Source organism: Trichocoleus sp. FACHB-262, assembly GCF_014696035.1.
GTDB lineage: Bacteria > Cyanobacteriota > Cyanobacteriia > FACHB-46 > FACHB-46 > Trichocoleus.
On record NZ_JACJPK010000017.1, the window covers coordinates 57,672 to 115,018 of the forward strand.

The window sequence follows — 57,347 nt, forward strand, 5'->3', positions numbered from 1 at the left end:
AAGAAAATACTGCCAATCAATTCTTCTAAATCAGACGCCTGGGAAAGCACTAAAGACTGCATAGCGGCTAGGCAAACGTTGAATTGCCAACATTAGATGACGATTCCAGAGTGCCTCGTGGTGGTTACATTTGGCACCGAGCGATCACGGATATTTTCCCACTAGCAATTTAGTCCGCTCCATAGATTCCGCTGCTAGCAGTCAGGAGGGTAATGAATTGGCGGGCAAGAGTTGCAGAATCTCTTGGGCAGCGCGATCGCAGACTCCGACTTCCCCAATCGCTTGGCGCATGGCTTGGTAGTTATCCAAAGTCTGTTGCCGCCGCACCGGATTGAGCAATAACTCCAAACCTGCTTGAGCAATATTGTCTGGTGTGGCCTGGTCTTGCAGAAACTCTGGGACTACAGACCGCATTTCTACCAAGTTAGGCGGCGACATGAACGGGATGGAAAACTTGAGAATATGGCGAGCAATCCAAGCGGTGACAGCACCAACTCGATAGAGGACAACCTGGGGGACATTCAGGAGGGCAATTTCCAGGTTAACCGTACCCGATTTTCCAATGGCCAGATCGGCTGCCGCGATCGCTCGCAATGTGATGGATTCCTCAAATTTAGAATTACTGGTTTGTCCTGCCAATACAGTAGCCCGCAGTCCATACTGTTGAACCGCCTGTTCGATGGGCGAACGGTAAGCTTCCAAAGAGACGGGAATCCAAAAATGAGCCTGAGGCAGTTGCGCCTGAATTTGTTGAGCTGCCTGGAAAATCACGGGCATCAAATACTTCAGTTCTTGACGACGGGAGGCAGGGAGCAGGGCGATCGCAACTTGGTCATCTGGAATTCCTAGGGCTTGCCTAGCACTGGCGCGATCGGGGGCCGATTGCATCCGATCTACCAAGGGGTGCCCCACCCAGCTCACTTTGGCTCCATGCTCGGCAAAATAGCGGGCTTCTTCTGGAAAGATTGCTAAGAGGCGATCGGTGATATTGACAATTCGCGCCGTATTGCGCGGGCTGAGTGACCAAACCCACTCTTGAGGCGCAATGAAGTAAGCGATCGGCACTTGGGGCAAATGCTGCCGTACATAGCTGCCTATGGCCACGTTGGGGCCGAGGTAGTCAATCAAGACCACTAAATCAGGGGGATATTGGCGCAAGTACTGTTTAGCTCGTCGCTGAATTTGTAGCGTCGGCCAAATATAGGGCAATGATTCTAAGAGGCCCACAGACCCAATGGCTGTGGTGTTGCCTAAAAGCGTCGCCCCCGCTTGCGCCATGCGATCGCCGCCAAGGGCCAAAATTTCTAACTCAATCCCCAGAGCTTGCGCTTGCCGCTTCAGGGCCGTGACCAGCAGCGCCCCCTGAAGATCGCCAGAAACTTCACCTGTGCTAATAAACAGGCGAATATTCCGGGAAGCGGCAGGAGTCTCTGCGATCGCGCTCCTCTGATTGGTTGGTTCACCCATGCGTCAGTCTTCGCTCCTCGTACCTTTGCGCCGCCCCGGAGTGGGACCGCGCCGCCCCTCTAACTGCGAGAGTTGCAGAAACCGACAGAGATGCTGTAGGTGTTCATTCTCAGGCAGCAATTCTAATTTTTCTAATGCCTGCTCTAGAGTTAAGCCAGAACGATAGAGTAAGCGAAACGCCTTCTTCAAAGACTGAAACACTTGCCCATCGGCTAAATCTACGATGCCAGCCCGTTTTAAGCCCACTTGGTTGAGGGTTCTGACGCGGATGGGGTTGCCCTCCACCAGCATATAGGGAGGGATATCTCTAGTGACTCGGCTCATGCCACCGACCATGGCTAGCCGCCCTACATGCACAAACTGGTGAATACCACCCACACCGCCAATTACTGCCCGTGACTCAATGTGGACATGTCCCCCCAGAGAGACAGCATTGGAAATAATCACGTTGTCTTCAACCACGCAGTTGTGCCCAACGTGAACATAGGCCATCAGCAGATTGCCACTTCCAATCACTGTGACTTCGTCGGCCCGTGTCGCTCGATTAATGGTGACGAACTCACGAATGCGGTTGTCATCACCAATTTGCACTAAGCTCACGGAGCCGTCATATTTCAGGTCTTGGGGCTCTAGACCGATCGCGGCTCCCGGAAAAATGTGATTGCGAGCCCCAATCTCCGTCCGACCATCTAGGACCACATGCGGACCAATGACGGTATCAGGGCCGACTTTGACTTGTGGCCCAATCACGGCATAAGGCCCTACTTGCACAGTCGAGTGCAATTGAGCATCTGGATGAATAACTGCTGTTGGATGAATCAGTGTTGTAGTCAAGGGCGCGCCTCCAGGCACCATCCCAAAAGTTTAAGAGTACAGAGCATTAGTCCACCAAGGAAAACATGAGTTCGCCTTCGGCTACTAGCTGACCATCTACTTCAGCTCGGCCCTGCATCTTACCAAAACGACGTCGCTTTACGCACAGCAGTTCCACTGTCAAGATCAACTGGTCTCCTGGAGTTACAGGACGACGGAAACGAACTTTATCGATGCCTGCAAACAGGAACAATCCGCCCTGTACGTCCGACATTTGAGTCAGGACCACACCGCCTACCTGGGCCATTGCTTCTACGATCAGGACACCAGGCATGATCGGCCTGCCAGGGAAGTGCCCCTGAAAGTGGGGTTCGTTAAAGGTGACATTTTTGATCCCAACAGCTCGCTCCCCTGGTACATACTCGATAATGCGATCGACCAGGGAGAAGGGATAACGATGAGGCAGGAGCTTGTGAATGTCCTCAATTGCCAAAATGGGCTTGGTTGAGTCAGAGGATTTGGTGCTCCCATTGGCCTGTGCCTCCACATGGCTAGGGGCATCAGTGGTGTTGAGATCAGTCAAGGTGGACATGGGTAGTTTTGCCAGTAGTGAAGGATGTGATGCGCTTTCCAGTCAGGCAGCTATTTGGATCGAGATACAAGATTCCAGACAAAATCACCAGATTCATCCTTCATCTCTCATCCTTTGAGCTATCAACTGTGCCAGTTGGGTGTGTAAGTGATGGCTAGCTTTGTAAGCCAAAATGTGAGCCTGGGGAAATAAATTTAACAAACTTAAATCCCCTACTAAATCTAAAAGTTTATGACGCACTGGCTCATTTGAAAATCTTAAGGGAGGGTTAAGCCATCCTTCAGTTCCACAAACTAAGGCATTTTCTAGGCTGCCACCTTTAATTAAACCATTGGCTTGTAAGTGTTCAATTTGGTGCGCCAAGCCAAAGGTGCGAGCCGTTGCGATCGCCTCAGCAAAATTTTCTTGGTCCGGAGACCAACTGTGCCACTGATTGCCGATGGCAGGTAAATCAAAGTCAATGCCATAAGTAAATCGCAACGCTGGGGCTGGCAATGCTGCCACAAACGCATCGCCCTGGTAAACCCAAATGGGTTCGCTCAAGGTGTAGGTTTGCCTAGCTGCTGTTTGAGCAACAATGCCTGCTTGGGCGATCGCTTCTACCCAGCTCTGAGCGGAGCCGTCGAGTAGGGGGACTTCAGGGCCATCAATTTCAATCCGGACGTTATCAACTCCCAAACCCGCCAAGGCTGCTAGCAGATGCTCTACCGTTCTGACTTTAGCTTCTCCCTGGGCCAGTTCTGTAGACAGCGTTGTTTCATGCACCGATGCCACAGATGCAGCAACCTCAGGGGCGTTCGCTAAATCGACCCGGGCGAAGACGCGACCTTGATTTTCAGCAGCAGGCAACACTCGCACCTGAGTTTTTAGCCCTAGGTGCAAACCTACTCCAGAACAAACAAACTCATTTTTCAAGGTCTGCTGTTGTCCAGAAGTTAGCGCTACAGGGGCCGATAGCGGACTCGGCGATGCTGATAGCGGGACGTTTTTAGGCTCTGAAAGCATCGTGACCTTGAATGGATGGAACTTTAGAACCGTTCTCCAATACCGAAGTGCAGACGACTGTTGCCTTCATCATTAAAGCCGTAATCAATTCGGATTGGGCCTAAAGGTGATTGAATTCTGACGCCTACACCATATCCTAAACCACTACCAGGTTTACCCCGAACGCCCGCCGGATCACCCGGAACGCTGGAGCCAGAACCTAGATCAGTGGCGTAGTCTAAAAATAGCGCTCCACCCAGAATGGAGAAAAGCGGGAAGCGATACTCAGCGGTGGCTTGAATAAAGCTACGACCACTTCCGACATCCCCTTCATCAAAGCCTCGTACCGAGTTACTACCGCCTAAAGCGAACGCCTCATAAGGAGGTAAATCGCCAATAACTGTACCTGCTTGGACGTTAAAAGCCAGCGCTTCTGGACCTGCCGCAAACTTGGTGTAATCGACTGGAATGTAGTAGCTGTAACTACCCCGGAGGCGATTGAAGAAAATCCCACCGATTGGGATCGATTGCTCAGTGCCAAACCGTAGAAGAGAACCGCTGGTAGGTCGCAGTCGATTGTTCCGGCGATCGCGGACTAAGCCCAATTGAGCCGTGAGCAAATTATCTGATCCGTCATCACTAAAGCTGAGTTGATTCCCTAGTTCATCGAATGGGGTGATCTCTCGATCCGAGTCACGAACTGAGACGCGCTGGTATTGCAAACCAGCTGAAGCGGTCCATTCAGAATCGGCAAAGACATCACGACTCAGTGGACGGGTAAAGGTAATACCACCCCCCAAACGGTCAATCCGAGGGCGATCGCCGTTAGGCAATTCCACTTCCGGTTCGCCACCATCAAAGATCAAAGAGAGCGAGCGGCGGTTGAAAACATTGAGCGTGTAAGAAGTTCGGTAAGGATCGCCCGCAATCCAAGGGTCCGTAAAGCTGACATCAAATAGCAACTCCCGCTGGCCTACCTGCACCTCGGCATTAAATTTTTGGTTATTGCCACCCAAGTTTTGCTGTTGGTAGCTCACACTACCAAACAAGCCACTGGCAGAACTAATACCTAGTGCGGCTCCAGCAGAGCCCGTACTGCGCTCAGTGACATTGGCAACCACGACTACTTTGCGGGGGTCTTGCCCCGGATTGAGAGACAGCCGCACATCTTCAAAAATCCCTAGGCCATAGACGCGCTGTAAGTCCTTCTCAGCCTGAGTCCGGTTAAACACATCTCCTGGCTTGAGGGCAAACTCACGGGTGATGATAAAGTCGCGAGTACGGCCTCGAACGGGCTCACCCTCATCGTTGGTTTCCTCACCGTCTTTGTTCAGGAACTTAACCTGAACATCTTCAACCACGCCTTCAGCCACGGCTAGAGTCACCGTGCCGTTTTCCGCCACCTGGGGCGTATCAATCACTTGGGCCAGGACATAACCTTTGTCTTGGTACCACTTATTAACTTCTTTGACGCCTTCTTGGAAGCGACGCAAGTTGAGAATACTACCGTACTGCTCCTTAAAAATGTCATCGACGACGCTTTGGGGCAGAACTTGATTGCCCTCTACCCGTACAGAATTCAGGACCGGATTCGCTTGGACATCAAAGGTGACACGAACCCCTAGCGGTGTATCTGAGGGATTGGCTCGCACGCTAGAGAAGAATCCGGTAGCGAACACAGCATTAATGTCTTCTTGCAATTGCGATCGCGTGGTTGTCCGTCCTGGTCGAGTCCGAATCGCGTTGTAAACTTCGTCCTCTAGTTCTCCGGTGACACCTTGAACCACCACTTCGGCGACTAAAACGCGGGGTTCTGCTTGCTCAGGGGTAGCTTGAGTTTCTCCGTTGGTGCCATCCTCAGCTCCATTGGCTGGGGTGGTTGGAGTTGTCGGAGTTTGGGGAGGAAGGTTGAAATCAATACTTGGGCCGGGCGCTGGTGTTCCATCCAGTTGAATTTCGTTGGGCGTTTCTTGCTCTGGAGTCGCCGTTCCTGGGGGTGGCCCACCTAGTGCAGGGGGCGTTTCTTGAGTGGAGTCCAACTCTATGTCAGTTGGCGTAATTTCGGTGGGCGCAATCTCAGTTGGTGTGGTCTCGGTAGGCGTTTCAGTAGGTGAAGCCGGCGATGAGGTAGGAGCTTGAGCCCGAAACTCGGCTGGAAAAACTTCCGGTTCACTAACGGTTGGCACCACAACGCTATTACTAGCCAATACAGCCCCTGGCTTTGCCATCTCCACACTAACCGCGATCGCGGGTAATGAAGCTGGCTTCAAGACGTCTGCTGCCGCAGTTGGGCTGGTAGCAACAACCTTGACATCCTTAGAGGACTCGACCCCTGCTTTCGTAGGTGCAGAGGTTTGCCCTCTGGCAGGAGTAGACAGGTTCAAGGTTGCTGAAGCGGCAATAATTGCTACTAAGACCGGAGATAAGCGCATTGTGTTCACGTGATTTGGCATTTCCACACACCAGGCTCTAACTTAGGCTGGCCTAAGTTGTTAAAGACATCAGGGAATTGGGTTGAGAAGGGAATCCCGCTAAACCAAGCAAATGGGGAAATTTTACCCCATTCGTGACTCTCACTCTTGCACTGGTTCTTGAACTAATGGCTGAACTGGCTGGTTAAGCACCCGTTCTAGCACCCTTTGGTAAGCACCTTCTACATCGCCTAAGTCACGCCGGAAGCGGTCTTTATCCATCACCCGACGGTCTGGATCAGTTTCCCCTTGGTCCCAAAGCCGACAAGTATCCGGGCTAATTTCGTCAGCCAAGAGAATTTGCTGATTGCGGTCTAAGCCAAACTCCAACTTGAAGTCCACCAGAGTAATGCCACACTGCTGAAAAAAAGCTGATAGTAGCTCGTTAATCCGCAGCGCCATTTGTTGGAGCTGGTCTAGCTGTTCCGGCGTAGCCAGTTCTAGCAACAAAAGGCGATCGCGAGTCAGCAGTGGGTCCCCTAGAGCATCGTTCTTGTAGTAGAACTCCACGAGGGGCTGCTTCAAAACCGCACCCAATTCCAACCCAGTTTGTTGACAGAGGCTCCCGGCTGCAATGTTCCTGACTACCACTTCTAGAGGAATAATTTTTACCGCCTTGACTCGCATATCTTCAGCGGTGGGGCGATCGATAAAGTGGGTAGGGATACTGTTGGCTTCTAGCAACTGAAACAGATGACTAGAGATAGCAGCGTTGATTTCACCTTTACCAGCAATTTGTCCCCGCTTTTGGGCATTAAATGCCGTCGCGTCGTTCTTAAAGTGGGTGAGAAAGACATCGGGATCATCGGTGGCGTAGACAATTTTAGCCTTGCCTTCGTAGAGCTTTTGACGCGCAAACATGAGCAGAATCAGGTTGAAAATCAATACTTGCTAGAAGCAAGCTTCACCATTCTATCTTTGAGTGGTTATTTTCCACGCTGATAGCTCAAAATCCAGTTTATATCTATCTAAACTGCAAAAGTGCATCTCTTTTCCTGGAGTAATCAATACTCCAGTTTGTTAGTACTTTTTGGTATTTATTGAACCGATTAAACTTTTAACGTAGTGCAACATAGTTTAACTAGTCTGGGTTTCAGCCAGCGCACACCTCTACTTAATTTAGGACCAAAGACCATTCTCTGACCCATCACAAAACTGCTCTATATCCCACTGCACTAAGTTTTATTCAGTGCTGAGCAAGGATACATCCTAGGAATTTTTGACTAAAATCTCTTTTGTACAAGATTGGCCCAGAACAGCAGCGAAAAGTGTTGGAGTTGCAGGTAGTCACCCTTAAAGATGAAGCCAGAATGTGGCGTTTGCGTCAGAATTTACTTTGACCTGTGCTCACTGGACAGCCAGAGCCAAACCCGATGCAAAGGCTAAAGCTCAGCTAAGATTTCTGGGATCAAAGGCTAAGATAAAGTAACGAATCGCCTTGAGTCTCACGTTGTTCCGTTGCTCTTGACTGATCCCAACGGCTCTCCACAGGCAAACAGAACTCGGAATGCCTAAGGCTGAAAGCGATAAAGGGCAAGCTTGATACAATCTCTGCAAAGACGACCCAAATCATTCAAGACAAAGAGATACAATTCAGGTAGTTGTGGTTTGTAATTTGAGATACGGATTGGTTAAGTGCTCTCTGGGAGAGCGATCGCTGGAGTTCAGGAAACTGCATCTAAGGGCTCAGTCTCATTTCGGCATAATCAGCTTCCACTCAGTATCCTTAATAGTAGGAAAACCACTTTGATTGCTTTAAACTCACTCTCTGTGATTATTTTTTAGTATCGTAGGCCCATCTTTAAAGAGCTGTATTTGTCCTAACCCTAAGCGTTCATGTGCTAGCTACCCATGCCTTTGATGATTCTTGTTGCTGATGATGATATCGGTACTCGCCTGTCCATCAGCGATTATCTCGAACTCTCTGGTTATTCAGTCGTTGCGGCTGAGAATGGTCAGGAGGCGCTAGCGCTGGTTGATGAGTACCAGCCTCATCTGATTGTGACCGATATTACCATGCCTCGGATGGATGGCTACGAGCTAGTCAGACGAGTTCGACAAAAGGTAGAGTTTCGACTGTTGCCCGTTATTTTTCTCACTGCTCGCACTGATATTCAAGAACGCATTCGGGGCTATCAGCTAGGGTGCGATCTGTACTTACCCAAACCCTTCGACTTGGATGAATTGGGAGCCGTCGTTCGCAACTTGCTAGAGCGATCGCAGATGATTCAAGCGGAAATGATTCATGCCGAGTGGCGATCGCGACATCAAGAGGCAGAGCTTTCAGCCGAAAAGACCAATGCAACTGCTAAGTTTACCCCCACGCCAGCGCTTTCAACGGTGAGCTTGACGGAGCGAGAGCAAGAAGTGCTGCAACTTTTGGCGGATGGTCTGTCGAATATTCAAATTGGTCATCGCCTCCACCTCAGCCCTCGTACGGTGGAAAAACATGTCAGCAGCTTGTTACGCAAAACTGAAACTAATAACCGGGCGGAGCTAGTACGCTTTGTGATGGAACACGGGTTGATGCACTGAAACTCTCTAAACTTTTTCTCCTAGGGTTGGAGTTTAGAGGTGGGAGCAGCCAATTTTTGGGTTGTCACCAGATGCTGCAACAAGCCGCCACAAGCATCCAATAGCAGATCGATCACGTGATTAAAACCTTCCGTGCCCCCGTAGTAGGGATCGGGAACTTCCCGCTCTGGATACTGCGTGCAAAAGTCACACATTAAGCGCACGCGATCGCGATACATTCCAGTTGAATCAAGCGCCAGAATATCTTGATAGTTTTCTTGATCCATTGCCAAGATCAAGTCAAACGCTTCAAAATCTGACCTTTGAAACTGTCGAGCTTGACCTGCAAGGGCAATCCCTCGCTGCTTAGCGGCCGCGGTCATGCGGCGATCGGGGACACTGCCAATGTGATAACTCGAAGTCCCAGCAGAGTCACAAATAATTTCATGTCCCAACCCTGCTTGCTCAATTAGGTGGTTCATGATGTTTTCTGCCGAGGGTGAGCGGCAGATGTTACCCAGACAAACGAAGAGCAGTTTGTAAGGCATGTCTGTAGTCAAGGTTGGTTGGGCGATCGCTGACAGCGTAATCGATAGCCGCCATCAGCCTCAATAGCTTATCAGAACCGTAGCGCCTGTTCGAAAAAGTTGATTCGGGGTGCTCCTGTCGGTCGTTTCCCATTGCCTTGGCGATCGAGACCCCAATTCGTGCTTGCGCCTGTGATTCCTAAGGGGTCTTTCCGGTTTCAGAGCAGCAACCCTTGCAGAGGTATGGATAACTACCGGGAACTTAGATCAAACCTTGACCTTCTGGCCCTAGGGGTGTAACTCTTCTTGAATGTGCAATTTCGGACTACAGTGTTTGCTGATAGCAATTCGCTCCACCAGGCAAGCACGGGTCACTACTATTGGTATTACGAGGAAAGTACTTGATGTTTAGGCCTAGCCGTAGATCTGCTTACCGGAAACAACGTCGGCTCTCTTGGCCCCTGATCACCTTACTCACCCTGCCTCTTGTGCTCATAGTCCTAGAGTTTTTGGTCCGCACCTTTGTCGGTGTGACAGGACAAAGTAACGAATTGGCAGCTTATCAGGGTAAACCAACCAAAGCCACAGCCTACGGCCTTAGGTTTCTGGATGCGAGTCAGCAGCCTTATGATGGTTTGCCCATCGCAGGACAGCTAGCAGCAAAGCCTAGTTTAGCGACGGGCTACAAACTTGTCGGCAAACAGCAAAGTCAGTTTTGGCGGATTAACGAGCAAGGGTTTCGCAGCGATCGCCCTGTACCCGTCGCCAAACCCAAAGGTGAAACACGAATTTTTCTGTTAGGTGGCTCTACTGCTTTTGGACACATGAGCTCGACTAACCAAACTACATTTGCCCACAAGTTAGAAGCCAGCCTCAATCAGCAAGTCGCGCAGCAAAAACGCAACCCAGAAAAATTCCGCCCAGACGTTTTACCGTACTACAAAGAAGAAGTTGACAAAGCTCTAACGTTGCCGCCCCGGATTCGCGACGGGCAATATCGCGTGATTAATGCCGCTGTCCCTGGTTATGCTTCCGGTAACGAAGTAGCTCAGCTAGCAATGCAAGTTCTAACGTATCAACCCGACATCATTGTGGTTGTGGACGGATACCGAGACTTGCTGCTGCCCAGCACTGAAGAAGGAGTGACCATCCCTGGAGCCGAAGCACTACTAGAAGATGCGCCACGTCACTTTTATACGCACCTGACTCAGCAGTTGAGTAATTTGTTTACTCAGTCTTATTTAGTTAAAGGAATTCAGTACTGGTTGATTAAGCCTCAGCCTTCAGTAGATGAACTCAGCTTGGTGGCCGCTAATAGCAATGCTTCCTTAGTTGAACAACTCCCCAGTGAGCCAACAGAGGTGGAGCGGCGAGCTGAGCGTTACCGCAGCCATCTCCAGCAAATGGCCCGACTCGCAACCGCTGCCAAAATCCCTTTAATTGTGGCAGTTCAACCAGAAGTCACCAGTCGAACTGGCAAAAACCGTTCTTCAGAAGAAGCCAAAATTCAGCAGGCTCTAGGAGCTACCTACAGCCAACGGGTCAAAGCAGGTTATACCGAGATTGAGCAAGCAGCACTACAAGTTCAGAAAGAATTTCCCAAAACCGTCACCACGCTGAACCTCTACAATCTTTATAACAACTTCCCCAGCCAAGCTTTTGTAGATACAGTTCATCTCACCGATGAAGCCAACACTGTTCTCGCCAAACGGCTCTATGGCACGATCGCTAAGTTACTCAACGTCCCCGTTCAACCCAACCCTTCTCCTTACTAAATTTGCAGGCCTGACATTCAAGAGAGACTGAGCAGTCACAGACTTAGCATTGGCAAGAGCATCGATAAGGGCGATCGCAACTTTACAAGGTCAAAACAATAAAACCGGGCAAAAAGCAGACATAAACTGCTTGCCCGGATTGAATTGGACTCTTAAATGCTGTTGATTTAGAGGCCAGGTAGGTTCAAACCACCTGTCAACTCTTCCATTTTCTCGCGCATGGTGGCTGTGGACTTGTTGTAAGCATCCTTCATGGCAGCAGTCACCAAGTCAGAAACTACTTCAGCGCCTTCCCCCAGCACATCGGCTGAAATTTCTACTCGCCGGGGTTCTTGGTTGCCACTGAGGACCACCTTCACCATACCCCCACCCGCTTGTCCTTCAATTTCCATTTTCTCCAAATCTTCTTGGAGTTGTTTGGCACCCTCTTGTACTTGTTGTGCCTTCTTGAATGCTTCGGTCAGCTCTTTCATTTTGCCCAGACCGAAGCCAAATCCCTGTCCTTTGCTCATAACGTTTAGATTGGGTACGAGTTGTTTGTCTAATTAGGTTGTTCCTAGTCTCTGCTATTCTGCCACTCTCACTGTCTCTTTGGCAGACTTTTGCCTAACCCAGCCTGAAGCTCGATTTTTTGCAGACAACTTTCAAGCCACAAAAGCCAACCTAGCGAAAGGCTGTGAATCAGCTTAGCCACCTCAGGATTGCATGGCGAGGGCTGGGGACTGTAACTCTTAAAGTCTTCACCTAAGTTAACATTACAGCCGCTGGACTTTCCATGACTCCTTAGAAGCAACTTTGTTAGAGCTGCAATTTTCTCAGGCTTTCAGCAGACGACTAAGCAGAAGCATCAATCTGAACAGTGGCCTTGCAGCCATGTCCAACCATCAGCCAGTTTAGGCGAGTTGAAACTCTCCCAGCATTTTTACTTCTGGTTCTAAGCGCAATGACCAATGCTGTTCTACTTGTTGCTGCACATAGCGAATCAGCTGAAAAATGTCGTAGGCAGTCGCACCACCACAGTTAAGAATGAAGTTGGCATGGCGCTGAGCAACTTGCGCTCCCCCAATCCGATGTCCCTTCAACCCTGCTTGTTCAATTAGCCAACCAGCGGTTTGGGGTCCAGGATTGCGGAATACACTTCCACAACTGGGCAGGTGATAAGGCTGACTAGTCTGGCGCTGCTTTAAGTGAGTGGTTGTAGCTGCCATTACCTGAGCGGGATCAGCTCCTGGTTTTAATTGCAGCGTTGCTTGGGTGACTAAGCGGCGATCGCCTTGCAGAGCTGAGGTGCGGTAGTTGAAACCCAAATCGCCAGGTAAAAGGATTTCTGTCGTGCCATTGGGTAAAAGCACATGAGCATTGACCAAAACATCAGCAGTACAATCTCCGTGTGCTCCTGCGTTCATCACCACTGCACCGCCTAGAGTGCCAGGAATTCCCACGGCCCATTCCAGACCTTCCCAACCCCGCTCTGCGGCTTGCCAAGCTAAACGAACTAGCGGTTCTCCAGCCCCAGCCGTGATTTGACCTGTTTCAGCATCAAAGTGAGCGTGGCGAAAATGCCTAGTGCAAATGACCAAACCGGGTAAACCGCGATCGCTGACCAACAAGTTGGACCCTGCTCCCAGCAAGGTAACAGGCAACCCCTCTTGGTTAGCCCAATCGATGCTGGCTTGCATTTCCTCTGCTCGTCTCGGGGAAACAAACCATTCTGCGGGTCCTCCCACTCGAAAAGAGGTGAAGGGTGCTAAGGAGACTTGAGGTTTAATCAGACACTCGGTAGCGGGCAAGCGAATCGGTGAGTATTTCAAGGGATCAGGCTTGGGGGGAGCAGCCTCAGTTTTGGGTGGGATGTTTGGTGTGATAAAGGTGGAAGGCTTCAGAATGCTAGGCGGATCTTGGGAAAGAGTCATGATGGTCCAACTGCTCCATGCCTACGGGCCTAAGATGAAAGACTGGTTTCCGCTTCTCCAGGTTGTGGCCAACCCTGGTACAGCAATCTTTCATTCATCGTGAAACTGCTATGCGGTGATGGTTCATAGTGAACATCAGAAAGAGGTTTGGTCGCACCTTTCTTGAGATATGCTTTTTGCGGCACGCTCCTGAAAGGCCATTAATTCCGGGATAATTTGGTTTAAGTTACCAGCCCCCAGAAATAAAGCCAAGTCTCTTGGTTGCAGCGTTTGTTCCAAAAAGCTTTGGACTGCTGCCAACGAAGGTTGAAAAACCACGTGAGCATGGTGGGCCGCGATCGCATCTACAACCTGTTGACCCGTCAGATTATCTGGTTGGGGTTCTCCGGCAGCGTAGATGTCTGTCACTACAACTACATCCGCATCCTGAAAAGATTCAGCAAACTCTGCCAGAAAAGTTTGAGTGCGGCTGTAACGGTGGGGTTGAAATACAGCAACGACTCGCCTCTGATGGGCAGTGGGCAATTCGGTCGCCTGTAGATGAGCGGCTGCTAGAGTGGCTCGAATTTCGCTCGGATGATGGGCGTAGTCATCAACAAATAAAACCTCGTTGTATTCACCGCGATATTCAAAGCGACGCCGAGCGCCTTCAAAAGTCGCGATCGCTGGAGCTATCTGGGCAAAGTCTAGGTTTAGAAGTCGGCCCACAGCAACTGCTGCCAACGCATTACTCAGGTTGTGCTGGCCCAACAGCTTGAGGTTGAGTTCTCCCAGTAATTCACCCCGTTCCCAGACTTGAGCCTTGGTCCCATTTGCCTGATAGGTGACGCCGTCTACCGTGTAGTCAGCACCCGATTCTCGATGCAAGCTATAGGTAATGGCTGGTTGGAGCGCATCTCGAACCGTGGCACAATCGATGCAACCGATTAAGGTTTTGCAGTGGCTGGCGAAGGTTTTGAATGTTGAAATCACCTCGTCTAACGTGCTGTAGTGATCCGGGTGATCCAATTCAATATTAGTGATAATGCCAATCTGAGACGAGAATTTTACGAGAGAGCCATCCGACTCATCCGCCTCAGCCACTAAGTAGGGTCCTTCCCCTAAGCGGGCATTGCCTTCCCAAGCTTTCACCTCTCCTCCCACTACAATCGTGGGGTCCAAGCCTGTCTCCAGCAGCAAATGGCCAATCATACTGCTGGTCGTGGTTTTACCATGAGTTCCAGCAACGGAAATACTTTGGTAATCCTGGATTAAGGCCGCTAGGAGATCAGAGCGATGAAAAATTGGACAGCCTAGTTCTAAAGCAGCGCGATATTCTGCATTGGCTGGGTTAATAGCTGTGGAACAAATTACCTGAGGCAACAGGACAGTATCGGTACTACTAGATACTTTACTCGTAGTGGACAGGGTTTCTTTCGCTCCCCCCCCATTTTTCCCATTCGCCGCGATCGCCACAACTGCTGCTGGTAATGCGTCACTTTTAGATGATTCAGCTTGTCGAAAAAACTCTAAATTCGTGGCATCTTGGCTCCAGAAAATGTGCGCTCCTAAATCCTGTAAGCGCTGAGTAATGTGATTTAACCGAATATCTGAGCCCGAAACAGGTAGCCTACGCTTTGCCAGAACGTAAGCGAGGGCCGACATTCCAATTCCACCGATTCCAATGAAATGAAATGGCCTCCCGCTGAAATCAACAGAATTCAGCATTTTAGCTCCTTACACACCACACCACACCAATAACACGCGATATCATATCAAGAATTGCTTTTTAGCGATACAGTCCGCCAAGCATTTACTTCTTTAGAGAAAGAACGTCTTTTCGAAACTTTATCACTCTAAATTAGTTGTTCCGATTGCTCCCATTTAAGGGATTTTTTTGTCCTGGGACTGTTTTTATCTTTACTCGCCTAGGGCGTTATAGATCCGGAAATCTCCTGAAAAAACATCGTGAGAATCAACTTTCCAGGTTGATAGCGAGTTGGTCTCGATCAAGATGATTCGCTATAAGAATTCTTCAGTAATTCCTAGGAATTCCGCGATTTTTCATCAAATCTCCTGCATCCTACATCTAGGCTTTATAGTTGCAACTAGGGTTTGTACGGAGATCAGTCACTGCATTGAGCTGGCATCACGATTGCAGCAACGTAGTGTTACAGAACGGTGACTGAGTTTGAGATCCAAGCGAATTGACGCTGAGAAAAGCAGCCAGTTTAGCATGCAGAAAGTGGCAATTTTAGGTGGAGCGTTTGACCCAATTCACTGGGGGCATTTGGTCATGGCTGAGACAGCACTACAGCAAGCCGCTCTTGACCAAGTGATTTGGGTGCCAACCCGCTTAGCACCGCACAAAGCTCAGCAACTCGGATTGAGTTTTGAGCATCGACTGCAAATGGTGCAACAAGCGATCGCCGATCACCCCGCTTTTGCTGTCACCCAGGTTGAGGCTAATCGGGTGGGGCCTTCTTTTGCCATCACAACTCTGCAAGCTTTACAAGAACTTCATCTACAAGTTCAGTGGTACTGGATTATTGGTTTAGATGCTTTCCGAACTTTGCCACGCTGGTATGACCACGCCAAATTAGCTGCGACCTGTGAGTGGTTAGTTGCCCCTCGCTCTCAACCTTCTAATTCCTGTAGTCCAGATTTCTGTGGTTCAGGCAATGATTTAACGACTCTAACGACTGAATTGGGTTGGACTGCGGAAATGATCGCTAGCTGTGAGCAAGTTATTGCGGTCATGGCTCAGCAATCTATTGCCATCCGCTGGCAGCGTCTCCCTATGCCTGTTGTGGGTGTCTCTTCGAGCTTGATTCGCCAATACTGCCGAGAGCAACGCTCTATTCGCTATCTAGTTCCAGAGGCAGTTAGAACTTACATCACTGGCTATCAGCTTTATCAGAACCATGACTAAGGGCGATCGCCGCATCAAAATTCAAAGCTTATTGCTTGGTCGGGTTTTGTTGTGCAAGACAACGGTTTTTTAGGTCATGGCTTCGCCACTTGTTTCTAGCAGTCTCAGTGATCAAGCCAACTTTGCAGCTTTTGTCCCTGAGATCTCTACAGGCACAAAATAGGTTGAGATCCTGAATCAACGTTGCCTGAAATTCAAGAGAACTTAGTAAAGAAACGACTGGGAATGGAAATTGGTAAATTCTCAGTTAAATCCGGAAAATTTCTTGAATTCACTCATTTATTAAAATTTTTAGCGGGTGCTGGGGAACGGATTGGGAGTTCGAAATAGGCATCCTTTGCGATATGATCTGGGTCATTACTCGCTATCCGACTTTAGTAATACAGAGGGCAAGACGCAGTGATTAGAGTAGCGATCAACGGCTTTGGACGCATCGGACGTAACTTCATGCGATGCTGGATCGGCAGAGAAAATAGCCACATTGAAGTAGTCGCTATTAACGATACCTCTGACCCAAAAACCAATGCCCACCTGCTCAGATATGACACCATGTTGGGCAAATTCGACGCTGATATCAGCGCGGATGACAACTCCATCACTGTTAATGGCAAAATTGTCAAGTGTGTATCTGACCGTAACCCAGAAAACCTGCCTTGGGCAGCCTGGGATATTGATTTGGTTATTGAATCCACTGGCGTCTTTACTAGCCGTGACGGAGCTTCTAAGCACTTGAAAGCTGGTGCAAAGAAAGTATTGATTACAGCTCCTGGCAAAGGAGATGATGGCACCTTCGTCGTGGGTGTAAACGACAAAGACTACGACCCTGTCAAGCATGTCATTATCAGTAACGCGAGCTGCACCACTAACTGTTTAGCCCCTGTTGCCAAGGTTTTGCATGAGAACTTCGGCATCGTCAAAGGCACCATGACCACCACCCACAGCTACACTGGGGACCAGCGGTTGTTGGATGCTAGCCACCGGGATCTACGTCGCGCACGGGCGGCGGCAATGAACATTGTGCCAACCACCACTGGTGCGGCTAAAGCGGTAGCGCTGGTTCTACCCGAACTCAAAGGTAAACTCAACGGTATTGCTCTGCGCGTCCCTACCCCCAACGTTTCCATTGTGGACTTGGTCGTAGAAGTTGAGAAGAACACGATCGCTGAGCAAGTCAATGAAGTGATGAAGGATGCCTCTGAGGGTGCGCTAAAAGGTATTTTGGCTTATAGCGATCTGCCTTTGGTTTCTACCGATTACCGGGGTACTGACGCTTCCTCCATCGTGGATGCTGAGCTGACTATGGTGATGGGCGGCAACATGGTGAAGGTTGTTGCTTGGTACGACAACGAGTGGGGCTACAGCCAACGTGTGGTTGACCTAGCTGAAACCGTGGGTGAAAAATGGCAAGGCTAGACAGACGCTGATGCGTTCTAGCCCAGTACTTGGCGCGATCGCTCTCACCTAAAATTAGAGTTTAGAGGTGCAGCGATTCGCCAAGCGATCGCAACTCCATCTGCTGAAGCAACTGTTATCTACATTCAGATCTGGGACGTTCGACAAGAGCGTCCTTTTTTGTAGCAACTAGCAATTAAAGCTGTATGAAACTGACCACTCTCGACCACCTGCCTGAAGAACAGGTTTCTCATAACCCAGCCATCAAGAAGAAAGTAATGCTGCGGTTGAACGACCTGCCCCACTTGATCAACTTTGCTCAGGCCTACTTTGCTCCGGGGCAAGTTGCTACAGCGCATTCCCATGAGGATATGTGTGAAGTCTTTTTTGTCGAAGCTGGCTCAGGTGTGATTCAAATTGATGGGCAGAAACATCTCCTCCAACCAGGCACTTGTATCGCTGTGGAACCTGGGGAAGTGCACGAAATTGTAAACAACGGCTCCATCAACTTAGTTCTGACTTACTTCGGCTTACGCGCCTAGAAATGTTGGAAGCCCTTTTGTAGAGCTAGTGTCTCATCAGGCTCATGCCCCGCAGCGTCAATCAGTAAAACTTCAGGCTCCTTAGTTATCGTCCCTACGATCGCGGCTCCTAGCCCTAACTGCTCAACCAAGGCTTGGGCTGCTGCTTGCTCTAGACACAAAACCAATTCAAAATCTTCTCCCCCATATAACGCCCATTGCATCGATTGTTCAGAGCTAACCCAACGAGTTAGAGCAGGTGGAATGGGAATTTGGCTCCGCTCAACCCTCGCACCCACGCCACTCATTCGACAAATTTGCACGATCGCGTCGGCAAGACCATCACTGCTATCCATGCCAGCGATTCTGAAAGGAGAGGAAAGCAAGAATGAAGGATGAGGGATGGGGAAGGAAGGAAGAAGATAAGGCAGAATGTCGAGGCGGGGGTTGGGGCGTTGGTGAGATTGAATGAGATAGGTGCGATCGCTCTCACTAAGCTCCTGACCTAGCTCAGGATGGAGTAGCAGTTCTAGACCTGCTCTAGAAGCACCATGCCAACCTGTCGCGACGATCGCATCTCCGGGTTGTGCGGTAGAGCGGCGGATTACCTGATGTGGTGCTACTTGACCGAAGGCAGTAATAGCTAGGGTCAGAATTGGCGATCGCGTAATATCTCCACCCACAATTGGAGTATTAAATTGCTGTAGACAAGCGGTTAAGCCTTGGTAAATTTGTTCAATCCAGACGACAGGCGTCTCTCCCGGAGCACTCAAACCCACTGTAATGCCCAGCGGTGCTGCTCCCATTGCGGCTAAATCTGAGAGATTTGCGGCAGCGGCTCGCCAACCGACATCTGCTGGAGAAGTTGTATAAACATCTGGAGATGCAAGACCAACGCTAAAATGTACCCCGTCTACTAATACATCCGTTGTAATCACCAGATCGAGTTGTGGGTGCGTCTGGAGCACAGCAGCATCATCACCGACAATTCCTTCAGGACAAAAGCGCTGCAAACGTTGCAGTAATGCTTGTTCTCCTAAATCTTGGACTTTCAACCTGGATAAATCGTTACTCACAGGTCGTGTCTGGCACTAGGGTCTGGTTTAGCAATTGATGTTTCACGAAGGACGCAAGTAATTAGCGTGCTGCATCACTCGGACGAAGTTTGGGAAAGCGATAGAAAGTATCACCGTCAGCATCTACTTCTGGGGTAGCGGTCAATACCTGCGCTTGGTGCTCTAGAAATTGTCGAGCCAATTCTGGATCTACTTTGGCTGCTGCCACCAGTTGAATTAGTGAAATATAGCCGTTGCCTGCTCCCAACTGTTGGTAGAAAGCATTTCTTAGCCGTTGCTGCTGTTGCTCACGCTGCATTGAGTTGACCAGCAGGAGCACCACAAAAACACCCAGAGCGATCGCAAACACCAACTCGATGAGAACCATAAATGCAGTTCCTAGGGGCTACACAAGCAACAGGTAGAAAAGTTGTTTCACTCAACTCTTCTACCCACAGCATAACTAGTCCTCAAGCAGACTTAGGCTGGACCAGATTCTCTGCTCCCTTCATCACTTTGGCCGAGGTGATTTTGTCTCCAGCTTTCAGTTCGTCTAAAACATCCTTGCCTTCGGTCACGTAACCAAAAATTGAGTACCGACCATCCAGCAAATTCAAGCCAGCGGGTGTAAGTTCTGGCTCAAACAGGAAGAAGAAGAACTGGGACGATCCACCATTTGGATCATCACCGGGGCGAGCTAAAGCTAAAGCCCCAAAAGCGGAGAAGGGTAGTACTGGCAAATCTTTATAGCGGCCTGCATCTTCTAAGGTAATGCCGTAGGTGGGGGCATCATCTCCTTGAACCAAGACTTCGAGAGGCACCGCGCGGTACTTGCCAGTCGCGGGGTCAATAAAGCCTTCCGCTGGCCCAGGTGGGTCTCCAATTTGCAGCACATAAGAATCTTCAGCACGGGTGAACTCTAAGCCATCGTAGAAACCCCGTTGCACTAGATCAACAAAGTCTCCAGCGGTCACAGGAGCGCTATAGCCATCCACAACTACAGTTAAGGGGCCTTTGCTTGTTTCCACAACTACTGTGGCTCGCCCTTTTAGTTGTGGCAAGTTACTGTACTCTGCTGGCACTTCAAAGGGGAATTCCTGTACCATCGCCTCCTCTAACTCGCTCACATGATTGAGTAGTTCGGCTTGTTTCTGGCGAATTTGCTCTTTATCTTTAGACTCAGCCGCTGCTTGTAAATCAACAGCTTCTTGCTGCATTTGCGCGATCAGAGCCTCGGCTTGCTGCTGGCGATCGGGCGGAATACTGGCGAGTAAAGCGGCTTGATTTTTCTGGAGAATGGAAGCTGCTTTATTCGCATCCCTAGAAATAGCTCCCCAGCGGCGATTGGCTCGCAGTTGGGTGGTGATGTCTTCCAGGCTGGTTTGGACGTTTCTAATATCTTTGTTATTGATGGGCAAGGCATAGCGCAATAACGCCTTACCATCTGTAATTGCGTTCCCAGCAGGCAATCGGCTCACGCGATCGGCGGCCCATGCTGCTGGACTAAAGCTGACAGCAAGCGTCATCAGCAGGAACGCTAAGAGGCCTAGCTTTAGCCAGCTCTGGTGTGAAGTGAGCCGCGAACGATTTAAATGAAGCATAAACTCATCCCCGTGTGCCTTGTACTGGTTCCGGTGCGATTAATCTAGTCATGGAAATTCCATTTTTAATCTTGCCACAGTGTTTCGCCTAGAAGCTCTAGAGAGATTCAGAGGTAGATCCCAATCTGGAGCACTGGCAAGCTGGTTTTGCTTTTTGACTGGTTTTGATCTTTGATATACAGCAATCTCACAACCTACAACCTTATAAATCATTTAGGAATGCTATAGATCGTCAGTTTGCACAACTTCTGGAAGGGGGGTACTGGGAAGTACCCGCTCAGCGGTACAATAGGATGCCAATTGTTCTGCCCAGACACAAGATTCATGATCTCCAGTAATGACTTTCGACCCGGCGTCACTATTGAATTGGATGGCAACGTGTGGCGAGTTGTGGAATTTCTCCACGTTAAACCCGGTAAAGGATCTGCCTTCGTTCGCACCAAACTAAAGAACGCCCAAAATGGCAACGTTGTAGAAAGAACCTTCCGGGCTGGAGAGGTTGTGCCTCAGGCCAATTTGGAAAAGAGCACGATGCAACATACCTATAAAGACGGCGAAGACTTTGTCTTTATGGATATGGAGACTTACGAAGAAGGACGCTTAAGCGCTTCTCAGATTGGCGATCGCGTGAAGTACCTGAAAGAGGGGATGGAAGTCAACGTCGTTCGTTGGGGTGCCCAAGTTCTGGAAGTTGAACTGCCTAACTCAGTGGTTCTAGAAGTCACTCAAACCGATCCAGGTCTCAAGGGAGATACCGCTACAGGTGGCACTAAGCCTGCGATCGTAGAAACAGGTGCTCAAGTCATGGTGCCTCTCTTTATTACGATTGGAGAGCGCATTAAGGTTGATACTCGCAACGATACCTACCTAGGTCGGGAAAAAGACTAGAGCTGGGATCAGTACTTTGTTGGCACTGTGCTAAATTGCACTGTTGACAATGTGTAATTAGTAAAGACGAGCTGATTGAAAACAGCTCATTGGATTGGGGTCATAAACACTGTGCAATTGAATTTTGAAGAACTCCGCAACCTACTAGTCACTCTGGGCCAGACTGATATTGGCGAGTTGACCATCAAAAGTGCTGACTTTGAGCTTACGGTACGCAAGGGTGTGCAAGTCAGTAGTCAAACAACAGCGATCGAGTCCACGGCTGCTGGTAGTGGTGGTGTTCCTAGTGTTGAGTTGGCCCCACCCATTGCAATAAACCCCACACCATCCTCAGTGGCTCCTGAGTCTCGTCCCAGCATGGGAGCCACTACTCCTACGGCAAGTCCTACGGTTGCCTCGGTAGATAAAAGCAAGTGGTTGGATGTCACTTCACCGATGGTTGGCACATTTTACAGAGCCCCAGCACCCGATGAGCCGCCTTTTGTGGACATTGGCGATCGCATTCGGAATGGTCAGACTGTCTGCATTATCGAAGCCATGAAGCTGATGAATGAGCTAGAGGCAGAGGTGAGCGGAGAGGTGATGGAAGTCTTGGTTCAGAATGGCGAACCAGTCGAGTACGGGCAGGTATTAATGCGAGTTAATCCTGGCTAAGGCACTCAATAGTTCGTAGAAGTTAGATATTTTCGACCTAATTTTCTCCGCGCTCTAATTTTTTATGAACTTTCATTTCTAAAGCATAGGGATGTGGCTTAAGGATTTTTAGCTCACAATTTGAACAACTTACAGGTGCAAACGAGCACCTTTTTTTGTCTAAAAAAGCTAAATTATCTCCACACATGCTTAGGAATTTTCTAATTCTGCTCAATAGGGCATGTCGCAGACAGCCTATCGATAGGGGGTTTCGCCTTCCATACCTCTATTTGCGTAAATGCAATACAGATGCAGATTGCTAATCTCTAACTTCAGAAGTGTTGCTTAGGAGCGATGAAAGTTTTTCTATTTCAGCCGATAAGCAAACTAGAAGAATTTAATTGTTTTTTAAATGACTTATCATCAATATCAATCTTTTTTAGATGCCATTAATCATTGCGCTTTAGAATGCCAAGCTTCTGCTGAAACTCAGTCAACTGACTTAATAGAGTACGCTAGCCTTTGTCGAGACTGTGCCGATCTTTGTTGGATCTGTGCCGCCACTTTGATGAATCGGGGACCGCGCTTTGTGGCTTTAATTGCTCAAGCCTGTGCTGATTTGGCAGATGTCTGCGCTAGAGAGTGCGAAAAATACTCAGACGATCGCCTGCAAAAATGTGCAATCGCCTGTGAACAAGTGGTTTTTGAATATCGGCAAATTGCTGGCTTCTTATTTCTACAAGAAAAAAGTAAGGTGTCACCTAGTCGCCAAAATTCTAGTCGCTGCTTTGCTGCCGCTCTAGGAAATTAGTGATTTCATCTAGCATGAGAGTAGCTGCGCCTTGCTTCAGGCAAAACAGCGACAAGACGGGCCAAGACTAGGTGAAACAAGGTGAGCAAATACCCAGAATCACGGCGACGTAGCCGCACATGGCAGAATAAGTTTCTAGCCAGCCGCCAAGTCCTCCTCTCTGTTGGGATAGTTGGGGCATTAGTGGCAGTAGGTTGCACGCAACAATCATCAGATACAGGTTCTAAGCAGATAGAGACCAAGCCCATGAGTCAGCAAAAGGCTCAGGCATCTACTGGAGATGAATTCTTTAAGATAGAAACCCCTGGCTCACCTTTGCCACCCCTATCCGTCGCTACTAAATTGCCTGGTACTGCCTTACCAAAGTTAGGCCAAGATCACGTTCCTGAAACTAAGAAAGTTAAGTACAACTCTAACCCTCCCACCTCTGGTCCCCACTATGCCATTTGGGCGCAGTGGGGCATCCATACTAAAGCGCCATTGGACGAAAGGTTGGTTCACAATTTAGAGCATGGTGGCGTCATTATTAGCTACAAACCCGACCAGATCCAAGGCCAAGTGCTAGAGCAAATCAAAGCTCAGGTCCGAGACCTCAGCAAAAACAATCCCCGAATTATTTTGACCCCTCGCCCAAATCTGGATACAGCGATCGCGCTGACTGCCTGGGGCTATTTGCAGAAGCTCGATCGCTACGACCCATCAGCAGTCACAGCTTTTTATAATGCCCATATCGCCCGGGGGCCAGAGTGTCAGAACGGCTTATGTCCCAACTAACAGTCTGATTGAAGCGGAGCCGAAGAGCGCTATCCCATGCAAGACTTACTGCATTCCAGGAGGCACCCAGTTACTAGAACCCTCCAAGTGGCCCCAATAAGCCATATAACCTGTAAACGCCCAAATTGCCGCGGCGATCGCCAGTACTCCGACCCCCGCTAAGCGAAACGCTCGGTTGGCCCGCCAATACAGCGCAGGGGCAGCACACACCCCACCCAAGCCAGTCAAGATAAAGCCTAGACCAGAAATTAATGGGCGACGAGTCATTTCTAAGTCGATGATCCGGACACCAATCACGATCGCGGTTACACCAGCAAAGAAGGCGTAAATCGCGACAGTCAGCAGATCCCAGCCTAGGGCTAAGGCCAGAGACGCACCCACAAACAAAATGCCGAATAAAACCGTCGTCTCACCAAAGGCAATGTTGTAGCTGCCTCGAATCGGCCAATGCCAAATCATATGGAATCCGGTAGAAAGGGCGATCGCTCCCACCATACCGAAACCAGGAACCCAACGTTTCGGGTTAGGATGCTCAAAACCTTCATAAACAAAGCTAGCCAATAAAACCAGCCCTGCCGTCAGGTTAATCAGCATCAATGTGATGTAGTTAATCAAGATGCAGTTCCTCCTGTAGGGATGGGTTGATTGTAGAGAATCTCAATGCAGCGGCCAAGTATTGTTAACGGGTTCAAGGCCAGCGGGCTATTCGCCCCAAGTCTGCAACTGCAAATAAACCAGTACTGACGTAGCACCTAGCAGCACGGTGGCAGCAGCGGCGGCATAGCCAAAATCAAATTGAGCAAACGCTTGCTCATAGATGTAGTAGACCAACAAGTTGGTGGAGTTGAGTGGTCCTCCTTCAGTGATCACATACACCTGCTCAAAGCTCCGCAGCGTGAAAATCACTGTCGTAATCGCCGCAAAAATTAAGGTGGGTCTCAATCCTGGTAGCGTAATGTGCCAAAACTGCTGCCAAGCATCAGCTCCATCCAGTTCCGCCGCTTCGTAGCGATTGACTGGAATGGTTTGTAACCCCGCCAAAAACACCACCATATTGAAGCCGAGTTGCTTCCAGATACTCAGCAGAATCAGCACAGGCATCGCCCAAGTCGTGCTACCCAGCCAAGCAATCGGTTCTAACCCGATCGCGCCGAGTAAAGTGTTGATCGGTCCTTCGGTTTGAAACAGCCACCGGAAACCTAGCCCCACTGCTACCAGCGAAGTAATAGACGGAATAAAGTAGGCAGCTCGGAGCAATCCTTGTAAGGCAAAGGTTCGGTTTAGGAGTACTGCTAACCCCAAAGCCAAGATCAAGCTCGGAATCACTGTCGCCACTGTGAAATAAAGCGTATTTCCCAACACCTGCCAAAAATCGGGATTGAGCCACAAGCGCCAGTAGTTGCTGAAGCCAATCCAGTGAGTGCCAGTGCGAGTAAAGCTCCCCGCCGTGAAGCTGAGGTAGACCAAATAAGCAATCGGCCCCAAGACAAAAATGCTCAGGAGCAATAGAGCAGGCACTAAGAACAACCAAGCCGCGATTGCGCCTGACTCATTTTTATCTACCCAGGTTTGGGAATCAGCCTGAGGCGCAGTTGGGCTGTCATGATGAGACAATTGGCGACGAGACGACCACAAAGACATAGCAAGTTTCTACTGACAAGCGTGGGATGCAAGAACCCTGCTGTTACAATTCTGAGACTAGCGCTTAGTCAGCGACTACGCTAGCGCAATTTTCGAGCGATCTTTTCCTGATTTCATGACTTCTCACTCTGCGGTGCCTACTTCCAGTCCGGATTCTATCCCTAGTCTCGTTTCACCGATTTTGGTTGCTTCTACATTCGCCACACCTGCGGCAACTCCTTTAAAGCTAGGCGTGATGGCTTCTGGTTCGGGCAGCAACTTTGAGGCGATCGCTCAAGCTATTGCTGATGGCCAGCTGCATGCCAAAATCCCAGTTTTGATCTGCAACAATCGCAATGCAAAAGCTTTGGAACGTGCAGAGCGCTGGGGCATTCCCTCTGTTTTATTAGATCACCGTACTTTTGCATCGCGTGAAGATCTCGATCGCCAAATTGCAGAAACCCTGAAGCAGCATGGCGTGGAATGGGTGATCATGGCGGGTTGGATGCGGCGAGTGACGCAAGTGCTGATTGACGCATTCCCCGACCAAATGCTAAATATTCATCCCAGCTTATTGCCCAGTTTTCCCGGCATTCGCGCGGTAGAGCAAGCGTTGCAGTCGGGGGTAAAGATTTCAGGCTGTACCGTGCACTATGTACATCTAGAAGTGGATAGCGGTCCGATTGTGATGCAGGCAGCAGTGCCAATTTTGGCGGAAGATACTCCAGCGACGCTGCAAGCTCGGATTCAAGTGCAAGAACATCGGATTTTTCCTCCCGCGATCGCTCTAGCAGCAGCCCAGAGAGCAGGCGTAGACCCGACCACATTTTTCTCAACTCCAGCGAATCACAAGGTTTCGTGACGACCCAGTTTGGTTAGTAGAAACGGCTTGAACTAGCAGCAAATTCTGATCCCTGGTTCGCCTTCCGTAAGAAATACGTCCTTAGAAACCCTCACTGCATAACTTTATCCACCTATAGAGTTCATTTCAGACTTCGGAGAGATGCTTTGTACCCTCTGAGTCGGAGATTCTGAGCGTGAGGGTTATTAGTTTTGCAGAAATATAGTGCTGGGATGCAGGCAAGCTCAGATTTGCGTGGATCTTAGCCTTAACGAGGGAAAATCATGTTTCACAATATAGGAATTGCACGGGAATTATTCCAGGGGCAATTCTGGATTGCGCAAGTGCCAGTGGATGGATCAGTCACCACTCCTGAAGAAGCCGCACTTGTCTTTTCAGGTCCCCAATTTTTTGTAGCTTTGATCGCAGGGCTAGTCTTAGCCTTTGCCATTCAATTAGTTCTAACCAACCTTTCTGTAGCCGCAGGAATTTCTTATTTAGGCCATCAATCTGACGACAATCAATCCAGCCACTCTAGCCATTCCAGCCACAAAGATTCAGGCAGTTTGGGCGGCACGATCCGCAAAATCGGTACTGCTGTGGGCCTATGGACTCTGATCACGGTCACCATTACCTTATTCATTGCTTGCTTACTCGCCGTTAAGCTGAGCTTGATTGAAAATGCCGTTTTAGGCGCAATTGTTGGTCTGGTCATTTGGGCTGCTTACTTCACGCTGCTAGTGTGGGTTAGCTCCTCAACGGTCGGTTCCTTAATTGGTTCGGTGGTCAACACGGCCACCTCAGGATTCCAAGCAGTTCTGGGCACTGCAACTGCCGCGATCGCGGGTAAATCTGCGAGTGACCAAGTGGTAGCAACCGCAGAAGCGGCAGCCGCAGCCGTGCGCCGGGAACTTACCGTCGGCATGGACCCAGTCAGCATTCGCGAAACCATTGAAGACTATCTCGATCGCTTGAAGCCGTCGGAATTGGATATTTCGCGGATTCGGGGTGAGTTTGAAAACTTAGTGAACACCCCAGAGCTAAAGTCTTTGGCCCAGAGTGCCGGTGGTGTGGGGGAATCGTTACGCGATCGCCTCAGCCACATCGATCGCCAAACCTTTGTCAACTTAGTTAGCAGCCGCACCGATCTTTCCAAGCGCGATATCAACCGCATCGTAGATCAGTTAGAAGGTGTATGGCAGCAAGTGCTGAGCCAGCAAGGTCAGCAAGATCTGATGGGGCAATTGCGAGATTATCTCTCTTCGGCTCAGCCAGAAAACCTACGTTCCAACGAGTTCAGCAACAAACTTGATCAACTGATTGCGGAGATCCGCCGTTCTAATCAAGGTGGTAGCCAACAGCAGCAACCTCCTGGCTTGATTGGGCGAGCTGCTCAGTTTGGTATGACTGCCCTCTCTGGCACTGTCTTGAGCCGCACTGACCTTTCTGACCTTGATGTTGAGAAGGTGATGGGTCAGTTACAAGGCTTCAAAGATAAGCTGGGCGAGCAAGCTAATAAAGTAGGTAGCCAAGTCGCTGAAAAAGCGCCTGCCCTCCCCTTCAACCCTATCCGAGCGGATATCGAAAACTACATCCTCAATTCCTATGCTTGGCATTTGAATCGAGAAACAATTAAGTACGAATTCCGCAACGTTATCTACGATCCGCAAGCCGATCCTGGTGTGGTGAAGCGGCAACTAGAACAGTTGAACCGCAGCTACTTTGTGGATCTGTTGACTCAGCGGGGCGATCTCTCTCCTGCTCGAGTGGGAGACATTGCCGACCAACTGGAAAGCATTCGTCAAGAAGTTCTCACCACTGCCACGATTGCGGCGGATCAGGAGGAATCCCAGGATCTTCGCAGTCGAGTCGAGAATTATCTGAGCTCTACTGGCAAAGCTGAACTCAGCCCCGAAGGCATTGAGCGAGACTTCCAAACTCTGCTAGAAGATCCTGAAGCGGGTTATGAAGAACTGCGCGATCGCCTCAACCATTTTGACCACGATACCTTGGTCCAGTTGTTGGCTCAGCGCCAAGACCTGAGTCAAGAAGAAGCTGATCACATTGTTAGCCAACTCGAAAGCACTCGCGATCGCGTTTTGGGCAACGCTCAGTCTGTGCAAGACCAAGCGGAATCAAAAGCGACTGAGTTGCGGCAACGTCTGGAATCATACCTGCAAAACACAGGTCGCTCCGAACTCAACCCTGAAGGCATCAAGCGCGATCTGCAAACTTTACTGGATGATCCCCAAGCTGGCTTCAGAGCTTTACGTTGGCGTTTCTCCGCCGTCGATCGCGATACCTTTGTCAAACTGTTGGCCCAACGTCCCGACATCAGTGAGGAAGAAGCCAACCGCATCTTTGATCAAGTCGAAAGCAACTGGAACAACATTACCCATGCGCCCCAGATTGTTGTAGGCAAGACCAAAGAGCAGTACGACAAAACCACGACTGCGATCGCCGATTACCTGCGGAACACTAATCTGCAAGAACTCGATCCAGTAGGCATCCAGCGCGATCTGCAAACTCTGTTGCACGATCCCAAAGAAGGTACTCTGGCGCTGAGAAGACGCTTGTCTCAAGTCGATCGCGAAACGTTGGTGCGATTGCTGAGCCAACGCCCAGACATCAGCGAAGAGCAAGCCAATCGCCTAGTAGATCAAACTCAAGAAGCGATCCGCAGCATTGTCAGAGCGCCGCGTCGTTTGGCTGCTCGGACTCAAGAGCGTGTGCGTGACTTCCAAGCCACCCTGGAAAACTACCTGCGTAATACCGACAAAGAAGAACTCAATCCAGAAGGGATTAAGCGTGACTTGCAATTGCTGCTCAGCGACCCCCGCGCTGGGTTGGGTAGCCTAGGCGATCGCCTCTCCCATGTAGATCGCTCGACCATCGTGGCTCTGTTGTCTCAGCGCTCTGACATGACTGAGGCAGAAGCCAGCCGCATCGTCGATCAAGTTCTCTCCGTTCGGGAGCAAGTGCAAGCGCAAATCCAGAACATCCAGAACCAGATTCAATCGGTGATCGACGGCATTTTTGCTCGCATCCGCAACTACTTGAATGCCTTGGACCGTCCAGAACTGAACTACGAAGGCATCAAGCGCGATCTACGCACCGTGTTCGATGATCCACAAGCTGGATTTGATGCGCTGCGGTCGCGTCTCGGTCAGTTCGATCGCGGTACCTTAGTGGCGCTGCTCAGTTCCCGTGAAGACATTTCGGAGGCAGATGCCAATCGCATCATCGACCAAATTGAAGGGGCCAGAAACAGCGTCCTCCAGCGGGCTGAACGCATCCAACACGAAGCTCAGCGCCGCCTAGAAGACCTGAAGCGACAAGCGCAGCATCAAGCTGAAGAAACCCGTAAAGCCGCTGCTACTGCTGCCTGGTGGTTATTCGGTACTGCTGCTGTTTCCGCATTGGCTTCTGCTGCTGCTGGGGCGATCGCTGTCGGTTAATTAATTTCCCTGATTTAAATTTCACTCCAGACTACACCTCTCCCCACAAAGGAGAGGTTTTTTCATACTTGTCTTACTTCCTAATCTTTATTCTTACAACTATTGTTTTTCATACAATCTTCACGAAATCGCCCATTCGCAGGGTGCAAGCTTAGAGAATCATTCAGGAATATAGGGAAGTGGAAGTGAAGCTAAGTTTTTGCCCGCCGTTCCCTCGGTTCTCGTTTAATCAAATTATGTTGAATTTAAGCAGTGCCACTGATAACAGTTTGAGGACCGATAGCGTTGAATTTTTTGTTCGCAACGCGCTCTCCTCCGGAGTTCTCTTACCTGCTGCTGAAACTCAAATTCATCGTTTGTTAGAGCGAGGTGGCCTGAGCGATCGCGATCGGTCTTTGGTAGCCATTCTGCGCGATGCGATCGCCGACGGTTGCATTCATCGAGAAAACGCTAGTGGTTTAGCAGGACTCAGATTTTAGGCGCAGCCATTCGCTGCCGCTGTTCCAGGTTTTCCCTTTAAGTAATAGCTAAGCTCAAACGGAAGGATTAGGCTTCTGATCACTGTGCCACTTCCAGACACAGCCAGAAATCAAATTAGTCACAATATGAGCCGCTAAAGGCACAAGCAAATTGCCTGTAATGAGAGCACTAAGCCCTAACACTGCCCCAATGGCCATAGCCCAGAGCATGTAGGGCCAATTTTTAAGACTACTGAGGTGTAGTGCCCCAAAACATAAGCTGGAAAGAGCCAAACCTGTCAGATCAAATCCTAATGCGGGTAGCATCACGCCACGAAACAGCAGTTCCTCGCTTATTCCAGGCAAAAGGCCCAACCAAACCAAGTCAGGCCAAGCCAAAGGCCTAATCACGAGGTCTAGATAAAGATTTGCACTTTGGCGATAAGCAGGCCAAAGGCGATAAATGATGGCGCTGGTTGCAGAAATTCCTAAGCCAAGTCCTATCCCCCAAAAGGGAGCATTGCCCATCCAATTCAGTGGTAGCAGAGGAACCCCACCCACTCGCTGCCAAATTTTGGCAACCATCAACAAAAATAAAGCTGTGACGCCCATCGCAATTAAAACTTGGACGCGGGTTAGAGTTTCAGTTTCGGGAGTTTGAGGGAGCTGATTTGCCACAAAACTAGGGAAAGGCTAAGTTACAACTCAACTACTACACCAACAGGGGCTAGAAATAGTCGGTCCGTTACAGCTTAACGAAAACCTAAATTCAGTTACACCTGTTTCAGACTAGATTTCAGACCAAGTGACGAATGGGTGCAACGTGAGGCTGAAGCACAGTCGGACTAATGCCAGCTCGATGCGCTACCAACACTCCAAGAGCCTCTAAGTAAGAGTTCACTTGGATGGCTTTGATGCCCAACCGAGATGGCGGCACCCGCATTTTAGTTTGATTCTCGCGCACCGTAATAATTTGAGCTTGAGAGTGGCTGAAACTTAACACAGCGCTACCGCCACAGGCTGTTTCAGGGATGACAACTGCGTCCACGCGATCGCGCCAGATCTCACTTTCATCCCTAATGTGGGGAGAACGCTGAGTTGTAAATTGCGGCGCTCGGCTGAGTCCTGCCAACACACAGGGTAAAAAGGTGTAGCCCAACTCTTCCGCAGCAGAACGGGGAGAAATTTCTGGATCTAGCGGTAGTGGTGCCAAAGCAGGCGCATGAGCACAGGGAATTTGAAAGGTTCGGACTATTAAGTGACTGATCACCGCTTCTGCACCTGCCAAGGGATCAACACCTTGACCATGACGGTACTGTTGCAGTGCTTCGCTACCGATATCATCCGGAAACCGAGCCACGACTGCGATCGCCTCTGCTCGTGCCTGCGTAATCAGTCGTTCAACCGCTCGTAGCAAACTATCCGGGTTCTGAATTGTACCCCAGGTGGCTCCCGAATCCGCAGTACGTAGCTCCACCCCTAAAGGAGCATCAGTCACGACATAATCAGTTAAGTTCAAACCTAAGGTAGCGCGAGTCGCATCAGCTGCCTGTAGCTGTCGCACTCGCAACTCTGGTTCAATGCCTTGATCAAGAACCAAACCGACTCGGTTTTGATGTACCGATCGCAAGCCCCATTGTCCTGCTGCAAACTGATCAAGCCCGTACCCCTCGACATACAGTGCATTCGGTAAGGGCCAATAAAGCTGAGCGCCATTGAGCACGTTGGGGTGGGTAATCAAGCAATCCGCAACTTGGGCGATCGCTCGGGCTACAGGTAGAGCATCGCCTGCATAACCCCCGATCGCCGCTCCAATCCCGGTCGGAACAATTAATAAAACAGTGTAGGGACGCTGAATCAAGCCGTGGTTACAGTCTCAGACGTAGCTGCATCAGAGGTTACGATCGCATCAATATAGGCTTTTTGTTGCTCTACATCTACATCGGTAACTGCCCAACGCAAGGGTTGACCTCGCTTTTGCAGTTCTACCTCAATCGCTTGATGCATCGCTACTGGGCACTCTTGCAGATCGATTTCAGCCGTAATAAAGTGGGTCGTCATAGTTGCTGATTCCAACGCTGTATTAGTTTATGCCACATTTCCGCTGAGTACGGTTAACTTTGGAGAAGTTAGCAACTGGCTACTTCTAACCTGAAGCAATCTTTATATCTCAGAATAAGGAATTATTTGCGCTCTTGGAATTGCCCAAATTGCAGATGATATACAACGTCTTCTTTCTCAGTTTCAATCTTGAGGTCAGAGCGAGGATAAGCTACGCATAAAAGTGCATAACCTTGTTGCTGTAACTCTTGACTAATTCCCATGCCATCACCCTGCTCAACGTTACCTTCTGTAATCTGTGCAGCACAGGTAGTGCAGACTCCGGCATTGCAAGAACTAGGCAGTTCCACGCCTGCTTCGGTAGCCACCTCCAGAACGGTGCGATCGGCTGGCACTTCTAAAACATGGCTGTTGCCCTGATGCTGAATTTGAACTTTGTAAGTTTGGGACATAAACCAATAATGCGAGGTAAATATACCTCAACAAAACAACTACTCTTTTCTATTATTTCACGAGACGAATCGTGTATTGCATTTTTCATACTTGAGTACTTCCCATTTCAGAGCTAGAGCACAACAAAAATCCTAGGCCCTTTATCAGCTTGGAATGACTACCGTCAGGCATTAAAATTTGCTAAATTACTTCTCATACCAAGGATTTCTGTACTCCACTAAAATCACTATGAACAATCAAAGTCTATGCGCAATTTAAGCCAAGTTTTTGAATCTAAAAAGAATAGCTTAGGGTTTTTGAGATTTTTGTTCGCAGCCCTGGTTGTGTTCTCACATTCATTTGTCTTAGGAGGCTTTGGTTCCGAAAGGATCTTCAAAGTATTTCAAGGAAGCTACGGAGAACTTGCAGTTGATTGCTTCTTTATCATTAGCGGCTTCTTAATCACACGTAGCTATATTAGATCTGTATCAATCTCACGTTTTTTATGGCATCGATTTCTTAGAATATTTCCAGGTTTTTGGGTCTGTTTATTAATAACTATTCTATTTTTTGCTCCTATTGTCTATCTTGCTACACATGGCAATCTGAATAACTATTTCCAGTCCAAAATAGATAATCCCATTAACTACATCAAGGTAAATTTCTTTCTCAGAATGAACCAATATGGCGTTGCTGGTCTCTTGAATAATGTTCCGTTTCCTGCCGCCTTCAATGGCTCTCTGTGGACATTGATATATGAATTTAAGTGCTACCTAGCAATCGGCATTCTAGGGAGATTGCATATTCTAAAGTCAGCTAGAGTCTTTGTGATTGGAATATTTATATTTTTATGGGGAGGATACACATTAGAAAGTCTAATCCCTGGTACAGGAGCTAGATTTTCTAATTTACTAGCGGATAAAGAAGGTTTAAGAATGATGATGTATTTCTTTTCTGGCTCTGTTTTGTTTTTATATTCAAAAGATATAATTTTTAGTACGCGTATCTTTATCTTTTCGGCTGTATTAACACTAACAAGTATAATTTGTGGCATTCATCAGCCTATCTTTGCACTTCTATTGGGTCCATCACTCTCTTACGTGATTTTTTGGCTTGCCTGTGAACTCCCTTTTAGTCATTTTGATCGATATGGAGACTTTTCTTACGGGCTATATATTTATGCGTTTCCTATACAACAAATTCTTGCCTTCTTTAAGGTTAACAAATACGGATTCTCCGTCTATTTTCTTCTTTCCTTGGGATTAACTACTTTGCTGGCTATTCCTAGCTATCGCTGGATTGAAAAGCCATCTCTAAATTTAAGAGATTTTAAGATAAGTTCATTATTTAATACTAAGTTGATACGTCCTTTGACCAAGCTTTGAGACTGATCCAGCGGATTAGGAAGGTTATTCCCTCATTAAAAATGCGCCTGAGTTAGCTCAGACGCATTTTTAATTCCTTTTCAAGTAGGGTTTCTATTAGTGTTTAGCCAAGAGCTTCAGCTCCACCAACTACCTCTAGAATTTCCTGAGTGATCGCAGCCTGACGCGCTTTGTTGTAGGACAAAGTCAAACCACTAATCAACTCACTAGCGTTTTCACTAGCATTGTTCATGGCCGTCATTCGAGCTGCCAGTTCACTAGCCGCCGACTCTTGCAAAGCCCGTAGTAACTGATTGTTCAGATACAGAGGCAAGAGAGCATCCAAGATTTGTACTGGATCTTGCTCGAAGATCATGTCGCGAGGCAGCGCTCTAGCTTCAGCGCTAACTTTGGAGCGTTCTACTTGGAACTGTCCACCGCGACTGGTCAACCGGAAGATCTCATCATCGGGTGTCTCTAAACCCTGAGGATCAAGAGGCAACAGCGTCTGAATCACAGGCCGAGAGCTAATCAAAGACACAAAGCGGGTGTAAACCAACTCAATACGATCGACAGTCTCTGAGAGAAACAGCGACAAGATTTCATCTGCAATTTCCGAGGCTTCTTGAGCCGTGGGCACTTGCTCTAAACCTGTGTAACTGGCACTGATGGGTTGGTCCCGGCGCTGAAAGTACTGCGAGGATTTGCGGCCAACCATGATGAACTTGTAATCTAGGCCTTCTGCTTTCAGCTCTTTGGCCCGATTTTCAGCCCGACGGATTACGTTGGAGTTATAAGCTCCACAGAGACCACGATCGCCCGAAATCACTAACAGACCCACAGTACGGACTTCGCGCTTTCTCAGCAAAGGTAGGTCTACATCTTCAAACCGTAGGCGAGTTTGCAAACCGTACAGCACCTGTGCCAAACGATCGGCAAAGGGACGGGTTGCAATTACCTGCTCTTGAGCTCGACGCACTTTGGCAGCAGCCACGAGGCGCATTGCTTCCGTGATTTTTTTGGTGTTTTTGACCGACTGGATGCGATCGCGAATGACTTTGAGATTTGCCATAGTTATTTCCCTCCATTAGCGATTAGCGATTAGCCATGAGCTATTAGTGTTTGAAGACTAAGCCACCACTGGCTAACCGCTAATGGCTCATCTCCTACGCAGCTGCCATAAATGCTTGCTTCGATTCAGCGATCGCTTCCTTCAGGATTTGCTCCGCTTCAGCGTTCAGCGTCTTTTGGTTGCGAATGATTTCAGCATACTGAGGCTTGCTGGTTCTGAGATATTCCCGCAGGCTCTTCACGTAGCTGGTGACTTTATCAACAGGTACATCATCTAGATGACCGTTAATCCCTGCATAAATCAGAGCAACTTGCTCGTTCACAGGAATGGGGGAGTTTTGCGGCTGCTTCAGCAGTTCACGCAAACGCTGTCCTCTGGACAACTGGTCTTGAGTCGCTTTATCCAAGTCAGATGCAAACTGAGCAAATGCTTCTAGGTCAGCAAACTGAGCTAGTTCCAGCTTCACCTTACCAGCCACTTGCTTCATGGCTTTGATTTGAGCCGCAGAACCCACACGAGATACCGAAATACCTGCGTTTACAGCGGGGCGTAAGCCTGCGTTGAACAAGTCAGAAGACAAGAAGATCTGACCATCGGTAATCGAGATTACGTTGGTAGGAATGTAAGCAGATACGTCACCTGCTTGGGTTTCGATGATGGGCAGCGCGGTCATGCTACCTTCACCTAACTCAGGGCTAAGCTTAGCTGCACGCTCTAGCAAGCGGGAGTGTAAGTAGAATACGTCTCCGGGGTAAGCTTCCCGTCCGGGTGGGCGACGCAGCAGCAAAGACATTTGGCGATACGCTTGAGCATGCTTGGACAAGTCATCGTAGACCACCAAGGTTGCTTTGCCTTTGTACATAAAGTACTCAGCCAAGGTCGCTCCGGTGTAGGGAGCCAGCCACTGGAGGGTAGCGGGGTCGTTCGCGTTTGCAGCAACCACAATGGTGTAGTCGAGAGCGCCACGCTCACGCAACACGTTCACCACGTTGGCAACGGTAGAAGCTTTCTGACCGATCGCAACGTAAACGCAGATTACATCTTCGCCTTTCTGGTTCAAGATGGTGTCAAGGGCAACCGCAGTCTTACCTGTTTGGCGGTCACCAATGATCAACTCCCGCTGGCCCCGACCGATGGGAATCATCGCATCGATCGCGGTAATCCCAGTTTGCATCGGCTCATACACAGATTTCCGCTCAATGATGCCAGGTGCAGGAGACTCTAGCAGACGAGTTTCGCTGGTCTGGATATCACCTTTGCCATCAAGGGGGCGAGCCAGAGCATCGACGACGCGACCGATCATCGCATCACCCACTGGGATCTGAGCAATTTTCCCAGTAGAAGTAACAGAACTACCTTCTTGAATGTCGCGGCCATCGCTCATCAGCACGGCACCGACGTTATCTTCTTCCAGGTTGAAGGCGATGCCGACACTCCCGTCTTGGAACTCTAGCAACTCGCTTGCCATTACCTGTTCTAGACCGTAGATCCGGGCAATGCCGTCTCCAACCTGCAATACTGTACCAACGTTGGAGACTTTAACTTCTTGGTCGTACTGCTCAATCTGCTGCCGAATAATATTGCTAATTTCGTCAGGTCTGATGCTTACCATGAGAATTGCTCTTTTACTAAGGATGAGGGATGAAGGATAGGTCGTTGTTTGAGCCTAGGCGGCACTACTCAAACGGAGAGAAATACGTCGTAGCTGACCCCGGATACTTGCATCAACCACCTGTGAGCCCACCTTAATAATGACGCCACCGATTAGGTCTGGGTCAATCTTGGTTGCAAGCTCTACTTGGCGAGCATTGGTCATGGCTGTCACTTTCTCTCTCACAGATCGCTGCTGCTCTTCATTGAGTTCTACAGTAGAAATCACTTCAGCCAGAACAGTTTGGTTTTGCTTACGCAACAAAGCCTGATACTGCTTACAAATGCCCTCAATGAAGAGAATGCGGCCTCGATCAACTAACAGGCTGAGGAAGTTGCGAGTGTAAGGATGCAATTGATCGCCAGTCACCTGCTGTAAAACTGACTTTTTCACGTCAGCCTTGGTTAGAGGATTCGCCAGAAAATTACGCAAATCTTCCGAGCTGCTCAGCAGCTCTAGTAAAGCGCTAACATCTTCACCCACGCGGTCAACAATGTTGTTGGATTGGGCAACTGACATCAGAGCCTGAGCATAGGGCTCGACAATTTGACCCACTACAATGCTGTCTCTCATGAGTTGCCTCCTAACAGCGCAATGCTGCGATCAATCAACTGTTGTTGGGCACCGTCGTTCAAGTAGTTACCAATCTGAGATTCAACCCGCTGCACTGCCAAAGCTGCTGCTCGTTGACGCAGTTCTGCGATCGCCCGCTCTTGCTCAGTATTGGTTTCTTGAGCTGCGGTTGCCTTCATCCGCTCCACATCTTTTGCTGCTTGAGCCAGAATTTCTTCCTTGGCGGCTTGAGCATTTTGCTCCGCTGTCGCCCGGATGCGTTCTGCCTCAGCTTGCGCTTGAGCTAGCTTTTGCTGTTGTCCTGCCAGAGCGGACGCAGCTTCGCGCTGGCGTTTCTCTGCATCCTTAATCGCTGTCTCAATTGCCGAGCGACGCTCTGTTAGGATACCGCCCAAGAACTTCCGCCCGAAGTAGAACAGCACAAAAATAATGATGGCGAGGTTGATTAGGTTGGTTTCTAAAATATCAAAATTTAAGCCAAACCCACCTTCCTCGGCTGCTTCTGCCAACCCGGAGGCAGTTGCACTACCTGCCGTTGCTAGTAATAAAAAGGTCCCCATGATACTCATCCATAACTGCGCTGCTCATGCCAAAGTCTGGTCGCTAACCAGAGCTACAAACCACGACTAAAGACTGCCGCGATTCTCCGATTCCATCTCCCAACTCTTAAGCCAGCTCTACTTAACCAACTGAGGGCCGAGTAGTTTTTCTAAAATCTGGCGACTGAGAGCATCAACCTGTTGCTCTAACGATTGCATCGCTACTTGCTTTTGCTGATCGAGCTCTTGCTGAGCCTGTTCTCGTTGAGCTTGGGCTTCTTGTTGTGCTGCTGCAACCTTCTGAGCCGCAACTTTTTGGGCATCGGCTTGAGCCTCAGCAATAATCGATTGAGCCTTCCGACGGGCTTCCCCTAGCTCTTGCTCATACTGCTTGGCGAGGTGCTCAGCTTTGGCCAAGCGTTCTTTGGCCTCCGCTTGGTTGGTACGAATATACTCGTTCCGACCGTCAATCGCGTTACTCAGAGGCTTGTAAAAAATCGCGTTTAAGACGGTGGCTAGAGCCAGAAACTGCAACGCCATCAAGGGCAGCGTGGCATCGAGATCGAATAACCCACCCTGTTTAGCAGTTTCCGCAGCCAGTAAAATTGTCGAATGCATCATAATTACGTGTTTCCCGTTGCCAAGCAGGGTCAAGCTTGAATTGGGCTAGAACTAGAAAATAGTTAGGTGTAGAGATGCGATCGCTGACCACATCTCTACGGATTCAGTAACCAAAAGCCTTAAGCGAAGGGGTTAGCGAACAATAGAACGAGAGCAACTACCAGACCGTAGATGGTGAGCGCTTCCATGAACGCCAAGCTGAGCAGGAGAGTACCGCGAATCTTGCCTTCTGCTTCGGGCTGACGAGCAATACCTTCTACTGCTTGACCCGCAGCATTACCTTGACCGATGCCAGGGCCAATTGCAGCTAGACCAACAGCTAGAGCAGCAGCCAAAACAGAAGCAGCAGAAACTAATGGATCCATGATGAGTGTCCTTATCTTGAATGCAGAAATAACAGGTGTACGTTAACTAGCAGATACGTGATTTTCACGCTGCCCTAAATCACCGATCGCAACTACTTAAACCAAGCAATTTCTGCGATAGTACCGGGCTATAGATAGGCGTAGCTAGGCTACGTCTCAACTGAGGGATTTAAGCATGTCCCCCATGCTCTTCACCACCATGCCCATGCTCTTCCACAGCTTCACCAATGTAAGCGGCGGCTAGGGTTGCAAAAATCAACGCCTGAATCGCACTGGTAAACAGACCCAGCACCATCACTGGCAACGGCACGAACAGAGGAACTAAGAGTACGAGAACTCCTACAACTAGTTCATCAGCCAGAATGTTGCCAAAGAGACGGAAGCTTAGGGAGAGCGGCCTGGTGAAATCTTCCAAAATCTTGAAAGGCAACATGATGGGTACAGGCTCAACATAGTGAGCAAAGTAACCCAAGCCCTTCTTGCTAATCCCTGCGTAGAAATACGCCAAGGAGGTCAGCAAGGCAAATGCCACTGTGGTGTTGATGTCAGCAGTCGGTGCGCCCAACTCACCCTCTGATAGCTTAATCAGCTTCCAAGGAACAAGTGCACCCGACCAGTTTGACAGGAAGATAAAGAGAAATAATGTGCCAACAAACGGCACCCAGCGGCGATAGTCTTTCTCACCAATTTGAGTCTTAGCAATATCGCGAATGTATTCCAAAGCATATTCCATCAGGTTTTGCAGTCCTGACGGCACTCTTTGGACATTACGGGTTGCTGCTAAGGAAAACAGAACGAGAAGTCCAATCACAAACCAGGAGGTAATAAATACCTGCCCGTGCAACTTGAGGTTGCCGAGGTGCCAGTAAAGATGTCGTCCTACTTCCAACTCAGCTAGGCGGAAGGAGTTAAAGGCATCAAAATACAGCATGTCCATTCAGGAGGTTCCCCAGAGATTAGAGTGGAGAATTCTAAGAATCGCCCAACCTACTTGGGGTCAGGGATGAATGTAATTCGCAACACGTAAACGAGGAGCGCCACTTTATAGGTCAGAAATCCCAAAAAGATTGGGATAATTTGCAGTTGATTTAGCTGAGTTGCTATTACAATCAACCCAATAAAAAGAGCGAGCCGGGTGTTGCCCACACGCTTCTTGCTATTGCCAAGCTGCTCAACGTTTTTAGCCAACAGTCTTAAGTAAACCACACCTGTGCACGCCCCAATCAAATAGTTGAGGGCAATGTTCAGAGAATAAAAAAAACAGACAAAACCGAAGATCACTGCCGTTGCAACCAGTGTTATGACTAGCAGTTCTTGCTGTAGCCGATAATACTCCTGCATGGAGGCGTTAGGTTCTGTCGCTAGAGAATCGCTAGGTTGCAAATCTCCGCTTACAGGTGTTGGTTCCAGCGTTGGGTCTGACAAGGTCACAAAACTCTGAAACGAGTCCAGATATTTAACTTGACTGGGATCAGCCAGGACAGATCATATCACGGGGTGGTAACAATACTTAATGCTGAAAATCGAGCACTAAGATGAGGAATTCTAGATAATCTGCCTGACTGACGCTCATTCGAGCCGAAATGGCCAAATGCTTATGACTGCGCTATCGATTGACCTGGAGTGAGCAAAATCAATTGCTGGTCAACCAGCGATCGCACTTGGTCCACTTTTAATGTTAGCTCGGCCAAAATCTCTTGAACGGTCCGCTGCTGGCTTGCATTGGCATCGCAAGCTTGAATAAATTCAAACTCTGCTGCCGATAAATTCGTAATTTGATAGTCGTAGTTAAACAAGCATTGGCTGGGCCAGCCGTCCATACAGGGGCTACGTTCTGGAATGGCAGCTAGTAGAGCGGCATCCTGTGACCAATCGGCTTTCGATAGGGGGGGGCGCGCCAAGAAAAATTCGTAGTGGGTGACTGATTCAGGATCGAGCAGTTCGATCAGGCGATATTTCTCGCGATCGCTCAGTCCCTTAGCTTGTTCAACCAAGTCTGGTGCTTTGTTGAGTAATCGCTCTAGCTGCCATTGCCGAGGATTTGAGAAGCCCAAAAATTCCAATCCAGAAGCGTCAATCAGATCAAACAAAGTTTCGATGTTGTAGTCCACCTCTTGCGGATGCACGTACATATCCGCAAAACACTCATCTTTCTGGTTTTCTAGAGACCAGCGCTCTTGCTCTCGCTTCACCAGCCGATTGTTTTCGGGCAGCGCCGCAAAAATCTGCCGACCCACCTGCACGCCATCTTTGTAGTCGCCTCGCCGATCGCCTTGCAGCAGCGCGATCGCTTTTTGCATCAATTGAATTTCCCAACGCCCCAGCTCTGCGTAGACGAAAATATGCATCAAGCCGCCGGGAGCTAGCTTAGGAGCCAAGGCCTGAATGCCACGAATCGGATCAGGTAGGTGGTGCAGTACGCCCACACAGTTAATCAGATCAAATTCTCCCGGAACTTGATCCACGTCATAAATGCTGAGGTGATGAAACTCCACGCGATCGGCTCCAGATCGCTGACAGCGTTCTTTGGCAACGGCTAGCGTCCCAGCGCTGAGATCAATCCCAACCACTTGAGCTTGTGGATTCAAATGCACTAAATATTCGGTGCCTACGCCAGAGCCACAGCCTGCGTCCAAAATCCGTACATTTTGCTTTTGAGGTTTTTGCCCAGTACAAAAGTTGTAGGCTGCCACCCAGTTCCAGCGCCAGTTGTAGCCCGGAGGTGGTTCATCCAGTAGGGGTTCTGGGGGAAATGGGTAAGTATCGTAGAGTTTGGCAACCGCAGCGCTAACCGTTTGAGAATCTGACATGATGAGCAAAATCGCAGCAAGATTGAGTTTAGCGAATGTCTTGGCGTTGTTACAGGGGTGAGGAGTTAGAGGTGAGTAGTCAGAAGTCAGGAGTCAGAATTTTAGAAGTTAGAAGTTGAGAGCCAAAAAAGCTAAAAAACAAAAACCAGTTTTTCTAACTCCTGATTCCTAACTCTCGCCTTCTATATATCGCCCTCTGTCACGTAAAGAAACATTAAGTTTCCCCTTCTAATTGCTGAGATAGCTGTTTTCAATTCAGTTGCGATCGCCTCTCATCTTTCCAAAGCCGCAAAACGGCTGCATCCCTTGCGGGGCCAGATAAATTTGTCGTGAGTGACCAAATTCAAAGTAACAAAACTTATCTTTTTTCTCAGGTGTCTTACCTAGATCTCGTATGATCGCACCGTAAACCTATCAACAGGACTCTACACACTTTTTAATAAAGCCCTGTGGAGCGTCCGAAACGTTTTAATCTAAAAACTGAGCTGGTTGACCCTAGGCAGTCGTTTTATTAACTTTTTCCAGAAGCCTTGTTCTTTTGTTGAATGAACCTCGTAGAGAATCGGCTTGTGGATGGTTGCCAAGTGGCACTCTGGTCAGGTTCAACGCATTAATGATCTGAAGGGAGCTTTTGAAATCCAATGAGTGTTAAGGCAAGTGGTGGAAGCTCGGTTGCGCGCCCGCAACTTTATCAAACCGTACCAGTTGCAACAATTTCGCAAGCTGAACAGCAAGACCGCTTTTTAGGCACGACCGAGTTGGGCGAGCTAACAAGCTATTTCAACTCTGGACTCAAACGCCTCGAAATTGCAGAAACGTTAACTCAAAATTCAGAAATTATCGTTTCTCGCGCCGCCAACCGCATTTTCGTCGGTGGTTCACCGATGGCTTACCTGGAGAAGCCTAGGGAAACCGCGATGGCGACTGCTGGCGGCATGGAAGTTGGTGATGTTCGAGAAGCTATGAAGCTGGGTACCGCGACTTATGTATCTAGCGGTGGTGGCTTCTTAGAGGGATTGCGATCGCTATTTAGCGCTTCTGGTGGTGGCCCAGCCCCAGCAAACTTTAGGCCCATTAACGTCGCCCGTTATGGCCCTAGCAATATGCAAAAGTCTCTCAGAGACTTGAGCTGGTTCCTACGCTATGTGACCTACGCGATCGTCGCTGGCGACCCCAACATCATTGCAGTCAACACCCGTGGCTTGCGAGAAATCATCGAGAATGCTTGCTCTGGTGAAGCAACCATTGTGGCGTTGCAAGAAATGCGCCAAGCAGCCCTGGGTTACTTCCGCAAAGATGAGAACGGAACCAATGTTGTCAGTCAGTACTTCGATGTCTTAATCAACGAATTTAAGGCTCCTAGCCCCTCTGACAAAATCCGTCAACGCCAATCTGGTGATTTGCAAGGGCTACAACTGCCTCAGATCTACTTCAATGCTGCTGAGCGTAGACCCAAGTATGCAATGAAGCCGGGTCTTTCTGCTTCTGAGAAACAAGAAATTGTTAAAGCAGCTTATCGCCAAGTATTTGAGCGTGATATTACCCGCGCTTACTCGTTATCCATTTCTGACCTAGAGTCCAAGGTTAAGAATGGCGACATTTCCATGAGGGAATTTGTTCGCCGCTTGGGTAAATCACCTCTATATCGCAAAAACTTTTTTGAACCCTATATCAATAGCCGCGCTCTAGAACTAGCATTCCGCCACTTCCTCGGTCGGGGTCCTAGCAGTCGCGAAGAAGTACAGAATTACTTCTCTATCGTTTCCAAGGGTGGTTTGTCGGCTCTCGTCGATGCCTTAGTAGACTCTCAGGAGTACTCTGACTACTTTGGGGAAGAAACCGTACCCTACCTACGCGGTTTGGGTCAGGAAGCTCAAGAGTGTCGTAACTGGGGACCCCAGCAAGACCTGTTTAACTACAGCGCTCCCTTCCGCAAGGTGCCTCAGTTCCTTACAACCTTTGCAGGGTACGATCGCCCACTACCTGACCAACACCCTTACGGCTCTGGTAACGATCCGCTAGAAATCCAATTTGGTGCCATCTTCCCGAAAGAGACTCGCAACCCCAGCGCTAGTCCCGCTCCTTTCGGTAAAGATACTCGTCGGATCTTAATCAACCGTGGTCCTGGCATCAACAACCAGCTCAGCAACCCAGCCGCAAGAGGAATTGCCCCTGGAACTTTAGGGCCCAAGGTATTCAAGCTGGATCAACTGCCCAGCTTTAGTGGCAAGCGCTACGACAAAAACGCCAGCATCAAGTTTGCTGAAAGCTCGACTCAGAAAGTCATTCGCGCTGCTTACTTACAAGTCTTTGGTCGCGATGTGTACGAAGGCCAACGCCTGAAAGTCTCGGAAATCAAGCTAGAAAATGGCGAGATTACGGTTCGGGAGTTTGTCCGTCAGTTGGCAAAGTCTGATCTCTTCCGCAAACTTTACTGGACCTCACTTTACGTCACCAAGGCGATCGAGTACATTCATCGCCGCTTGCTAGGTCGTCCTACTTATGGCCGTCAAGAAACTAATAAGTACTTCGATATCTGCGCCAAGAAAGGTTTCTATGCTCTGGTCGATGCCATCCTCGACAGCCCAGAGTACAGCGAAGCTTTTGGGGAAGATACCATTCCTTACGAGCGCTATGTTACCCCTGGTGGCTTAGCTCTTCGTTCTGTGCGGGTTGGCAGCATTGGTGAAACTGGCGCAAGAGTTCAAACTGATGAAGCGCCAAGATTTGTGGAACTGGGCGAAGTTAAGCAAGTACGGACAGAACCCGATCTGCAATTCCGCATTAACCAAGGCGTCAATAAGCAACGCCAACAGACGAAAGTCTTTAAGCTCACCACCACCACCGATAAAACAGCTCTACCAGTTGTGATTCGTGCCGCTTATCGGCAAATCTTCGAGCGTGACATTGAGCCGTACATTCTACAGAACGAATTCACCGCTTTAGAAAGCAAGCTTGGTAACGGCGAGATCAACCTTAAGGAATTTATTGAAGCCTTAGGTGGTTCCAGGCTGTATATCAAGGAGTTCTACACTCCCTACCCCAACACCAAGGTAATTGAGTTAGGAACGAAGCACTTCTTAGGCCGCGCTCCTAAGGACCAAGCCGAAATTCGGAAGTATAACCAGCTCTTGGCCTCTGAAGGAATTCGGGGCTTTGTTGGAGCAATGGTCAACAGCGCTGAGTATGGGCAGCTCTTTGGTGAAGACACAGTGCCCTACCGCCGCTTCCCTACTTTGCCTGCTGCTAACTTCCCCAACACTGAAAAGCTCTACAACCAACTCACGAAACAAAACGATGATTTGGTTGTACCCAGCTTTGAGCCCGTCAAGTCCCGCATGGACATCACCAAAATGCCGTTGATGTCTAAGAGCATGGCTGATTTGGCTACCAAAGCTCGTCAGATGGACAAAACTCAGCCTCTATTCCTAGAGTTGGGTCGCTCCTTCACTAATGGATCGGGCCAATCTGTAGAAGTAGGCGTGGGTACGTCTCGCCGCAAACCCGCCCGGATTTATCGCATGAATCCTGGTATGGACCAAACGGAAACAGCCAACGTGATTAATGCCATCTACTGCCAGGTGTTGGATGTCTTTAGCGGCCAAGTTCCGGCAGAATTCCGCCGCTCTGAGTTAGAAAGCAAACTGCGGAACAGCGAAATTCCTGTGCGGGAGTTTGTTCGAGCTTTAGCTATCTCTGACATCTACCGTCGTCGTTTCTACACGCCCTATCCCAATACGAAGGTGATTGAGTTCCTCTTCCGTCACATCCTGGGACGCGCCCCAGCAACTCAAGCGGAGATTCGTCAGTACAACAAGTTGTTGGCTGATCAAGGTCTCAAGGGTGCGGTAGAAGCAATGGTAGATAGCCCAGAATACGCACGTTACTTCGGCGAGGACGTAGTTCCCTACAAGCGCTTCCCGACTCTGCCCGCTGGTAACTACCTGGGTAGCATCAAGGCGGATGCTGATTTGGTGAAGCAATCCTGGTCTGATTTATCTCCTTCCTACCTAGGCGGACGTTCTCGCAACGTTTAGTCGCTCTAGCGAGTCGGTAGGTACACTCCGAGGATTTTTCTAACCTACTCACATATAAATGGGTAGGTTAGAAGCTCTCATTTACTGAATAACGACTCATAAATCTACCTAGCGGGCATTGGCGATTTCTCGATCCCAATGGCTCGCTATTTCTGCTGTGTATCTGTGAGAGATGATTGATAGGCTGCGTAATATTCCTAAGGGGAAAGCTGAGGGTAATATTACAAACTATTACGAACAACCTTAGAATGTGAACCTGATGCCGCAAAATATTTGCGGAAGGCAGATTGTTGAGTTGCAGAAATTTGCTGATTGCCAAATCCTGCTAGGGCAACTTTGCAAGTAAGCACTCAGCCGTCTTGAATTACAAATGCCAGTTTAGACACGTCTGGTTACTTTTTCTTTTGGAGGAATCCATCAATGAGTATTGTCACGAAATCCATCGTGAATGCTGATGCTGAAGCTCGCTACCTCAGCCCTGGCGAACTAGATCGGATCAAGAGCTTTGTGACCTCTGGTGAGCGTCGTCTCCGCATCGCTCAAGTTTTGACCGATTCTCGTGAGCGCATCGTTAAGCAAGCTGGCGACCAACTGTTCCAAAAGCGCCCTGATGTTGTTTCTCCTGGTGGAAACGCTTACGGCGAAGAGCTGACCGCTACCTGCCTGCGTGACCTCGACTACTACCTCCGTCTAGTAACCTACGGAATCGTTTCTGGCGATGTGACCCCCATCGAAGAAATCGGTATCGTTGGTGTTCGTGAGATGTACAAGTCTCTGGGTACTCCCGTGGATGGCGTTGCTGAAGGTATCCGCGGCCTGAAGAACGTTGCTACTTCTCTGTTGTCTGGTGAAGACGCTGCTGAAGCTGGCTCCTACTTCGACTACGTGATCGGTGCAATGCAGTAAGGTTTTGACCTTGCCTACGCACAGTCAAATACTTTTCGAGATTACGTGATTTAAGGAAGCAAAACCATGCAAGACGCAATTACTGCTGTTATTAACTCTTCTGACGTTCAAGGTAAGTACCTAGACACCGCTTCTTTGGAAAAGCTCAAGGGCTACTTCCAATCTGGTGAACTGCGCGTTCGTGCAGCTACCACCATCAGCGCTAACGCAGCTGCGATCGTGAAGGAAGCTGTTGCTAAGTCCTTGTTGTACTCTGATATCACCCGTCCCGGTGGTAACATGTACACCACCCGTCGCTATGCTGCTTGCATCCGCGACCTCGACTACTACCTCCGCTATGCAACCTACGCAATGCTAGCTGGCGATCCTTCCATCCTTGATGAGCGCGTGCTCAATGGCTTGAAGGAAACCTACAACTCCTTGGGTGTACCCATCGCTGCTACTGTACAAGCTATCCAAGCAATCAAAGAAGTGACTGCTAGCTTGGTTGGTGCAGATGCTGGTAAGGAAATGGGTGTTTACCTCGACTACATCTCCTCTGGCTTGAGCTAATCGCTAGATTCTGAGTTCTGAGTGCTGAGTTAGCTTTAATTCAAACTCAAAGCTCAACCCCTTCTGTAAGGTCTGGGAAGTCTAGAGTGAGTGCTAGCTTGTTAAAGACTTGTCTAACTCATAAGTAGATTGGTTTTAGCGGTCTAGTATTGACTCTTGACTCCCAGCCTTCAGCATATTTAGAGGATTTTTGGGGTCTTGCGATCGCCCCTCTATATCGAGAAGCTTTGATTTTTATTCGCTATTACATTCGTGACTTAAGCGATCGCATCACGTTTTAGCTGCTATAGCGCCTCTAGCAACGTCGCAACTGACTCAGTAAGCATGCTTCGGACCTCAGCAGTCTCTTAGATGCCACCTTCACAGCGACACTTTGGTTGCTCAGAAGTTGGTGCTACATCTCTAAGATTCTGAACTTGAAATTCTTTGATCTCCAAACTTTAACTCTGCACCTAGTCAGGAGAAATAACCCATGCGCATGTTCAAGGTTACGGCTTGTGTTCCTAGCCAAACCCGGATTCGTACCCAGCGGGAGCTACAGAACACCTATTTCACCAAGCTAGTTCCCTACGAGAACTGGTTTCGTGAGCAACAACGCATCATGAAAATGGGCGGCAAGATCGTTAAGGTTGAGTTGGCAACTGGCAGACCCGGAACCAACACTGGCCTCCTCTAAATCATTCAGTAGCGCCTACAAAGGCTCTCACTCTTTATCGACTCGGAATACAAGCCTTGAGGCCGTGATGGCCTCTTTTTTATTGCCTATATTTCTTCTACTGCCTGCGCTACTCTTAACAGATACTCTTTGATTGCACACCCACGGTTGCTGTGAATCTTCGCTATCTAATCCCATTTTTTGACACGTCTGCACAGAGTTGGGGCTTAGAGGCTCGTCTCCTGCGGTGGCTAACTTTTCTATGGTTGATGGTTGGGCTAGCAGCTTTATTTTCTGCTTCTTACCCGGTTGCAGATGCAGATTTTGGCGATGGGCTTTACTACTTTAAACGCCAGATTCTATGGATTTTAGTTGGCTTGGTAGGATTTAACCTACTAGTGCATTCTCCACTGCGCTATGCCTTGGGTATGGCACATTGGTTTGTCGTGTTGATATTGGGTCTCATTTTTGCCACTTTAGTACCGGGTTTAGGCACAACCGTAAATGGTGCAACTCGTTGGCTGGCCTTGGGGCCTGTGCCGATACAACCATCAGAGTTAATGAAGCCATTCTTGGTGCTACAAAGTGCTCGGTTGTTTGGGCAATGGAACCGTTTTAGCCCAGCTTACCGATGGAGTTGGCTAGCTATTTTTGCCGCTATATTGGCGGGCATTTTGTTGCAACCTAATTTGAGCACGACAGCGCTGTGTGGGATTACCCTTTGGTTAATCGCGATGGCAGCGGGCATTCCCTACGCTTACTTGGGAGGGACTGCGTTAGGAGGACTGCTTTTAGCCACACTGAGTATCAGCATTAAAGAGTATCAACGGCGGCGAGTCATTTCTTTCTTGAATCCTTGGGCTGACCCTGCTCAGGATGGTTATCAGTTAATTCAAAGTTTACTGGCCGTTGGTTCTGGGGGAGTTTGGGGAACAGGCTTTGGGCTGTCGCAGCAGAAACTCTTTTACTTGCCAATTCAGTACACAGATTTTATTTTTGCGGTGTTTGCTGAGGAATTTGGCTTTATTGGCAGCTTGCTGTTGTTGTTGCTTCTGGCAATCTACGGCACGTTGGGTCTGTTTGTTGCCCTAAAAGCCCGCAAGATTGTCCATCAACTGGTCGCGATCGGAGCGGTGATTTTAATGGTGGGGCAATCCCTCTTAAACATCGGGGTGGCAACGGGCGCTCTACCCACGACAGGATTACCGTTTCCGTTGTTTAGCTATGGCGGTAGTTCTATGATCGCTAGCCTATTAGCGGCGGGGTTATTAATTCGGGTAGCGCGTGAAAGTAGTGAGGCGGAAGTTGTTTCGCTGCCAGAACAGCGACTTTCGGCTAGAAGCTAATTGAACAGTGCATTGAGCCATCACTCACACAATCTCTGGCCTTTAGCTCAAGGAAACCTCGATAATAAGATCATGAGGATAGCGTTTGAGCGAACTGAGCCAGCTTCAGCATGATTGAATTATTGCGGACCCAACTGTACCAACTAGAACAATTTGCCAACCGTCTCGTTTCGACGCAGTTGACCCATCTGACGGTGACGAGTGTTGTAGTCATTTTTCTGGCTGGACTCCTGACTAGTTTGACTCCCTGCATGCTGTCAATGCTGCCCATTACCATTGGATACATTGGGGGTTACGAAGCCAAAAGCCGTTGGCAGGCAGCTCTGCAATCAACTTGGTTTTCCCTAGGCTTAGCTACCACCTTGGCAGGTTTGGGCATTGCCGCAACCGCTCTCGGCCAAGTTTATGGCCAAATTGGTCTTGGCTTACCCATTGTTGTCAGTGCGATCGCCATCATTATGGGGCTGAATCTTCTAGAAGCCCTGCCGCTTCAACTACCTTCATTTGATGGATTTGCACTAATTCCTTCAGATCTACCGCCTGGTGTCCGCGCCTATCTCTTGGGCTTAACCTTTGGTTTGGTGGCTTCGCCTTGTAGCACTCCAGTCCTTGCTACTTTACTAGGATGGGTATCTACTACTCACAATCCCGTAATGGGAGGTGTGCTGCTGTTAGCTTATACAGTGGGTTACTCAGCTCCGCTAATTTTGGCAGGCACCTTCACAGCTTCAATCAAAAAGTTACTGGAACTCCGCCGCTGGTCTAGTTGGATTACCCCTGCCAGTGGAGCCTTACTGGTTGGATTTGGAGTTTTTTCGCTGCTATTCCGTTTTCTGCCCACCGCAACCTTCTAGAAATGACTACAGACAATACATTTCTATCCAAAATTTTGGATTTAAGGACTGGTCCTCAACGCTTTTTTCAAAAAGAATTGCTGCCGCTGCTAGCAGATTTGCGGTTGGCCATTGTGCTGCTCTTAGCGATCGCGGTGGCGAGTATCTCCGGTACTGTAATTGAGCAAGGTCAATCGATCGCTTTTTATCAAGCGAACTATCCCGAAGACCCAGCTTTGTTTGGCTTTCTCTCTTGGAAAGTGCTGTTAGCGGTAGGGTTGGATCATGTCTACCGGACTTGGTGGTTTTTGGCGATCCTTATTTTGTTTGGGGGCAGTCTGACCGCTTGTACGTTTACTCGCCAATTTCCGGCGCTAAAAGCGGCACGACAATGGAAATTTTATGAGCAGCCCCGCCAGTTTCAAAAGTTAGCGCTCAGCGCGGAGTTGGAAATAGGCTCCTTAGAAGCTTTAGTTCCTCTTTTAGAAAGGCAACGCTACAAAGTTTTTCAAGAGGGAGAAAAGCTGTATGCCCGCAAAGGCTTAGTGGGACGCGTCGGGCCGATTGTGGTGCATGCCAGCATGTTACTGATCTTGGGGGGGGCTATTTGGGGAGCTATGACTGGCTTTATGGCTCAAGAAATGATTCCCAGTGGAGCCACGTTTAAGATTCAAAACATTGTGGATGCGGGGCCTTGGGCGGGGGCACAGGTGCCGAAAGATTGGTCAGTTCGGGTGAATCGTTTTTGGATTGACTATACGCCTGAGGGCGCGATTGATCAGTTTTATTCAGACTTGTCGGTGCTGGATAGTCAAGGACAGGAAATTAAGCGTAAGACGATTCATGTGAACGAGCCATTGCGGCACAAAGGCGTGACTTTGTATCAGGCGGATTGGGCGATCGCGGCTGCTCAAGTCCGACTCAACAAAAGTCCTGTGTTTCGCTTACCTATGGGACAGCTAGAAACAGGCGGTGCAGGCCGAATCTGGGGAACCTGGGTGCCTACTAAACCAGATCTAAGCGCTGGCGTGTCCCTTGTAGCTAAAGATTTACAAGGCATGCTGCTGATCTACGACATTCAAGGCAAGCTTGTTGCCACTGTACGTTCAGGGATGGCGGTCGATGTGAATGGCGTCACGCTGTCTGTGGTGGATTTAATTGGCAGTACAGGTTTGCAAATCAAGGCTGACCCAGGGATACCGGCGGTCTACGCTGGGTTTGGGCTCTTAATGTTGAGCGTCATGATGAGCTATGTCTCTCACTCGCAAGTTTGGGCTTTGCAGAAAGAGGGACGCTTCTATGTCGGTGGCAGAACTAATCGGGCGCAAGTTGCCTTTGAGCGGGAGTTGCTAGAAATTCTCGATCGCCTGAGTCAACCTACCTCTTCACCTGCTAAGCCTGCGATCGCTGCTGAAGCTCTTACGCCATCGGCCCGCTAGAAATTCGGGCATTGGTTGATATGCGGTAGGGGCAACCCTTGTGGTTGCCCTCATTGTCTAACTTTAATGATCCTTTTGGTGATGCACTTCCACTACGGTGTGGACATTACCGCGGGGATTAAAGTCACCTTTAACTCTGATCTCTAGAGGGTCAGCAGCGGCGACGAAATCATCCAAAATTTGGTTGATCGATTCTTCGTGGGAAACATAGCGATCGCGATAGCTATTGATGTACAGCTTCAGCGCTTTTAGCTCTACCACGCGCTGATCAGGTACATAGGTAATGTGAATCGTAGCGAAATCAGGATATCCCGAAAACGGACACTTACAGGTAAATTCTGGCAAGGTGATGCTGACATCATAACGTCGTCCCAGCCGAGGATTGGGAAAAGTGATCAGTTGTCCTTCAGCGATTTGCCGTTCTCCGTACTTCACCTGAGACGCAGATTCAGCGATCGCATCAGGCTCAAATACCATATTTGGAGAGGCTGGAGAGTGATTCATAGTCATGCAAAGACAAACGTTGACGAATGGATGGATCTGAGTTTGCGGGCTGAATTTGCAGATTTGTAGCGAATTCCTTGACGAATCGCTGTTAGATTGCTCTAATTTCATCTATTCTGGGGCATAGATCAATCGACTAATTGACCGATGCTGCCCTGTAGGATTTCAGCTCAACCCTATGACATCCCATCTCAATACTAAGCCACCAATGCGCAACGTTACGGCCTCTAGTTACACTGGGCAAGCTACAGCTAATGGTTATGCTCCCTCGGTGCCTATTTCGGTATACCGCGAGTTGGCTGCCGAGCTGCAAGCCACCCGCGCCATGCTCGATTCCCTCAACAATCAGAATCAAAATTTAGCTAAGCAAAATCAACAACTACGGACAGAAGTTGACAAAGTTGTTCAGTCCGCTTTGCAGTTACAAAAGGTAGCGGGTTCCCAGCAACCTCTCAGCCGCAGTGTTGTGGCTGAAGTAGCGTATGCAAGACCCGATATTGTGGTTGAGCCGAGTTATTTCACCCCTGAACCTGCTCGATCCATGCCCCGGAGTTTTAATCCTCGACCAGAGCCAGCCGAACCGACGGTGGTTTCAGAAAAGCTATTTACTGAGCAAGCAGAAACACGGCCTCGTCGTAGTCCCCAAGGGGAGCAATCACCTGAGTTAGGTGGTTTTTGGTTAGCAGCAGTTATCTTTCTGATTGTTGTCTCAGCCTTTGGGGCAGGCTTCTTGATTGTGCGTCCTTTTTTACCTAGCCGTTAAATAGATGTTGGTAGGCATGTATTGCAGCCGCTTCAATCCGCTTCAGAGATAAACAGGTCTGACTAAAGGATTAGTCAGACGATAAAATTTGTTGACAGCGTCAAGTCTTATAAAGTACAGCTAAGTACTGCGATGCCTGCCCAAGCAAATGTATTTTTTGATACAAAAGTCTGGGTTTGAGCGGTGATAGAAAGTGTCATGCTGGTCAATTGGTAGAAAAACGGTCTGAGGAGTTAAGCACTTGAAAAAAGTTGAAGCTATTATTCGGCCCTTTAAACTGGACGAAGTCAAAATTGCTTTAGTGAATGCTGGCATTGTTGGTATGACTGTCTCTGAAGTCCGAGGCTTTGGACGCCAGAAGGGTCAAACTGAGCGCTATCGCGGTTCCGAGTACACGGTTGAGTTTTTGCAAAAGCTCAAAGTGGAAATTGTGATTGAGGACGACCAGGTTGATATGGTGGTTGAGAAGATCATCACCGCTGCTCGAACGGGTGAAATTGGGGACGGCAAAATCTTTATTTCGCCAGTGGAACAAATCATCCGCATTCGGACTGGGGAAAAGAACCTCGAAGCAATCTGAGCACGGCTGGCAATCGGTTTCCTCAGGGCATTAAAGTTTAAGGTTCACCTCAGAAGGTGAACCTTATTTTTGTCTATAACATTTAGAAGCAGCCTATTGCTTTGGGCAACTCAGTCTGCTTTCAGCGATCGCAATTTTGGCATTAAAGCCGCGATGGCTTGACCTCGATGGCTCAGCGATCGCTTCACCTCTGGGGTCATTTCCGCAAAGGTGAGGTGCTTTTCTGGCACGTAGAATACCGGATCATAGCCAAATCCACCCGTACCGCGAGGAGCATGCAGAATTTCTCCCCGACAAACTCCTTCTGATTGCAGGGCGATCGAACCATCTGGGCGAGCGACGACGACGACACAGACAAACTGAGCTTGGCGATTGAGTTCACTGCCGAGTTCAATCAGCAACCGTTCTATTCGCTCTGAGTCGGTTTTGCCATAGCGGGCGGAGTAAACGCCGGGTGCACCTTCTAGGGCTTCTACTTCTAAACCGGAGTCATCCGCGATCGCCCATTCTCCCGTGGCCTGAGCAATTTGCGCTGCTTTCAGAGAAGCGTTGGCGAGAAAGGTGTCCCCAGTTTCTTCCACGTCGAGTTCGGCTGGTTTAAGCTGCAAATCCCAATTGGAACCAGCCAGATATTCTTGCATTTCCCGCAGCTTGCCAGGATTGCCAGTAGCAACAATCAGGGGTCTCATGATAATAAGTCAGGCAGAAACAACAATTCTCCCCTTCCCTAATAGGGAAGGGGTTGGGGGTTAGGTCATTAAAAGGAGTTGGCCCAGTTCTTAGCCCAAGCAAGAGTTTCATGAACTTGGGTGAGGGTTGCGGCTTCGCAGTAGAGGCGGAGCACAGGTTCGGTGCCGCTAAAGCGAATCATGAGCCACCGCTGATCAGGTAAACGAAATTTGTAGCCGTCGGCAGTATTGCAATCAATCACGGCTTGTCCGGCAATTTCAGTCAAGGGATGATTTTGTAGCTGCTCTAGCAACTGTGATCGCACAGCCATACTCGCCAAGGGCAGATCAATGCGATCGTAAGCAGAGATGAAGTTAGTTTTTTCCTGTAACTGGCGGTAAAAATCTGCCAAATCCAACCCAGACTGAGCGATCGCCTCTAGAACGTACAGAGCAGAGAGGAGGGCATCTCGTTCGGGGATGTGATGTCCATAGCCGATACCACCCGATTCTTCGCCGCCCAGCAACACTTGTGCTTCCATCATGCGGTCGGCAATGTATTTGTAGCCCACCGCTGTTTCAAATACAGGTAGGTTGTACAGAGCCGCTACTTTGGGGATGAGGTCGGAGCCGCTGACTGTTTTGACGATTTCACCTTTGAAGCCCCGACGAGCAGTCAGATGATCAATCAAAATCGGAATCAGCACTTGAGAGCTAAGGAAGTTGCCTTGGCCATCAACCGCAGCAATGCGATCGCTATCTCCATCAAAAACCAATCCAACCGCCAGATTGGAATTAGCAGCTCGGTGGGTTTTGATTTGTTGAAAAAGCTTGTCGAGGTAGCGAGGTAATGGTTCGGGTGCGCCGCCTTCAAAGAGTGGATCGCGATCGCTGTTGAGTTCGTGAATCGGCATGCCTAAAATCTGGGCCAAGCCACCCGCTGCGGCTCCATGCATCACGTCCGCAAAAACAGCTAGGTTGCCTTGGGCGATCGCATTTTGAATCAGAGCAATATCGACTTTTTGGCGAATCGCTTCGCAGTAGCTCGGCCAAGGATCAAAGCTTTGGATGGTGCCAGGCGAATTAGTAGTTGCAGCGGGTGGCGTTGCTAGCAAGGCTTCAATTTGCTTGGTGACTTCTGGAGATACTGAGCCTCCAAACGCTCCTTTAACTTTTAAGCCAGAGTAGCTACCCGGATTATGGCTGGCTGTAATTACCAAGGCTCCCAAAGCATTTTCTTGCTTGGCGGCCCAACTAAAGGCAGGTGTAGGTGCGTAGGTACTGGTTAGCAAGACATCGAAGCCTGCGGCTTGCACTGCTTCGGCAGTCGTACGGGCAAACTCTTCCGATAAGAAGCGGCGATCGTGCCCGACAATAATCGTGCGGCTACCTGTCGCCCCATACACTTGAGCCAGAACTTGAGCGGCAATCGGTGCCACCAACGCCAAACGCTCAAATGTAAAGTCTGCGGCAATTACACCTCGCCAACCATCTGTACCAAATTTGATTGAGTCGGTTGCTGGCACAGAGGAAGGGTGAACCATGCTCAAATTCGCCTCCAAAGACACTCTCGCGATCGCTGTTTCTTTAAACTGCTCAACTCTAGCATTTGCACTTACGGATGTCTAAAGCACGATGGCGCGATCGCGACCTTGACGCTTCGCCTCATACAAAGCTCGGTCAGCTCGCTGTACCGTATCCCAGGCATCTTGATCGCTAGTGGGGTCTTGCTGAGCCACGCCAAAACTAGCACTAATTTCCAACGGTCCAATCGTGGTCTCGAAAGCAGTAGAGCGAATCGCCAGCCGCAACCGCTCAGCGACTTCAAAGGCTCTGTCTAGCGTCACATCCATTAGCAGAATGACAAACTCTTCACCACCGTACCGATAAGCGGATGTGCCAAACCGTAGCTGTTTTTGCAGTCGTTGGGCCAAGCTGTACAACACCTCATCCCCCACTAAGTGGCCATAAGAGTCGTTGATCAGCTTGAAGTAGTCGATATCACACACAATCACACTGAAGGGCGGCTGCAAGTTCCACTGGGCAGGAGCGCTGAGTTGAGCCAGCTCCCGCTCTAGCGATCGCCGATTTAGCAATTGCGTCAATTCATCATGAATAACTTCCAGTTGTAAGGAATTATTTTGCAAGCGTAGAGTTTCTTGCTTGAACCAAAGGCTTTGATAGTGCTGGGCATTGGTCAAAGCTACCGCAGCTTGGTCTGCGACCTGCCGAATCGTCTGGAGTTCATCTAGCTCGTAAACTCTTTCCTTTTCGTAAGACAACAGCAGGACTGCGCCAAAAAACTCATCTTGGACGAACAACGGCACAATTAAAGCGGCAAAAGCTTGAATTTCACGCAACCAATTTAATAGCGGGTCAGACTCCTGTTGGCTCAGTTCTAACTCCAGATAGGAAGCCGCACCCTGGAGAAACATCTCAACTGTGTCCTGCCAGAGATCACGGGCGATATGGCGATTCTCTAGCGGCTGAAAGCAGCGCTCTGGATGGTCCCAAGCAGCCAAGATATGGACTGGATCGCCTCGCAGATCTACTAAAATGCAGCGATCGCTGTTCAACCCTTGGCCCAACTCCGCCACAATGCATTCCACAATTTCATTGGGGTTGAGGCTGGAGTTCAGCAACCGCACAATTCGACCCACTAGGGCCGCCTGTTGCCGCGATTGTTCGAGACGTTCCCGCCAGTGCAGCGCATTCAGCGCCAATACTACCTGGCTGCAAATTACTTCTAGCGTTTCAACTTCCTCGACCATCCAAGCCTGAGCGGCTGCAACTGTAGGCTGAGGCGTAGGTACTTTAGGGTTAAAGTAAGAGCGCAGAAATGGCTTACGCCTTGTCTCTAGAGCGGGTAAATGTGTAGCAGCTTGCGGTAAGTGGCGCTGCAATTGCAGGACAAAGCGGAGGCGATCGCCATTCCAAGCAGGCACAATCAAGCTTTCCCCAAACAGTCTAGCGGCATGTGAGAGGTGCTGCTGGTCTAACAACCATTGAGGTGACTTTGACAGATAGCAAATCTGAATTTTCGACTCCTGGGCTGGCGGAGCAGTTAAAATCAGTCCGGGAGTCTCGGCTAGAGTGGGAATTAAGCTCAGCTCCTGTTTCAGGCTTTGCAAAGCTCGATCCGTGCCATAAACTTGAATGCCCTCAGCCACTTCAGGGTCAAACCCCGTCCAGAGTAGGCACTCAACTTGATGCTCAGCGGCGATCGCTTCTACAATCTGTTGTAATAGGGAGTTTGCTGAGGCGAGATTAATGACTGCTGCTTCTACCAAAGGGTAGATGGATTTCCAATTAGGCTGCCTGAATCTTGATTGAAGCATTTGAGGATCACTAACTTGTACCGTTGCAGCACCCATAAACTTCTATCTTAAGAACTGGAACTCGTTCTTAGGAACTAGCTTAAGGATTGGAATATCTAAAAAAAATTCTTGATTAAAGCCTAAAAAGTAATTACTTTTAGATCCTTATAAATTCCCAAAACTTAAGCAAAAGCGATAGAATTTTTTCCATAGGGCAGACTCTTTAGCTTTCCGGTTATC

The 57,347-nt window shown here is 49.1% G+C and carries 56 protein-coding genes (1 of these 56 only partly in view); 23 read left to right on the forward strand and 33 right to left on the reverse strand.

Going from position 1 to position 57,347, the window contains the following annotated elements; all coding sequences use genetic code 11:
• The 7 genes from H6F68_RS01405 to purC form a co-directional block, all read right to left on the reverse strand.
• Positions 1-62, reverse strand: partial view of a hypothetical protein gene (locus H6F68_RS01405; protein WP_190431753.1) — the 5' end (the start) only. The gene continues 145 nt to the left of window position 1, outside the view; only the first 62 of its 207 coding nucleotides appear in the window; it begins with the start codon at positions 60-62; its stop codon lies beyond the left edge, outside the window.
• 139 nt (positions 63-201) lie between these two features.
• Positions 202-1,467 (reverse strand): lipid-A-disaccharide synthase, encoded by a 1,266-nt coding sequence (gene lpxB, locus H6F68_RS01410; protein ID WP_199299850.1) that lies wholly within the window; start codon positions 1,465-1,467, stop codon positions 202-204.
• Between the two features lie 3 nt (positions 1,468-1,470).
• The gene (lpxA, locus tag H6F68_RS01415) at positions 1,471-2,301 is read right to left on the reverse strand and encodes an acyl-ACP--UDP-N-acetylglucosamine O-acyltransferase (RefSeq protein ID WP_399312446.1); all 831 of its coding nucleotides are present in this window, start codon (positions 2,299-2,301) and stop codon (positions 1,471-1,473) included.
• Positions 2,302-2,347: 46 nt separating this feature from the next.
• Positions 2,348-2,776 carry a 3-hydroxyacyl-ACP dehydratase FabZ gene (gene fabZ / locus H6F68_RS01420; protein WP_370527435.1) on the reverse strand — a complete coding sequence of 143 codons (429 nt, stop codon included), beginning with the start codon at positions 2,774-2,776 and terminating at the stop codon, positions 2,348-2,350.
• Between the two features lie 189 nt (positions 2,777-2,965).
• Complete coding sequence (lpxC, locus tag H6F68_RS01425; RefSeq protein ID WP_190555943.1) at positions 2,966-3,877, reverse strand: UDP-3-O-acyl-N-acetylglucosamine deacetylase; 912 nt, start codon at positions 3,875-3,877, stop codon at positions 2,966-2,968.
• A 23-nt stretch (positions 3,878-3,900) separates the two neighbouring features.
• A complete protein-coding gene (locus H6F68_RS01430) occupies positions 3,901-6,288 on the reverse strand; it encodes a BamA/TamA family outer membrane protein (protein WP_190555945.1) in 2,388 nt (795 codons plus the stop codon).
• 141 nt (positions 6,289-6,429) lie between these two features.
• Positions 6,430-7,188, reverse strand: coding sequence for a phosphoribosylaminoimidazolesuccinocarboxamide synthase (gene purC / locus H6F68_RS01435; RefSeq protein ID WP_190550521.1), 759 nt, complete (start codon positions 7,186-7,188; stop codon positions 6,430-6,432).
• A 999-nt stretch (positions 7,189-8,187) separates the two neighbouring features.
• On the opposite strand from purC, the gene H6F68_RS01440 reads away from it, so the two are divergent.
• Positions 8,188-8,862: a response regulator transcription factor gene (locus H6F68_RS01440; protein WP_242065326.1), complete on the forward strand. Its 675-nt coding sequence runs from the start codon at positions 8,188-8,190 to the stop codon at positions 8,860-8,862.
• A 20-nt stretch (positions 8,863-8,882) separates the two neighbouring features.
• Here the strand turns inward: H6F68_RS01440 and H6F68_RS01445 are convergent, their stop codons facing one another.
• Positions 8,883-9,389, reverse strand: coding sequence for a low molecular weight protein-tyrosine-phosphatase (locus H6F68_RS01445; RefSeq protein WP_190555947.1), 507 nt, complete (start codon positions 9,387-9,389; stop codon positions 8,883-8,885).
• Between the two features lie 383 nt (positions 9,390-9,772).
• Between H6F68_RS01445 and H6F68_RS01450 the strand changes: the two genes are divergently transcribed.
• On the forward strand, positions 9,773-11,143 hold the full coding sequence (locus tag H6F68_RS01450) for an SGNH/GDSL hydrolase family protein (protein ID WP_190555949.1): 1,371 nt from the start codon (positions 9,773-9,775) through the stop codon (positions 11,141-11,143).
• A 167-nt stretch (positions 11,144-11,310) separates the two neighbouring features.
• Here H6F68_RS01450 and H6F68_RS01455 read toward each other — a convergent pair whose 3' ends face one another.
• The 3 genes from H6F68_RS01455 to murC form a co-directional block, all read right to left on the reverse strand.
• A complete protein-coding gene (locus tag H6F68_RS01455) occupies positions 11,311-11,655 on the reverse strand; it encodes a YbaB/EbfC family nucleoid-associated protein (RefSeq protein ID WP_190431744.1) in 345 nt (114 codons plus the stop codon).
• Positions 11,656-12,036: 381 nt separating this feature from the next.
• A complete protein-coding gene (gene murB, locus H6F68_RS01460) occupies positions 12,037-13,056 on the reverse strand; it encodes a UDP-N-acetylmuramate dehydrogenase (RefSeq protein ID WP_190431743.1) in 1,020 nt (339 codons plus the stop codon).
• Positions 13,057-13,191: 135 nt separating this feature from the next.
• A complete protein-coding gene (gene murC / locus H6F68_RS01465; RefSeq protein ID WP_190555951.1) occupies positions 13,192-14,763 on the reverse strand; it encodes a UDP-N-acetylmuramate--L-alanine ligase in 1,572 nt (523 codons plus the stop codon).
• A 508-nt stretch (positions 14,764-15,271) separates the two neighbouring features.
• Between murC and nadD the strand changes: the two genes are divergently transcribed.
• The 3 genes from nadD to H6F68_RS01480 all read left to right on the forward strand — a co-directional run bounded on the left by nadD (position 15,272) and on the right by H6F68_RS01480 (position 17,901).
• A complete protein-coding gene (gene nadD / locus H6F68_RS01470; protein ID WP_190555953.1) occupies positions 15,272-15,967 on the forward strand; it encodes a nicotinate (nicotinamide) nucleotide adenylyltransferase in 696 nt (231 codons plus the stop codon).
• 399 nt (positions 15,968-16,366) lie between these two features.
• Positions 16,367-17,380, forward strand: coding sequence for a type I glyceraldehyde-3-phosphate dehydrogenase (locus tag H6F68_RS01475; RefSeq protein WP_190555955.1), 1,014 nt, complete (start codon positions 16,367-16,369; stop codon positions 17,378-17,380).
• Between the two features lie 185 nt (positions 17,381-17,565).
• Positions 17,566-17,901, forward strand: a complete 336-nt coding sequence (locus tag H6F68_RS01480; protein WP_190555957.1) for a cupin domain-containing protein — start codon at positions 17,566-17,568, stop codon at positions 17,899-17,901.
• Here H6F68_RS01480 and thiL read toward each other — a convergent pair.
• The 3 genes from thiL to H6F68_RS01495 all read right to left on the reverse strand — a co-directional run bounded on the left by thiL (position 17,898) and on the right by H6F68_RS01495 (position 20,536).
• On the reverse strand, positions 17,898-18,956 hold the full coding sequence (gene thiL / locus H6F68_RS01485; RefSeq protein ID WP_190555959.1) for a thiamine-phosphate kinase: 1,059 nt from the start codon (positions 18,954-18,956) through the stop codon (positions 17,898-17,900). The two genes, H6F68_RS01480 and thiL, sit on opposite strands and share 4 nt — an antisense overlap.
• A gap of 61 nt (positions 18,957-19,017) precedes the next feature.
• Positions 19,018-19,323, reverse strand: a complete 306-nt coding sequence (locus H6F68_RS01490; protein WP_190431737.1) for a hypothetical protein — start codon at positions 19,321-19,323, stop codon at positions 19,018-19,020.
• An 82-nt stretch (positions 19,324-19,405) separates the two neighbouring features.
• Positions 19,406-20,536, reverse strand: coding sequence for a peptidylprolyl isomerase (locus H6F68_RS01495; protein WP_190555961.1), 1,131 nt, complete (start codon positions 20,534-20,536; stop codon positions 19,406-19,408).
• 324 nt (positions 20,537-20,860) lie between these two features.
• On the opposite strand from H6F68_RS01495, the gene efp reads away from it, so the two are divergent.
• The 4 genes from efp to H6F68_RS01515 all read left to right on the forward strand — a co-directional run bounded on the left by efp (position 20,861) and on the right by H6F68_RS01515 (position 23,642).
• Positions 20,861-21,424 (forward strand): elongation factor P, encoded by a 564-nt coding sequence (efp, locus tag H6F68_RS01500; RefSeq protein WP_190550537.1) that lies wholly within the window; start codon positions 20,861-20,863, stop codon positions 21,422-21,424.
• Positions 21,425-21,535: 111 nt separating this feature from the next.
• A complete protein-coding gene (gene accB, locus H6F68_RS01505; RefSeq protein ID WP_190555962.1) occupies positions 21,536-22,078 on the forward strand; it encodes an acetyl-CoA carboxylase biotin carboxyl carrier protein in 543 nt (180 codons plus the stop codon).
• Between the two features lie 391 nt (positions 22,079-22,469).
• The gene (locus H6F68_RS01510) at positions 22,470-22,868 is read left to right on the forward strand and encodes a four-helix bundle copper-binding protein (protein WP_190555964.1); all 399 of its coding nucleotides are present in this window, start codon (positions 22,470-22,472) and stop codon (positions 22,866-22,868) included.
• An 81-nt stretch (positions 22,869-22,949) separates the two neighbouring features.
• Positions 22,950-23,642: a DUF3105 domain-containing protein gene (locus H6F68_RS01515; protein ID WP_313929994.1), complete on the forward strand. Its 693-nt coding sequence runs from the start codon at positions 22,950-22,952 to the stop codon at positions 23,640-23,642.
• Between the two features lie 45 nt (positions 23,643-23,687).
• Here H6F68_RS01515 and H6F68_RS01520 read toward each other — a convergent pair whose 3' ends face one another.
• Together H6F68_RS01520 and H6F68_RS01525 are read right to left on the reverse strand one after the other, a co-directional pair.
• Entirely contained in the window at positions 23,688-24,257 is a 570-nt protein-coding gene (locus H6F68_RS01520; protein WP_199298825.1) for a DUF981 family protein, read from the reverse strand.
• A gap of 87 nt (positions 24,258-24,344) precedes the next feature.
• Positions 24,345-25,283, reverse strand: a complete 939-nt coding sequence (locus tag H6F68_RS01525; RefSeq protein WP_190555967.1) for a carbohydrate ABC transporter permease — start codon at positions 25,281-25,283, stop codon at positions 24,345-24,347.
• A gap of 115 nt (positions 25,284-25,398) precedes the next feature.
• On the opposite strand from H6F68_RS01525, the gene purN reads away from it, so the two are divergent.
• The 3 genes from purN to H6F68_RS01540 all read left to right on the forward strand — a co-directional run bounded on the left by purN (position 25,399) and on the right by H6F68_RS01540 (position 30,040).
• Positions 25,399-26,124: a phosphoribosylglycinamide formyltransferase gene (gene purN / locus H6F68_RS01530; protein WP_190555970.1), complete on the forward strand. Its 726-nt coding sequence runs from the start codon at positions 25,399-25,401 to the stop codon at positions 26,122-26,124.
• A gap of 263 nt (positions 26,125-26,387) precedes the next feature.
• The gene (locus tag H6F68_RS01535) at positions 26,388-29,561 is read left to right on the forward strand and encodes an MFS transporter (protein ID WP_190555972.1); all 3,174 of its coding nucleotides are present in this window, start codon (positions 26,388-26,390) and stop codon (positions 29,559-29,561) included.
• Between the two features lie 236 nt (positions 29,562-29,797).
• Complete coding sequence (locus tag H6F68_RS01540; RefSeq protein ID WP_190555974.1) at positions 29,798-30,040, forward strand: hypothetical protein; 243 nt, start codon at positions 29,798-29,800, stop codon at positions 30,038-30,040.
• A 54-nt stretch (positions 30,041-30,094) separates the two neighbouring features.
• On the opposite strand, the gene H6F68_RS01545 is transcribed toward H6F68_RS01540, so the two are convergent.
• From H6F68_RS01545 to H6F68_RS01560, 4 genes are all read right to left on the reverse strand, one after another.
• Positions 30,095-30,697 carry a CPBP family intramembrane glutamic endopeptidase gene (locus H6F68_RS01545; RefSeq protein WP_190555976.1) on the reverse strand — a complete coding sequence of 201 codons (603 nt, stop codon included), beginning with the start codon at positions 30,695-30,697 and terminating at the stop codon, positions 30,095-30,097.
• A 118-nt stretch (positions 30,698-30,815) separates the two neighbouring features.
• Positions 30,816-31,880, reverse strand: a complete 1,065-nt coding sequence (locus tag H6F68_RS01550) for a DUF3326 domain-containing protein (protein WP_190555978.1) — start codon at positions 31,878-31,880, stop codon at positions 30,816-30,818.
• Complete coding sequence (locus H6F68_RS01555; protein WP_190555980.1) at positions 31,877-32,080, reverse strand: hypothetical protein; 204 nt, start codon at positions 32,078-32,080, stop codon at positions 31,877-31,879. Before H6F68_RS01555 ends, H6F68_RS01550 begins: the two co-directional genes overlap by 4 nt.
• A gap of 122 nt (positions 32,081-32,202) precedes the next feature.
• Entirely contained in the window at positions 32,203-32,532 is a 330-nt protein-coding gene (locus H6F68_RS01560) for a 2Fe-2S iron-sulfur cluster-binding protein (protein WP_190555982.1), read from the reverse strand.
• A gap of 246 nt (positions 32,533-32,778) precedes the next feature.
• Between H6F68_RS01560 and H6F68_RS01565 the strand changes: the two genes are divergently transcribed.
• Complete coding sequence (locus H6F68_RS01565; RefSeq protein WP_190555984.1) at positions 32,779-33,897, forward strand: acyltransferase; 1,119 nt, start codon at positions 32,779-32,781, stop codon at positions 33,895-33,897.
• Positions 33,898-34,000: 103 nt separating this feature from the next.
• On the opposite strand, the gene H6F68_RS01570 is transcribed toward H6F68_RS01565, so the two are convergent.
• From H6F68_RS01570 to H6F68_RS01610, 9 genes are all read right to left on the reverse strand, one after another.
• Positions 34,001-34,948, reverse strand: coding sequence for a F0F1 ATP synthase subunit gamma (locus H6F68_RS01570; RefSeq protein ID WP_190555986.1), 948 nt, complete (start codon positions 34,946-34,948; stop codon positions 34,001-34,003).
• Between the two features lie 94 nt (positions 34,949-35,042).
• Positions 35,043-36,560 carry a F0F1 ATP synthase subunit alpha gene (atpA, locus tag H6F68_RS01575; protein ID WP_190431716.1) on the reverse strand — a complete coding sequence of 506 codons (1,518 nt, stop codon included), beginning with the start codon at positions 36,558-36,560 and terminating at the stop codon, positions 35,043-35,045.
• Between the two features lie 54 nt (positions 36,561-36,614).
• A complete protein-coding gene (gene atpH / locus H6F68_RS01580) occupies positions 36,615-37,172 on the reverse strand; it encodes an ATP synthase F1 subunit delta (RefSeq protein ID WP_190555988.1) in 558 nt (185 codons plus the stop codon).
• Positions 37,169-37,732: a F0F1 ATP synthase subunit B gene (locus tag H6F68_RS01585; RefSeq protein ID WP_190555990.1), complete on the reverse strand. Its 564-nt coding sequence runs from the start codon at positions 37,730-37,732 to the stop codon at positions 37,169-37,171. Before H6F68_RS01585 ends, atpH begins: the two co-directional genes overlap by 4 nt.
• Positions 37,733-37,849: 117 nt before the next feature.
• Positions 37,850-38,332 (reverse strand): F0F1 ATP synthase subunit B', encoded by a 483-nt coding sequence (locus tag H6F68_RS01590; protein WP_190555992.1) that lies wholly within the window; start codon positions 38,330-38,332, stop codon positions 37,850-37,852.
• Between the two features lie 119 nt (positions 38,333-38,451).
• The gene (gene atpE, locus H6F68_RS01595) at positions 38,452-38,697 is read right to left on the reverse strand and encodes an ATP synthase F0 subunit C (protein ID WP_010994186.1); all 246 of its coding nucleotides are present in this window, start codon (positions 38,695-38,697) and stop codon (positions 38,452-38,454) included.
• A gap of 169 nt (positions 38,698-38,866) precedes the next feature.
• On the reverse strand, positions 38,867-39,628 hold the full coding sequence (atpB, locus tag H6F68_RS01600) for a F0F1 ATP synthase subunit A (RefSeq protein ID WP_190432021.1): 762 nt from the start codon (positions 39,626-39,628) through the stop codon (positions 38,867-38,869).
• 56 nt (positions 39,629-39,684) lie between these two features.
• On the reverse strand, positions 39,685-40,128 hold the full coding sequence (locus H6F68_RS01605; protein ID WP_190555994.1) for an ATP synthase subunit I: 444 nt from the start codon (positions 40,126-40,128) through the stop codon (positions 39,685-39,687).
• 164 nt (positions 40,129-40,292) lie between these two features.
• Positions 40,293-41,507, reverse strand: a complete 1,215-nt coding sequence (locus tag H6F68_RS01610) for a class I SAM-dependent methyltransferase (protein WP_190555996.1) — start codon at positions 41,505-41,507, stop codon at positions 40,293-40,295.
• Positions 41,508-42,148: 641 nt separating this feature from the next.
• On the opposite strand from H6F68_RS01610, the gene H6F68_RS01615 reads away from it, so the two are divergent.
• From H6F68_RS01615 to H6F68_RS01645, 8 genes are all read left to right on the forward strand, one after another.
• The gene (locus H6F68_RS01615) at positions 42,149-45,544 is read left to right on the forward strand and encodes a phycobilisome rod-core linker polypeptide (RefSeq protein ID WP_190555998.1); all 3,396 of its coding nucleotides are present in this window, start codon (positions 42,149-42,151) and stop codon (positions 45,542-45,544) included.
• A 420-nt stretch (positions 45,545-45,964) separates the two neighbouring features.
• Positions 45,965-46,450 carry an allophycocyanin subunit alpha gene (gene apcA / locus H6F68_RS01620; RefSeq protein ID WP_190431701.1) on the forward strand — a complete coding sequence of 162 codons (486 nt, stop codon included), beginning with the start codon at positions 45,965-45,967 and terminating at the stop codon, positions 46,448-46,450.
• Between the two features lie 66 nt (positions 46,451-46,516).
• Positions 46,517-47,002: an allophycocyanin subunit beta gene (apcB, locus tag H6F68_RS01625; RefSeq protein WP_190431699.1), complete on the forward strand. Its 486-nt coding sequence runs from the start codon at positions 46,517-46,519 to the stop codon at positions 47,000-47,002.
• A 149-nt stretch (positions 47,003-47,151) separates the two neighbouring features.
• Complete coding sequence (locus H6F68_RS29255) at positions 47,152-47,283, forward strand: hypothetical protein (RefSeq protein WP_255524960.1); 132 nt, start codon at positions 47,152-47,154, stop codon at positions 47,281-47,283.
• Between the two features lie 191 nt (positions 47,284-47,474).
• Positions 47,475-47,678 (forward strand): phycobilisome linker polypeptide, encoded by a 204-nt coding sequence (locus H6F68_RS01630; RefSeq protein WP_190431698.1) that lies wholly within the window; start codon positions 47,475-47,477, stop codon positions 47,676-47,678.
• Between the two features lie 152 nt (positions 47,679-47,830).
• The gene (locus H6F68_RS01635) at positions 47,831-49,003 is read left to right on the forward strand and encodes an FtsW/RodA/SpoVE family cell cycle protein (protein WP_190556000.1); all 1,173 of its coding nucleotides are present in this window, start codon (positions 47,831-47,833) and stop codon (positions 49,001-49,003) included.
• A 110-nt stretch (positions 49,004-49,113) separates the two neighbouring features.
• Positions 49,114-49,857 carry a cytochrome c biogenesis protein CcdA gene (locus tag H6F68_RS01640; RefSeq protein WP_190556002.1) on the forward strand — a complete coding sequence of 248 codons (744 nt, stop codon included), beginning with the start codon at positions 49,114-49,116 and terminating at the stop codon, positions 49,855-49,857.
• Positions 49,858-49,859: 2 nt separating this feature from the next.
• Positions 49,860-51,275, forward strand: a complete 1,416-nt coding sequence (locus H6F68_RS01645) for a cytochrome c biogenesis protein (RefSeq protein ID WP_190556004.1) — start codon at positions 49,860-49,862, stop codon at positions 51,273-51,275.
• A 63-nt stretch (positions 51,276-51,338) separates the two neighbouring features.
• On the opposite strand, the gene queF is transcribed toward H6F68_RS01645, so the two are convergent.
• A complete protein-coding gene (queF, locus tag H6F68_RS01650) occupies positions 51,339-51,779 on the reverse strand; it encodes a preQ(1) synthase (RefSeq protein WP_399312477.1) in 441 nt (146 codons plus the stop codon).
• Positions 51,780-51,957: 178 nt separating this feature from the next.
• Here queF and H6F68_RS01655 point away from each other — a divergent pair, with 178 nt between their 5' ends.
• Together H6F68_RS01655 and H6F68_RS01660 are read left to right on the forward strand one after the other, a co-directional pair.
• The gene (locus tag H6F68_RS01655; protein WP_190556006.1) at positions 51,958-52,542 is read left to right on the forward strand and encodes a hypothetical protein; all 585 of its coding nucleotides are present in this window, start codon (positions 51,958-51,960) and stop codon (positions 52,540-52,542) included.
• A gap of 241 nt (positions 52,543-52,783) precedes the next feature.
• A complete protein-coding gene (locus tag H6F68_RS01660; protein ID WP_190431690.1) occupies positions 52,784-53,122 on the forward strand; it encodes a P-II family nitrogen regulator in 339 nt (112 codons plus the stop codon).
• A gap of 110 nt (positions 53,123-53,232) precedes the next feature.
• On the opposite strand, the gene rdgB is transcribed toward H6F68_RS01660, so the two are convergent.
• From rdgB to H6F68_RS01675, 3 genes are all read right to left on the reverse strand, one after another.
• Entirely contained in the window at positions 53,233-53,811 is a 579-nt protein-coding gene (gene rdgB / locus H6F68_RS01665; protein WP_190556007.1) for an RdgB/HAM1 family non-canonical purine NTP pyrophosphatase, read from the reverse strand.
• A gap of 68 nt (positions 53,812-53,879) precedes the next feature.
• Positions 53,880-55,334, reverse strand: coding sequence for a phosphoglucomutase/phosphomannomutase family protein (locus H6F68_RS01670; RefSeq protein WP_190556009.1), 1,455 nt, complete (start codon positions 55,332-55,334; stop codon positions 53,880-53,882).
• 81 nt (positions 55,335-55,415) lie between these two features.
• Positions 55,416-57,164 carry a diguanylate cyclase gene (locus H6F68_RS01675; RefSeq protein ID WP_190556011.1) on the reverse strand — a complete coding sequence of 583 codons (1,749 nt, stop codon included), beginning with the start codon at positions 57,162-57,164 and terminating at the stop codon, positions 55,416-55,418.
• Positions 57,165-57,347: the final 183 nt, after the last annotated feature.

What these genes read in the sequence shown, in the direction of transcription:
- apcA (WP_190431701.1), top strand. Translation starts at nt 45,965, where the DNA reads ATGAGTATTGTCACGAAATCCATCGTGAATGCTGATGCTGAAGCTCGC.
- H6F68_RS01570 (WP_190555986.1), bottom strand. Translation starts at nt 34,948, where the DNA reads ATGGCAAATCTCAAAGTCATTCGCGATCGCATCCAGTCGGTCAAAAAC.
- H6F68_RS01585 (WP_190555990.1), bottom strand. Translation starts at nt 37,732, where the DNA reads ATGGGGACCTTTTTATTACTAGCAACGGCAGGTAGTGCAACTGCCTCC.
- H6F68_RS01655 (WP_190556006.1), top strand. Translation starts at nt 51,958, where the DNA reads ATGACATCCCATCTCAATACTAAGCCACCAATGCGCAACGTTACGGCC.
- lpxB (WP_199299850.1), bottom strand. Translation starts at nt 1,467, where the DNA reads ATGGGTGAACCAACCAATCAGAGGAGCGCGATCGCAGAGACTCCTGCC.
- H6F68_RS01540 (WP_190555974.1), top strand. Translation starts at nt 29,798, where the DNA reads ATGTTGAATTTAAGCAGTGCCACTGATAACAGTTTGAGGACCGATAGC.
- H6F68_RS01675 (WP_190556011.1), bottom strand. Translation starts at nt 57,164, where the DNA reads ATGGGTGCTGCAACGGTACAAGTTAGTGATCCTCAAATGCTTCAATCA.
- H6F68_RS01535 (WP_190555972.1), top strand. Translation starts at nt 26,388, where the DNA reads ATGTTTCACAATATAGGAATTGCACGGGAATTATTCCAGGGGCAATTC.
- H6F68_RS01645 (WP_190556004.1), top strand. Translation starts at nt 49,860, where the DNA reads ATGACTACAGACAATACATTTCTATCCAAAATTTTGGATTTAAGGACT.
- purC (WP_190550521.1), bottom strand. Translation starts at nt 7,188, where the DNA reads ATGTTTGCGCGTCAAAAGCTCTACGAAGGCAAGGCTAAAATTGTCTAC.
- H6F68_RS01615 (WP_190555998.1), top strand. Translation starts at nt 42,149, where the DNA reads ATGAGTGTTAAGGCAAGTGGTGGAAGCTCGGTTGCGCGCCCGCAACTT.
- atpB (WP_190432021.1), bottom strand. Translation starts at nt 39,628, where the DNA reads ATGCTGTATTTTGATGCCTTTAACTCCTTCCGCCTAGCTGAGTTGGAA.
- H6F68_RS01490 (WP_190431737.1), bottom strand. Translation starts at nt 19,323, where the DNA reads ATGGTTCTCATCGAGTTGGTGTTTGCGATCGCTCTGGGTGTTTTTGTG.
- H6F68_RS01440 (WP_242065326.1), top strand. Translation starts at nt 8,188, where the DNA reads ATGATTCTTGTTGCTGATGATGATATCGGTACTCGCCTGTCCATCAGC.
- H6F68_RS01450 (WP_190555949.1), top strand. Translation starts at nt 9,773, where the DNA reads ATGTTTAGGCCTAGCCGTAGATCTGCTTACCGGAAACAACGTCGGCTC.
- H6F68_RS01525 (WP_190555967.1), bottom strand. Translation starts at nt 25,283, where the DNA reads ATGTCTTTGTGGTCGTCTCGTCGCCAATTGTCTCATCATGACAGCCCA.
- efp (WP_190550537.1), top strand. Translation starts at nt 20,861, where the DNA reads ATGATCTCCAGTAATGACTTTCGACCCGGCGTCACTATTGAATTGGAT.
- H6F68_RS01510 (WP_190555964.1), top strand. Translation starts at nt 22,470, where the DNA reads ATGACTTATCATCAATATCAATCTTTTTTAGATGCCATTAATCATTGC.
- H6F68_RS01430 (WP_190555945.1), bottom strand. Translation starts at nt 6,288, where the DNA reads ATGCGCTTATCTCCGGTCTTAGTAGCAATTATTGCCGCTTCAGCAACC.
- H6F68_RS01445 (WP_190555947.1), bottom strand. Translation starts at nt 9,389, where the DNA reads ATGCCTTACAAACTGCTCTTCGTTTGTCTGGGTAACATCTGCCGCTCA.
- H6F68_RS01480 (WP_190555957.1), top strand. Translation starts at nt 17,566, where the DNA reads ATGAAACTGACCACTCTCGACCACCTGCCTGAAGAACAGGTTTCTCAT.
- H6F68_RS01670 (WP_190556009.1), bottom strand. Translation starts at nt 55,334, where the DNA reads ATGGTTCACCCTTCCTCTGTGCCAGCAACCGACTCAATCAAATTTGGT.
- purN (WP_190555970.1), top strand. Translation starts at nt 25,399, where the DNA reads ATGACTTCTCACTCTGCGGTGCCTACTTCCAGTCCGGATTCTATCCCT.
- H6F68_RS01640 (WP_190556002.1), top strand. Translation starts at nt 49,114, where the DNA reads ATGATTGAATTATTGCGGACCCAACTGTACCAACTAGAACAATTTGCC.
- H6F68_RS01495 (WP_190555961.1), bottom strand. Translation starts at nt 20,536, where the DNA reads ATGCTTCATTTAAATCGTTCGCGGCTCACTTCACACCAGAGCTGGCTA.
- atpH (WP_190555988.1), bottom strand. Translation starts at nt 37,172, where the DNA reads ATGAGAGACAGCATTGTAGTGGGTCAAATTGTCGAGCCCTATGCTCAG.
- queF (WP_399312477.1), bottom strand. Translation starts at nt 51,779, where the DNA reads ATGAATCACTCTCCAGCCTCTCCAAATATGGTATTTGAGCCTGATGCG.
- H6F68_RS01630 (WP_190431698.1), top strand. Translation starts at nt 47,475, where the DNA reads ATGCGCATGTTCAAGGTTACGGCTTGTGTTCCTAGCCAAACCCGGATT.
- atpA (WP_190431716.1), bottom strand. Translation starts at nt 36,560, where the DNA reads ATGGTAAGCATCAGACCTGACGAAATTAGCAATATTATTCGGCAGCAG.
- atpE (WP_010994186.1), bottom strand. Translation starts at nt 38,697, where the DNA reads ATGGATCCATTAGTTTCTGCTGCTTCTGTTTTGGCTGCTGCTCTAGCT.
- murC (WP_190555951.1), bottom strand. Translation starts at nt 14,763, where the DNA reads ATGCTGAATTCTGTTGATTTCAGCGGGAGGCCATTTCATTTCATTGGA.
- murB (WP_190431743.1), bottom strand. Translation starts at nt 13,056, where the DNA reads ATGACTCTTTCCCAAGATCCGCCTAGCATTCTGAAGCCTTCCACCTTT.
- nadD (WP_190555953.1), top strand. Translation starts at nt 15,272, where the DNA reads ATGCAGAAAGTGGCAATTTTAGGTGGAGCGTTTGACCCAATTCACTGG.
- lpxC (WP_190555943.1), bottom strand. Translation starts at nt 3,877, where the DNA reads ATGCTTTCAGAGCCTAAAAACGTCCCGCTATCAGCATCGCCGAGTCCG.
- H6F68_RS01590 (WP_190555992.1), bottom strand. Translation starts at nt 38,332, where the DNA reads ATGATGCATTCGACAATTTTACTGGCTGCGGAAACTGCTAAACAGGGT.
- H6F68_RS01555 (WP_190555980.1), bottom strand. Translation starts at nt 32,080, where the DNA reads ATGACGACCCACTTTATTACGGCTGAAATCGATCTGCAAGAGTGCCCA.
- H6F68_RS01560 (WP_190555982.1), bottom strand. Translation starts at nt 32,532, where the DNA reads ATGTCCCAAACTTACAAAGTTCAAATTCAGCATCAGGGCAACAGCCAT.
- H6F68_RS01610 (WP_190555996.1), bottom strand. Translation starts at nt 41,507, where the DNA reads ATGTCAGATTCTCAAACGGTTAGCGCTGCGGTTGCCAAACTCTACGAT.
- apcB (WP_190431699.1), top strand. Translation starts at nt 46,517, where the DNA reads ATGCAAGACGCAATTACTGCTGTTATTAACTCTTCTGACGTTCAAGGT.
- H6F68_RS01455 (WP_190431744.1), bottom strand. Translation starts at nt 11,655, where the DNA reads ATGAGCAAAGGACAGGGATTTGGCTTCGGTCTGGGCAAAATGAAAGAG.
- rdgB (WP_190556007.1), bottom strand. Translation starts at nt 53,811, where the DNA reads ATGAGACCCCTGATTGTTGCTACTGGCAATCCTGGCAAGCTGCGGGAA.
- H6F68_RS01565 (WP_190555984.1), top strand. Translation starts at nt 32,779, where the DNA reads ATGCGCAATTTAAGCCAAGTTTTTGAATCTAAAAAGAATAGCTTAGGG.